Annotated in this window: 44 protein-coding genes, 1 pseudogene and 1 other annotated feature; of the genes and pseudogenes, 32 read left to right on the top strand and 13 right to left on the bottom strand. The window is 41.1% G+C overall.

Going from position 1 to position 43306, the window contains the following annotated elements:
• The first annotated feature begins 476 nt into the window (after positions 1–476).
• From EKM61_RS04330 to EKM61_RS04300, 7 genes are all read left to right on the top strand, one after another.
• The gene (locus EKM61_RS04330) at positions 477–710 is read left to right on the top strand and encodes a hypothetical protein (RefSeq protein WP_068226113.1); all 234 of its coding nucleotides are present in this window, start codon (positions 477–479) and stop codon (positions 708–710) included.
• 239 nt (positions 711–949) lie between these two features.
• Entirely contained in the window at positions 950–1204 is a 255-nt protein-coding gene (locus EKM61_RS04325; RefSeq protein ID WP_068226114.1) for a hypothetical protein, read from the top strand.
• 111 nt (positions 1205–1315) lie between these two features.
• On the top strand, positions 1316–1573 hold the full coding sequence (locus EKM61_RS04320; protein WP_068226115.1) for a GlsB/YeaQ/YmgE family stress response membrane protein: 258 nt from the start codon (positions 1316–1318) through the stop codon (positions 1571–1573).
• A gap of 13 nt (positions 1574–1586) precedes the next feature.
• The gene (amaP, locus tag EKM61_RS04315) at positions 1587–2132 is read left to right on the top strand and encodes an alkaline shock response membrane anchor protein AmaP (RefSeq protein WP_068226116.1); all 546 of its coding nucleotides are present in this window, start codon (positions 1587–1589) and stop codon (positions 2130–2132) included.
• Positions 2133–2147: 15 nt separating this feature from the next.
• On the top strand, positions 2148–2327 hold the full coding sequence (locus EKM61_RS04310; RefSeq protein WP_068226117.1) for a DUF2273 domain-containing protein: 180 nt from the start codon (positions 2148–2150) through the stop codon (positions 2325–2327).
• A gap of 22 nt (positions 2328–2349) precedes the next feature.
• Positions 2350–2760, top strand: coding sequence for an Asp23/Gls24 family envelope stress response protein (locus EKM61_RS04305; protein WP_068279658.1), 411 nt, complete (start codon positions 2350–2352; stop codon positions 2758–2760).
• A 26-nt stretch (positions 2761–2786) separates the two neighbouring features.
• On the top strand, positions 2787–3215 hold the full coding sequence (locus EKM61_RS04300; protein ID WP_068226119.1) for an Asp23/Gls24 family envelope stress response protein: 429 nt from the start codon (positions 2787–2789) through the stop codon (positions 3213–3215).
• A 71-nt stretch (positions 3216–3286) separates the two neighbouring features.
• Here the strand turns inward: EKM61_RS04300 and EKM61_RS04295 are convergent, their stop codons facing one another.
• A complete protein-coding gene (locus tag EKM61_RS04295; protein WP_225359743.1) occupies positions 3287–3625 on the bottom strand; it encodes a hypothetical protein in 339 nt (112 codons plus the stop codon).
• 228 nt (positions 3626–3853) lie between these two features.
• Here EKM61_RS04295 and EKM61_RS04290 point away from each other — a divergent pair, with 228 nt between their 5' ends.
• Both EKM61_RS04290 and EKM61_RS04285 read left to right on the top strand, forming a co-directional pair.
• Positions 3854–5017: a cation:proton antiporter gene (locus EKM61_RS04290; RefSeq protein WP_068226120.1), complete on the top strand. Its 1164-nt coding sequence runs from the start codon at positions 3854–3856 to the stop codon at positions 5015–5017.
• 1137 nt (positions 5018–6154) lie between these two features.
• Positions 6155–8938: a cation-translocating P-type ATPase gene (locus EKM61_RS04285; RefSeq protein WP_068226121.1), complete on the top strand. Its 2784-nt coding sequence runs from the start codon at positions 6155–6157 to the stop codon at positions 8936–8938.
• Positions 8939–9035: 97 nt separating this feature from the next.
• On the opposite strand, the gene EKM61_RS04280 is transcribed toward EKM61_RS04285, so the two are convergent.
• On the bottom strand, positions 9036–9518 hold the full coding sequence (locus EKM61_RS04280) for a glutathione peroxidase (protein ID WP_068226122.1): 483 nt from the start codon (positions 9516–9518) through the stop codon (positions 9036–9038).
• Between the two features lie 160 nt (positions 9519–9678).
• Between EKM61_RS04280 and EKM61_RS04275 the strand changes: the two genes are divergently transcribed.
• From EKM61_RS04275 to EKM61_RS04260, 4 genes are all read left to right on the top strand, one after another.
• Positions 9679–10119, top strand: coding sequence for a DUF3290 domain-containing protein (locus EKM61_RS04275; RefSeq protein WP_068226123.1), 441 nt, complete (start codon positions 9679–9681; stop codon positions 10117–10119).
• A 1-nt stretch (position 10120) separates the two neighbouring features.
• Positions 10121–10771 carry a DUF421 domain-containing protein gene (locus EKM61_RS04270; RefSeq protein WP_100071605.1) on the top strand — a complete coding sequence of 217 codons (651 nt, stop codon included), beginning with the start codon at positions 10121–10123 and terminating at the stop codon, positions 10769–10771.
• A gap of 79 nt (positions 10772–10850) precedes the next feature.
• Positions 10851–11327, top strand: a complete 477-nt coding sequence (locus EKM61_RS04265; RefSeq protein ID WP_068226124.1) for a universal stress protein — start codon at positions 10851–10853, stop codon at positions 11325–11327.
• A gap of 156 nt (positions 11328–11483) precedes the next feature.
• Entirely contained in the window at positions 11484–12122 is a 639-nt protein-coding gene (locus tag EKM61_RS04260; protein WP_225359742.1) for a stage II sporulation protein M, read from the top strand.
• Between the two features lie 161 nt (positions 12123–12283).
• Here EKM61_RS04260 and EKM61_RS04255 read toward each other — a convergent pair whose 3' ends face one another.
• Both EKM61_RS04255 and EKM61_RS04250 read right to left on the bottom strand, forming a co-directional pair.
• Positions 12284–12811 carry a hypothetical protein gene (locus tag EKM61_RS04255; protein ID WP_225359741.1) on the bottom strand — a complete coding sequence of 176 codons (528 nt, stop codon included), beginning with the start codon at positions 12809–12811 and terminating at the stop codon, positions 12284–12286.
• Entirely contained in the window at positions 12795–13166 is a 372-nt protein-coding gene (locus EKM61_RS04250) for a DUF4430 domain-containing protein (protein WP_068226126.1), read from the bottom strand. The genes EKM61_RS04255 and EKM61_RS04250 overlap by 17 nt, the downstream gene beginning before the upstream one ends.
• Positions 13167–13262: 96 nt before the next feature.
• On the opposite strand from EKM61_RS04250, the gene EKM61_RS04245 reads away from it, so the two are divergent.
• Positions 13263–13988 carry a TatD family hydrolase gene (locus tag EKM61_RS04245; protein ID WP_068226127.1) on the top strand — a complete coding sequence of 242 codons (726 nt, stop codon included), beginning with the start codon at positions 13263–13265 and terminating at the stop codon, positions 13986–13988.
• 45 nt (positions 13989–14033) lie between these two features.
• The gene (locus EKM61_RS04240) at positions 14034–14954 is read left to right on the top strand and encodes a Gfo/Idh/MocA family protein (protein WP_068226128.1); all 921 of its coding nucleotides are present in this window, start codon (positions 14034–14036) and stop codon (positions 14952–14954) included.
• Positions 14955–15775: 821 nt separating this feature from the next.
• On the opposite strand, the gene EKM61_RS04235 is transcribed toward EKM61_RS04240, so the two are convergent.
• Positions 15776–16711, bottom strand: coding sequence for an alpha/beta hydrolase (locus EKM61_RS04235; RefSeq protein WP_068226129.1), 936 nt, complete (start codon positions 16709–16711; stop codon positions 15776–15778).
• Positions 16712–16913: 202 nt separating this feature from the next.
• Here EKM61_RS04235 and EKM61_RS04230 point away from each other — a divergent pair, with 202 nt between their 5' ends.
• Positions 16914–17624 (top strand): VIT1/CCC1 transporter family protein, encoded by a 711-nt coding sequence (locus EKM61_RS04230; protein ID WP_068226130.1) that lies wholly within the window; start codon positions 16914–16916, stop codon positions 17622–17624.
• A 181-nt stretch (positions 17625–17805) separates the two neighbouring features.
• Here the strand turns inward: EKM61_RS04230 and EKM61_RS04225 are convergent, their stop codons facing one another.
• Entirely contained in the window at positions 17806–18288 is a 483-nt protein-coding gene (locus EKM61_RS04225) for a Dps family protein (protein WP_068226131.1), read from the bottom strand.
• A 244-nt stretch (positions 18289–18532) separates the two neighbouring features.
• Entirely contained in the window at positions 18533–19396 is an 864-nt protein-coding gene (locus EKM61_RS04220; RefSeq protein WP_068226132.1) for an oxidoreductase, read from the bottom strand.
• Between the two features lie 143 nt (positions 19397–19539).
• Between EKM61_RS04220 and EKM61_RS04215 the strand changes: the two genes are divergently transcribed.
• The 8 genes from EKM61_RS04215 to sfsA all read left to right on the top strand — a co-directional run bounded on the left by EKM61_RS04215 (position 19540) and on the right by sfsA (position 27225).
• Entirely contained in the window at positions 19540–19806 is a 267-nt protein-coding gene (locus EKM61_RS04215) for a hypothetical protein (RefSeq protein WP_225359740.1), read from the top strand.
• Between the two features lie 1229 nt (positions 19807–21035).
• The gene (locus tag EKM61_RS04210; protein WP_068226133.1) at positions 21036–22757 is read left to right on the top strand and encodes a metallophosphoesterase family protein; all 1722 of its coding nucleotides are present in this window, start codon (positions 21036–21038) and stop codon (positions 22755–22757) included.
• A 75-nt stretch (positions 22758–22832) separates the two neighbouring features.
• Positions 22833–23507, top strand: a complete 675-nt coding sequence (locus EKM61_RS04205) for a C39 family peptidase (RefSeq protein WP_225359739.1) — start codon at positions 22833–22835, stop codon at positions 23505–23507.
• A gap of 572 nt (positions 23508–24079) precedes the next feature.
• Positions 24080–24832 carry a threonine/serine exporter family protein gene (locus EKM61_RS04200; RefSeq protein WP_068226134.1) on the top strand — a complete coding sequence of 251 codons (753 nt, stop codon included), beginning with the start codon at positions 24080–24082 and terminating at the stop codon, positions 24830–24832.
• 106 nt (positions 24833–24938) lie between these two features.
• The gene (locus EKM61_RS04195) at positions 24939–25385 is read left to right on the top strand and encodes a threonine/serine exporter family protein (RefSeq protein WP_068226135.1); all 447 of its coding nucleotides are present in this window, start codon (positions 24939–24941) and stop codon (positions 25383–25385) included.
• Between the two features lie 73 nt (positions 25386–25458).
• Positions 25459–25662: a hypothetical protein gene (locus EKM61_RS04190; RefSeq protein WP_068226136.1), complete on the top strand. Its 204-nt coding sequence runs from the start codon at positions 25459–25461 to the stop codon at positions 25660–25662.
• 204 nt (positions 25663–25866) lie between these two features.
• Positions 25867–26358: a universal stress protein gene (locus EKM61_RS04185; RefSeq protein WP_068226297.1), complete on the top strand. Its 492-nt coding sequence runs from the start codon at positions 25867–25869 to the stop codon at positions 26356–26358.
• A gap of 129 nt (positions 26359–26487) precedes the next feature.
• The gene (sfsA, locus tag EKM61_RS04180; RefSeq protein ID WP_068226137.1) at positions 26488–27225 is read left to right on the top strand and encodes a DNA/RNA nuclease SfsA; all 738 of its coding nucleotides are present in this window, start codon (positions 26488–26490) and stop codon (positions 27223–27225) included.
• Here the strand turns inward: sfsA and EKM61_RS04175 are convergent.
• From EKM61_RS04175 to ilvD, 5 genes and pseudogenes are all read right to left on the bottom strand, one after another.
• The gene (locus EKM61_RS04175) at positions 27214–28140 is read right to left on the bottom strand and encodes an L-lactate dehydrogenase (protein ID WP_068226138.1); all 927 of its coding nucleotides are present in this window, start codon (positions 28138–28140) and stop codon (positions 27214–27216) included. The genes sfsA and EKM61_RS04175 overlap by 12 nt on opposite strands.
• Positions 28141–28268: 128 nt before the next feature.
• Positions 28269–29519, bottom strand: a complete 1251-nt coding sequence (locus EKM61_RS04170) for an MFS transporter (RefSeq protein ID WP_068226139.1) — start codon at positions 29517–29519, stop codon at positions 28269–28271.
• Positions 29520–29773: 254 nt separating this feature from the next.
• Positions 29774–30750, bottom strand: a pseudogene (locus EKM61_RS04165) (bile acid:sodium symporter family protein).
• Positions 30751–30835: 85 nt separating this feature from the next.
• The gene (locus tag EKM61_RS04160; RefSeq protein ID WP_068226140.1) at positions 30836–31162 is read right to left on the bottom strand and encodes a metal-sulfur cluster assembly factor; all 327 of its coding nucleotides are present in this window, start codon (positions 31160–31162) and stop codon (positions 30836–30838) included.
• A 37-nt stretch (positions 31163–31199) separates the two neighbouring features.
• Complete coding sequence (ilvD, locus tag EKM61_RS04155; protein ID WP_068226141.1) at positions 31200–32966, bottom strand: dihydroxy-acid dehydratase; 1767 nt, start codon at positions 32964–32966, stop codon at positions 31200–31202.
• Between the two features lie 660 nt (positions 32967–33626).
• On the opposite strand from ilvD, the gene EKM61_RS04150 reads away from it, so the two are divergent.
• The 6 genes from EKM61_RS04150 (at position 33627) to EKM61_RS04125 (ending at position 40102) form a co-directional block, all read left to right on the top strand.
• Complete coding sequence (locus EKM61_RS04150) at positions 33627–33839, top strand: hypothetical protein (RefSeq protein WP_068226142.1); 213 nt, start codon at positions 33627–33629, stop codon at positions 33837–33839.
• Positions 33840–34051: 212 nt separating this feature from the next.
• Positions 34052–34300 (top strand) — a binding site (T-box leader).
• A 149-nt stretch (positions 34301–34449) separates the two neighbouring features.
• Positions 34450–36153 carry a biosynthetic-type acetolactate synthase large subunit gene (gene ilvB, locus EKM61_RS04145; RefSeq protein WP_068226143.1) on the top strand — a complete coding sequence of 568 codons (1704 nt, stop codon included), beginning with the start codon at positions 34450–34452 and terminating at the stop codon, positions 36151–36153.
• Positions 36154–36645, top strand: coding sequence for an acetolactate synthase small subunit (gene ilvN / locus EKM61_RS04140; protein WP_068226144.1), 492 nt, complete (start codon positions 36154–36156; stop codon positions 36643–36645).
• 107 nt (positions 36646–36752) lie between these two features.
• Positions 36753–37790: a ketol-acid reductoisomerase gene (ilvC, locus tag EKM61_RS04135; RefSeq protein ID WP_318529168.1), complete on the top strand. Its 1038-nt coding sequence runs from the start codon at positions 36753–36755 to the stop codon at positions 37788–37790.
• A 210-nt stretch (positions 37791–38000) separates the two neighbouring features.
• Entirely contained in the window at positions 38001–39281 is a 1281-nt protein-coding gene (ilvA, locus tag EKM61_RS04130) for a threonine ammonia-lyase IlvA (protein WP_068226146.1), read from the top strand.
• Positions 39282–39319: 38 nt separating this feature from the next.
• Positions 39320–40102, top strand: coding sequence for an ABC transporter ATP-binding protein (locus EKM61_RS04125; protein WP_068226147.1), 783 nt, complete (start codon positions 39320–39322; stop codon positions 40100–40102).
• Between the two features lie 528 nt (positions 40103–40630).
• Here EKM61_RS04125 and EKM61_RS04120 read toward each other — a convergent pair.
• Positions 40631–41014: a Rid family detoxifying hydrolase gene (locus EKM61_RS04120; protein ID WP_068226148.1), complete on the bottom strand. Its 384-nt coding sequence runs from the start codon at positions 41012–41014 to the stop codon at positions 40631–40633.
• 336 nt (positions 41015–41350) lie between these two features.
• Here EKM61_RS04120 and EKM61_RS04115 point away from each other — a divergent pair, with 336 nt between their 5' ends.
• Both EKM61_RS04115 and EKM61_RS04110 read left to right on the top strand, forming a co-directional pair.
• Positions 41351–42382, top strand: coding sequence for a branched-chain amino acid aminotransferase (locus EKM61_RS04115; protein ID WP_068226149.1), 1032 nt, complete (start codon positions 41351–41353; stop codon positions 42380–42382).
• 366 nt (positions 42383–42748) lie between these two features.
• Positions 42749–43093 carry a hypothetical protein gene (locus EKM61_RS04110; RefSeq protein WP_068226150.1) on the top strand — a complete coding sequence of 115 codons (345 nt, stop codon included), beginning with the start codon at positions 42749–42751 and terminating at the stop codon, positions 43091–43093.
• The last annotated feature ends 213 nt before the right edge of the window (positions 43094–43306 follow it).

The raw sequence follows: 43306 nt of genomic DNA, 5'->3' as shown, positions 1-43306 counted from the left end.
CAATCGTATGATCAAACAGATCCAGCGAACGGCTTTTGGTTTTCGTAACTATCACCATTTAGTTTCACGGATCAAACTACAACAAATGCGCACCAAACCAAATAAAAAAACAGCATTAGAAGTTGCCTAACTTCTAACGCTGTAAAATTGGCTATCAACAGGATTTGACAGAGAGCCAAGAATACTTTTTACGTTTTTTGTTTTTTTAAAATAAATTAATTAATTCAACGTATCTTATTTATAAGATACGTTGTTTGTCGCGGCCGGGACAAAAGTTCTGGCCGCTGACTATTCCCGGGCATTACTCTAGAACGTAAACCTAAAACCGACTTTGTTCCACTCTGCTCTATCATCATTTACTTGACGCTGTTTGAATCAAGCAAATGATGATAAGGTTGCAGATTAGTTACGGATACTACATTGCTCTAAAGTAGATGCTAAGAAGGGGCCCATGTTTTTTGAAAGGAGAACTAGATGTGGAAGCTACGGTTGATTTAACGATTGGAGATGAGTTCATTTTAATGAATTTATCTGAAACACAAATTATTTTATTGCAAAATGGCATTGTTAAGGTTAACCGATTGTACTCAAGTCAGTTATTAGCATTAACGACTTTTCAAAAGATTAGCTATCAATTATTTAATGACGCCAAGAATTTTTTACAAGGAGGGACATTCAAACAAAGCTATACAACTTTGTTTGATGAATGACAGTAATTTACTGAAGAAAATGTGCCTAAGATGCTGGTTCTTAAACAACTTCAAGGATTGGCGAAGGCGGCCGCCTATACTTCAGCTATGGTCCAGAAAAATAAAAAGAAGGTTACGACAGAAATTACCTAGTCGTAGCCTTCTTTTTAATTCGATAAAGAAAGACAGCATATTTCTATAATTAAATGGCCTGACAGATTAAGATAAGCATAATCATAATTATACGAGGAGGCTAATCTATGTTTGAAAATCAGTACCAGAATTTTCATTTTTGTGGCAATAAATTGGTTCAGCAACTTAGTTCAGAACAGGATGAAGTTATTTACGAGGTTAGCTGCAGCAGTATGCAGTACTTAATTCATTTAATTGGCCGGGTTTGCTTTTTACCACTTGGTGCACGAATTGAAGTTTTAAACCACGTGGTTACTTCGCAAAATGATAAACCAACTAAAGAACTTTATGTTACTGATCAGACATTAACTCAGTATCTTTAAAGAAGCTCACTTAATGCCCAATCAGCATATTAATTGCTTGGTGGTGGCGCAATCCCTTAAGCTTAGATTGTAGCAGAGAAGAATAGGCTTTTAAAAGAAAGGGTGATTAGAATGCTTCATATGATCTGGGTTCTTATTATAGGTGCTGTTATTGGTGTAATAGCAGGTGCTATTACAAGTCGTGATATGCCACTAGGCTGGATTGGAAACATTATCGCCGGTTTAGTTGGTTCCTGGTTAGGTGAAAGTCTGTTAGGTAGCTGGGGCCCGCACATTGCTGATATGGCGATTTTCCCTTCGATTCTTGGTGCAATTGTGCTTGTCTTAATTGTTTCGTTCTTGTTCGGTCTACGAAAGAGGAAATCTTAAGGGAGGTGCTACTATGCGCGGTAGAACAAAGGGCGCGCTCCTTTTACTCAGTCTACTTGGCATCTTGCAGACAGTTTGGTTTACAGCACTGATCTATCCATTACCTTATCTGTCCAATGAAATTATTCAGTGGCAAAACACGTATGATTGGGTACGCTGGATTGGTCTAATTCTTGGTATTATCAGTGGCTTAATATTTTTAGGCCTACTGTTAATTGCGTTGTTTCGCCGACAAACAACTAATCAGCTGACCTACCAAACTGATCGGGGGCAACTTAATATCAATCAAAAATCCGTTGAAAAATCCGTTCAGTATGCAGTTGCTAGTAAACATAATGCAAGAAATGTTAGTGCAACTGTTCGGCTAAATAAGCGTAAGAAGACCGCCACTGCCCTAGTTGAGGCCGTAACTAGTGACACTAAAAGTTTAGTTCACGAAAGCCAGCAAATTGAGCAAACGGTAAGTAAGACTTTGAGCGCTAGTTTAGGTGTCCCGGTGAAAAAGGTAACGGTTAATTTGAAACCGGCTGAACGTGGACGCGGCGTCCGCGTTGTCTAGTGATGAGGTGATATTATGACGAACGGTACAATCGGCGCAATCATTGGCGTTATTGTTGGATTAATTTGGATTATGTTGGGCTTTATTGATTTAATCATTATTGCGTTACTAGCGTTGGTCGGTTTTCTGATTGGTAAGTACGTTAAAGGTGGGCAAACAATCAGAGTTTGGCTTAACCAATTACTAGATCGTTAGATAGATGAAAGGAGCTGTGGCAATGGATACAACAACGTCAGTTAAGAATCGTAAATTAACGTTTGACGATAGTGTTATTAAAAAAATTGCTGGCACAGTGGCCAGTGATATTGAAGGAATCCTATCGATGAACGGTGGATTCCTTAGTGATATTGCGGATCGTTTCCGCAGTGATACTAACCCAACGAAAGGGATTGGTGCTGAAGTTGGCGAACGGCAAGTTGCCTTAGATATGGAGGCAACTCTGGAGTACGGCGCCGATGCGCAACAAATTTTTGACCAACTCTGCGATCAAATTCACACATCGTTGAAACAAATGACGGGGCTGGAATTAGTTGAGCTTAATCTAAACGTGATTGACATTATGTCTAAACGCGAATGGGCCAATCACACTAAAGAGGGCAAAGAAGAGACTAAAGATCGCGTCAGCTAATTTTGAAAGACGAGAGGATGATTTTAATGGCACAAGTAGTCAAAGATTCACCAAAGGTAGACCATGTTGAAAGTCAATTAGTTTATACTGAATCCGTTCTTGCCAAGATCGTCGGTAAAACGATTAATGATGTTCCGGGCATTTTAGCGGTTCAAGGGAACGTTATTGATGATATTGCGGATCGTTTTCGAAGTGATGAGGACCCAACCAAGGGCGTTAAAATTGATTTGGATAATGATAACCATACCGCTACGGTTGACCTTGAAACAACGTTAGAATATGGAAAAAACGCGCCAAGAGTTTTCGATGAAGCAATTCACAAAATTCAAGCAGCAATCAGCAATATGACGGACGTAACTATAACGGAAATTAAAATGACCGTGAAGGATATGCTTACTAAAGAGGAATGGCGTGAATCGCAAGAACAGAATAAAAAAGATGAAGATAATCAATAGTAAAAAAACGAGTGTTATAAACGGCAAAATTTGTCGGTTATAACACTTGCTTTATGTATTAAAATAGCTACCTAGACGTTGATTGGTAAATTATGGTCCCGTAAGACAGCGTTTGTTGCTTCTTTGAAAGCCTGCTTATTTTGCGGGTCCTCTGGTTGATCATGTAACTTATTTTCGGCAATGGCCCAACGAACAACATTATCAGTAACGAAGAGCTCATCGTTATCAACAATCAGTTGGTATTTAGTTGCTAGCATTTGTTCCAAGTCTTTGAAGCGGCGGCGATTAGAAACTTCGCGAAAACTTTCACCGGTTGCTTTATTGGTTGCCCGAAAGATGAGTAATGGCGACTCACGGGCACCTTCTTTGAGCATATTACGTAATTTTTCAAACTCTGTTTTCTTTGCCAAGCGATAACCTTCTTTCTTTTTAATCTCTCTGATTTGATTTTACGCAGGATGGTTAATTGGTGCAAGCTGAATAGTTTAAGTTATGTATTTTGAAAAATCTATGCTATAGTTTAACTAAATATAGTAATAACTGGTTGAAGCGATTGCTTTCAAGAATTTTATCCTGTTTTGGGTTGGCGGGATTCTTGTTAGTAGTGGCTTTTTTTGTTTGTGAAGGGAATTGATTAAATGGCATTTTTAGGAACTTTATGTTTAATTTTGGTGACCACGGCATTAGCGGGACATTTTAGTGCCCGGATTGGGATTCCGGCCGTAATTGGGCAATTATTAGTTGGTATCATAGTTGGTCCAGCGGTGCTCAATTGGGTTCAGCCGAATGCCTTTGTGCATGATTTTTCTGAGATTGGTGTCATTATTTTAATGTTTATCGCTGGTCTGGAGAGTAACTTGGAATTATTAAAACGTTATTTACGTCCAAGCGTGATTGTTGCGACGGCGGGTGTCATTTTACCAGTTGGTTTAATTTATTTAACTAGTCTTTGGTTCAAACTCAGTCAAGTGGAGAGCCTTTTTTTAGGTATAATTTTTGCAGCCACTTCCGTTTCGATTTCCGTGGAAGTTTTGAAGGAAATGAAGGCACTGGATAGTAAAGAAGGAACGACAATTCTGGGGGCCGCGGTGGTTGATGATGTGTTAGCCGTTGTTATTTTGAGTGTTATGGTCAGTTTGGTTGGATCACAATTAAGCACAAGTAACGCCGCACCTACACCAATTGGGATTAGTTTGCTAGAACAAGTTTTATATTTTGTTGGAATTTACATCGTTGTTCGCTGGCTGGCGCCCTATCTATTACGAATAGGTGAGCAGTTGTTGGTACCAGTCTCGGTGACCATTACTTCAATGGTGTTATGTCTCAGTATGGCTTACCTGGCCGATCTAGTTGGTTTAAGCGCTGTTGTGGGTTCTTTCTTTGCTGGAATCGCAGTTGGGCAAACTTCCTATCGAAAGGTAGTTGATCAGAGTATTGAGCCGATTGGGTACGCCATATTCATTCCGGTTTTTTTCGTTAGTATTGGCTTAAACATGACTTTTTCATCATTAGGTAAGGATATTTGGTTTTTATTGGCCTTAACCGTTGTCGGCGTGTTCACAAAATTAGTTGGTGCTGGTTTTGGAGCTTACATCTCAGGCTTTTCGTTAAATAGTTCTTATATGATTGGTGCCGGGATGATTTCACGCGGGGAAATGGCCTTGATTATCGCTCAAATAGGTTTTCAGGCGAAATTATTATCGGCCGATCGTTATTCGGCAGTAATTGGTGCCATTATTGCCACTACGCTAATTGCCCCATTTTTATTACGTCACGCGATTAGCAAGATTCGCAAAGCTTGAGTTTTGCCAACTATTTACTGCAGAGTTAATTGCTGTCATTGGTAGCAAAAAGCAAACTTATACTTGTTACTGGTAGTACTTTAGTGGAATAGGAATAGTGCATCGTAGCGACCATATTTAAAACTATTGGCCAGTTTTCAGAACGCTAAGGCCTAACTAAACGATTAAATTAATCAATAATCAAGGCTCAACCACTGCCAAGGTGGAATGGAGACGCTGGCGTATCACTGTTACTCGTTCTAAACAACACTTTCTAGCAAGTATCAGTTGCTAGTTCCTATTCGCTAAACAGAACTCGCTTCCCGTTGTCGATTGAACTAAGGCGAGGACCGCCAAGTTCAAGTCGCACCCGTGTCGAAGGTACTTGATGACCGAATTGTGGTCATTTAGTACCTTGCGTGATTGACAAGATCCATTTTCTTTTCCGAAGGGGTTTAATCGGAAAGAAAATTAGCTTGTCAACGCGCCACTGTCGCTCATTCTTAACAACTAATTTTAGCAAGTATTAATTACTAGAACATATTCGCTAAACAGGATTTGTTTCCCGTTGTCGATTGGACTAAGCCGAAGTCCGGCAAGTCCAAGTCGCACGCGTTCCATACGCCAGCGCCGGAATGGAACCTAACCAAATCTGATCGCGTGTAATTCAGTGACAAGTGGCATAAGCATTATTTTTAATAGCGATATAATTTAATTTAAAACTCCACTAGCCGCCCACTGAAATTGATTAGTAGAACCGATTTGAAAATCACACGGGCCAGAATTTCTGACCAATTTAGGCCAACTCCCTCCTAGTTAATGATGCGATCATTATAAGCACACTGTAAATAATAAATACAATTAATTGACTCTAGTTTAATAATAAAGTTATACTTATTATAATAATTATCAAAGATTAAAGGCGAATATTGAGAAGATCACTTACCCAATGGCAAGGATTTCCTTGGTGTTCGCCTTTTTTTGCAAAAGTAGGTGGGAAATGTAGTGGGAGAACACCTTGATTGGTGTTTTTCTGACCAATTTTGTTTAAATGCCTTTCTAAAGATTTCCCAGGTGTTAACGTTGTTTAACTATATTGACCTACCAATAAAAATTTGCAAAGAATAATCTTTCAAGAACTAAGGAGGCGAAACTTATATGTATTATGATCAGGATAAAAAAACCATTATTAGCACGCTTGAAAGTAATCGATCTAAGGGCCTGACTTCTGAAGAGGCAGCCAAGCGATTAGAAGAGTATGGTGTTAATGAAGTTCAACAAAAAAAGGAACGGCCAGCTTGGCGGATTTTTCTCCAAACCTTTAAAGATCCATTAGTGATTGTATTGATGGGTGCCGTAGTTCTTTCTTTATTTAGCGCCAGTTATGATTTTTTTATTACCGACAATATGGCCCATAGTAGAACGTCACTTTACGAGGCAATTGCGATTGGTATCTTAATTTTAGGGAATGCCGCTTTGGCCTTTTGGCAGGAAAATAGTGCCAAAAAATCATTGGCCGCACTGCAACAATTAGCGGAGCACCAAACAATGACTTTACGGGACAATGATTGGCAGAAAGTTCCTGGTAAAAAACTTGTTCCTGGAGATATTTTAAGTGTTAAAATGGGTGACTTCATTGATGCGGATGTTCGCTGGTTGAAAGTGGCCGAATTGCAGGTTAGTGAAACCCATTTGACTGGGGAAGCCGATGCAATTAGTAAGCAAACCGATGAATTGGCGGCCGATAGTGCCTTGGCCGAACGCAGCAATATGGGTTATGCAGGTTCAACTGTAGTCAACGGTAATGGGATTGGAATTGTTGTTGCAACGGGGCAAAATACCGAGTTAGGTAAAATTGCCGAAATGTTGACCCAGGTAACTGATCAAAAAACTCCCTTACAACAAACCATTAACCGATTGACCAAACGTTTGTTAGTCATATCTGCTTGTTTAGCAACCTTTACGTTAGTCTTTATGCTGGCAAAGGAATTTGTACTAACTGGTCAGTTGACGATTGAAACGGTTGCCTCGGTAATCTCAACGACCATTATTTTAGCCGTTGCGTCAATTCCTGATGCCTTACCAGTAGTTCTATCGATTGTTTTAACCATTGGGGCTCGTTTATTGGCCAAGAATAATGGCTTAATCAAATCACTAAGCAGTGTTGAAACGTTGGGGGCCACTACGTTTATTGCTTCGGATAAAACGGGAACGCTAACCCGAAATCAAATGGCTGTAGTTCGTTTTTATGCCAACGGTCAGAATTTCACAGTTGAAGGCAATGGCTACGAGCCCGTGGGTGAAATTACAACTGCCGATGAGGAAGCCGACGAAGTTAGTTACCATGATTTTATGTTGGCGGCTGTGTTAAATAATGAGGCCAGCATTGAAGAAAATGAAGACGGTCGGATGACACCGTTAGGAAATCCAACTGACGTTGCGCTGGTTGTTCTTGGTGAAAAGGCTGGTTTTAAACGTAGCCAGTTGTTGGAAAATAAAAAAGGCCACCACATTGATTTGCTGCGGGTCCTGCCGTTTGATAGTACGCGTAAGATGATGAGTGTTGTGGTCAAACAAGATGGGCAATACAAAGTGCTAACTAAAGGGGCCCCAGACGTTATTTTACAACGAACGGAAACTATTCAAGAAGATAATCAACGTGTCGCGTTAAAGGATGCTAAAGCGACCGTTGAGCAGCAAATTTTAGACTTTGCCAATGATGCACTACGGACGTTGGCAATTGCGGAGCGGGATATTAGTCTAGATGAGGCCGAGAATGCGACGATGGATGAGTTAGAGCAAAAGCTTAATCTAATTGGGATTGCCGGTATCATTGATCCACCCCGGGAAGAAGTTCGCCAATCAATCAAAGAATTACACGCGGCTTCAGTCAGTGTTGTCATGATTACTGGTGATCACGCCGCAACGGCCCGGGCGATTGCGCTCCGCTTAGGCATTATTACCGATCAGGCCGCGCAAGTGATTGAGGGCAAAGATATGGAGCAAATGAGTGATGATGATCTGTACAAAATTGTACCAGATTGTCGAGTATACGCCCGGGTGACACCGGAGCATAAACAGCGGATTATTCGGCAACTGCAACGACACGGGGAAGTCGTTGGGATGACGGGTGATGGGGTCAATGATGCACCTGCATTACGCGCGGCGAATATTGGAATTGCAATGGGGATTAACGGAACCGAAGTAACTAAAGATTCCGCCGACCTAGTTTTATTAGATGATAAATTTACAACCATTGAACGATCGGTTGAGGCCGGGCGGACCATCTTTAGTAATATCCGTAACTTCATTCGGCAAGAACTAATTACGAATGTGGCTGAAGTTTTGGCCTTGTTATTAGGTATTTTACTTATTCACCGATCAATCGGGAATGTCTCTGCAACAACACCAACCTTAACTACTTTAATGGTGATGTGGGTTAATATGATTAGTGATTCTTTGCCCGCACTTGCGTTAGGCTATGACGAGCCAGAAGCCGATTTGATGGAGGCCAAACCACGGGATACCAAGAAGTCAATTTTAGCGGATGGCATGTTGCGCCGAATTATTGTTCGTGGTAGTGTCATGGGTTTCACGGTCTTTATTGCCTTCATCTGGGCAGCTTCATCCGGGATGGCCGCCGAAGAGGCGCAAACGGTTGCCTTTTTAACGTTAGTTTTTGGCCAACTTTGGCACGTTTTCGATGCTCGAAGCTCCACGACGTTATTCCGGCGTAATCCGTTTACTAACTGGCGCTTATTGACGGCAGTCAGTTTTGCGGCACTTAGCTCATTATTGGCCACTTTATTACCCTTCTTCAATGAATTGATGGGAACAGTGCCACTTACGGCGCCGCTGTACCTAGCCGTTATTCTATTACCATCATTACCGACGTTTATAATATCGGGAATCAAGGAAGTATGGTTGCGGTTAAGAAAATAAGAACAAATGAAGAGGCACACGTTCTAAAGTAATGTTCGGAAACAGTAAGAGGCCAGGACAAAAGTCCTGGCCTCTTTGTGCCTCTTAAGATAGGTTGCTAGCTATTCACGTGTTCATCGGCCAGTAATCGTTTAATATCTGGTCGAATTTTATCGGGTTTAGTCGTTGGTTCATAGCGTTTAACTACGTTACCAGAACCATCGATCAAAAATTTAGTAAAATTCCACTTAATTCGTTTGTGATCTGTTTCGTCTTTTAGATATTGAAATAACGGTTCAGTATTTTTACCGTTAACGTGAATTTTCTTGTGCATTGTAAAAGTAACACCATAATTCAAAGCACAGTAATCATCAATTTCCGCGTTATCTTTCAGTTCCTGAAGAAATTGGTTAGAAGGAAAGCCGAGAACGGTGACGGGGTCATCATGATAATCCTCGTAGATTTTTTCGAGACTTTTTAGTTGTGGTGCTAGACCACATTTGCTTGCAGTATTAACAATGACAACAATTTTTCCGCGGTATTTAGCCATGGAAACTTGCTGGCCATTCATCTCGGTAACTGTATAATCATATATTGACATCAAGAGACTTCCTTTCGAAGTTTAAGGTTGCTACCAGCGTTATAGCATGCTTAGCGGCTTCTGTCTAGTAAACTGAGTGTTGGTGATTGAAATTTATCGTCAAATACGATAGCGTTTATAAAGAATAGTTACAAATTACAAAGTTAAAGGGTGTGATTAGGTGAATTTCTATACTTATCGGCAGTTACTGCAACAGACTAATCGCGCACTTGTTTGGCGCTATGGTTTTCTGGTTCTATTGGGTATTCTGGTTATTCTACTCTTGTTTATGTTTCTGCGCCACAGAAATGATAGTAAGTACCGCGATCTACTGATTATTGTTGTTTTAAGCGCAGTTTTGATGATCGGAATTCAAATTAATAATTATAAACAATTTCAGAATAGTCTTTCGCAAAATGCGCAAATCGTTGCTTTTTTACGTTCAGTTAGTAAAACAAAACAGGTACCGTTGAAATACATTTCTGCCAATACAACAACCCTAACGGATCAAATGATTATTAGAGTTAAGAAAACGTACTACCAGGTCAACTTTGATAGTTCATTTGGAAGTTATCAATTAATTAAAACTCAGTTGATAACCCCTGAAACGGCGGGTGATTAAAATCTTTTCTTACTCAGATATTGGTTTAAAGTTATTTATTGGTTTAGTTACGGTTATTATTCAAATTAATTTGTTAGGAAAAGGAAACTTAGCGCCAGCAAACGCAGTTGATCAAATTCAAAATTATGTTTTAGGTGGAATTATCGGGGGTATGATTTATAACTCAGATATTACTGCCTTAGAATTTTTCCTGATCTTGGTTATTTGGACTTTAATTGTGATGGTAATTAAATTTGGTAGTAATCATAATCGTTATTTACGCCGCTTAGTAAATGGAGAACCCCATACAATTGTTCGCGATGGCCGAATCCTGGTCGCAGTTGCCACGCGCTTTGGTTTATCAGCAGGGGATTTATCACTTAAGTTACGAACAGCCGGTGTAACCGATGTTAGCTTGGTGAAGCGCGCTGTTTTAGAGCAAAATGGTCAGTTAACGGTTACGTTAGTTGGTGCCGATTCTGTAAAGTACCCCGTTATTTTAGATACGGTTATTGATCAGGATATTTTAGAGTTAATTGACAAGGATGAAGACTGGGTGGCGGCAATTTTAGCACAACAAGGTTACGAACTGGCGGATGTTTATTATGCAGTTTACCGTGGCGGCAGTCTAGTTGTGGCTCCGTATCCCGGTCACGAGACCGTAAAAAAATAAAAATTAGACGACTTCTTGTGTTTTGAATGAAATTTATTGACGAACAACTTATAATAGAGGTAAGTGAGGGGGTATTAAAATGTTACAAGAATACCATAATATTTTAGTTCCGGTTGATGGTTCAAAGGAAGCAGAACTAGCTTTGCAAAAGGCGGTTGCTGTTGCCAAGCGGAATAACGCACACTTAGACATTCTGGATGTGCTTGCAACGCAGCAGTTTGAAGTCAGTTACTCTAGTTTTATTGACGGTGACGTTATCTATAAAATGTCCGAGGATGTTAAGAAATACTTAGATCGTTTGGCAAATGATATAAAGGAAAAATCTGATTTTAACGACGTTACAATCCACATTCGTTTTGGTAATCCTAAGACTATTATTTCCCGTGACTTTCCTCAAGAGCACAAAAATGATTTAATCATGATTGGTGCCACTGGTTTAAATGCAGTTGAACGAGTTCTGGTTGGCTCAGTAGCATCATACGTTAATCGTAATGCGATCACTGATGTTTTAGTCGTTAAGACTAGGCTTAATAACAAAGAAGCACAAGAAAAATAATTAACGGAAAAAATAGGACAAAAGATAAATACTAGTAATTAATTCGATTAGACCTAATTGCTAGTAATCCTATCTTTTGTCCTATCTTTGTGTAATTTAGAATTCACGTGCCCTTTAAATCATAGTGTATACTAAAGGGCAAAAGGAGTGAAACTTGTGAATACCATCCAAATTCAACAATTTAAGCAGTGGCGTTCCAAGCGAATGCGCCGAACTTTCATAGCAGCTTGGTTGCTGATTCTTTGCGTTGCTGCCTTGGCCTTTTTTGCGTTACAGCTCTGGCACCCTTCCGCTCGTCAGGTTATGCTTCCTTTGCGGCGGGCCCTAAGTGGTATTAAGCCAGTTAGTGGAATCAAACTATGGGGCCAAATTGCCTGGCATAATGAATTGGCCGTTCTGATTGTTCTGGCGCTGGGACTGATTCCAGTCCCGTTGCTTTATTGGTATAACGCTGTAGCAACGGCCGCCAGTATTGGGATGGTCATCTATGTCGGGGCAATTGCTCACCAGAATATTTGGCTGTTAATCGCTACTGGGCTCCTTCCCCACGGAATTATTGAGCTGTCTTGTTTTGCGATTACCTTAGGGATTGCTGGAGAACTTAATTACTATATTCGTAGTCGAACACATAATATGCGCAATCAAAAAGATGATTGGGTTGGCCAATTACCGTTAAGGCCATTTTTATACGCTTTGTTCCGGCAGTATCTATTTATCGTGCTACCGGGTCTAATTATTGCGGGTTTTATTGAAGCTTTAATTACCCCTAAACTAATGCACTTAGTGGGAATTTAATGGATTGATTATTAGGTCTGATCGTATTTAAAATAAAGTGCATTAAGTTTTGGGATTATTAAGTCCCTAATCCTAACGTTTTTAGTTTTATGAGGGTACTTGTTTGTAAAGGGGTAGATTGTAGCAAATAATCGGGTTTCTGAGCACCTTTCAAACACACACTAACTAAAATCTAAATTAAATTGTTTAATAATCCGGTGAAGTGCCGGTATCAGAGCGAGATAGATTACAAAATTACCTATTGCGTGAAGACTGTCAAAGTAAAGCCCCGCAAGGTAGTAAGGAATGAAGGCCCGCGGGCCACCAATAAATGGAATTTGGCCGGCGCTAACGACAAAACCGTAGAAGTAACCGGCAAATAAGCTGAAAGCTGCCTGTCCGAGCAAGTGTTGTTGAAACCAAGCATAATGCGCTAGGCCATAACTTAAGCAAACAACCGCACTATAGGCCAGTATTTGCGGTAGTGTCCAAATCCCAAAGCCTAACAATAGATTGGAAATCAGAATTGACAGCGTTGCGACGTAAAAACCGGTGGTGAAACCAAAATAAATGGTGATAAAAATAATGATATCGGTTACCGGTTGGACGTTGGGTAAAAATTGAAATAAGTAGCGACCAACCACGCAGATAGCGGTTACTACGGCAATAAAGGTAATATAACGCGTTGAATACTTAATTGGTTGGCGCAAGATTAAAGGTTACCGAATCATGATTCTTTAAGTACGTTTGTGTCGCGCCTTTTGAAGCCATTTTGCCGTTTACCTTGAAGAGCCAGTAGCTGCTCGCTTTTTTATTTTGGCTATGACCAGCAATATCTGTAATCATGCCCTGCTTTTCTTTAACTTTAAAGTTCTTTTTTAAAACTTTCATTAGGTTGGTTTTAGTCGTTGTTTTAATCTGCTTAGTTTTGAAGGTTTTGTGTTTTTGTTGCAGCGTGATCTTTGCTTTAACACTTTGACCTGCGGCGGCAGCCGGAACTAGGTTACTTGTAATTAGTGCTAGGCCGAAGACAATGGTGAATAATCCCTTAATAAAACGGTGCATAATAGAGTCCTCCTTAGAAATCGATTGCAGTCTTAAGTTTAGCAAATTAAGGGTTGTGGTGCAAAAAGGGGTTACGGAGTAAAAGGAGTGGAATTAATGCAATTGAGTGACGCGCATTGTCACGTAGCTGATCGTGCTTTTGTACAACAATTAAAGCGTCAGCATATTTTTACGACAATTAACTGTGCGACGCCGGCAGAATTCACGCAAAATCAAACGTGGGTTGGCCGATCGCGCTATCTAAGATTATCTGCAGGAGTTCATCCGTGGCAGGTAGATAAGGTTTCGCTAAACCAAATGATGCCAATTTTGCAGCAAGTACCGATAATTGGTGAAATTGGTCTGGACAACGTTTGGACTAAAACTGATTTAGCTTTGCAGCAACAAGTTTTTTCTAAGCAGTTAAGTTATGCCGAACAAGCACATAAACCAGTGATCGTTCATGTTAAAGGAATGGCGCCAGCGGCCTTGAAAATTATGCGGCCATATTTCACCACTTTTTTAATTCACTGGTATGATGATTTGACCTACCTTAACGATTTTTTGGCCCTAGGTTGTTACGTCAGTATTGGCCCTTCTTTCGCTAGGGATGCTAACGTTATAAAGGTGATGCACCAGGTGCCACTAGAAAAAGTACTGGTTGAATCTGATGGTCTAAGCGGAATGGGCTGGGCCTTAAATCAAGAATTACCATTGGCCGCCTACCCACAGCGATTGGCCGCTTGTATTCGAACTTTAGCGCAAATTCATCATTTAACTTCGGACCAATTGGCCGCACAATTAGTAGCTAATCTTAAACGTTTTTGGCTGGCGGAAAATTAAAGTATATTATTCCACGATAAAATTATTTTAAAAGGGAGCGATCTAATGTTAAAAATCGGCGTTATTGGTCTTGGCAACATTGCCCAAAAAGCATACTTGCCGGTGATGGCAGGGATGCAAGATCAAGTTGAGTGGATTTTATGTACCCGCAATAATGAAAAATTACAGTACTTACAACAGCGTTACGGTTTTAAAAAGGTCGTTCATTCAGTAACAGAGCTACTTGAATTGGCACCGACGGCAGTATTTATACATACACCAACTGAAACCCACGCACAATTAATTGAGCAATTTTTACAAGCTGGTAGTCACGTTTACGTTGATAAGCCAGTCAGTGATGATTTGGCGGTGGTTAAGCATTTATATGCTTTAGCGGCGGCAAAAAAATTATTATTAACGGCTGGATTTAACCGACGCTTTGCACCAATGAATCAACGCTTACAGCAAATTGGACCGGCAAATGTTTTGTTAGTTCAAAAAAATCGCATTGCGGCAGACCAACCAGTTAAGTTTGCCGTATTTGATTTAATGACCCACGTTGTCGATACAACTTTATTTTTGGCGGGAATTGAAACGGACGCGGCACTAACTTGTCACTATCAGGTTTCTACTTTGCAAGGTAATCTAGATCACTGTAGTTTAACTTTGGAGTTACCAAATATGACAGCTCACGCTTTGATGAACATGCACGCCGGGGCCAACAGTGAGACGGCCGAACTGCAAAATATTCAGGGTAGTTATCGAGTCGTTGACCTTAATTCTTTTAGTAAACGCAGCCCAGAAGGTGAACAAATAACAACGTTCCCTGATTGGACACCTAATTTACAACGCCGCGGGTTTGAACCACTTATTAAGGCTTTTGTTGCAGCAGTTGCCGATCCTGCTCACACTAACCCAGTCAGCCCAGCCTCCAGTATTTTAACGCATGAACTGTGTCAAAAATTAGTTGCGGCTAGTACATCGTAGCCCTTATATTTAAAACTGTTAGCTAGTTTTCAGAACGCCAGAACTTAACTGGAACAAGGCAGAACAGTTTAGATTCCATTCCGGTGCGCGAGGACGGAACGCGTGGCGGGTTGGCGAGCTAACTTTTACCAGATAAAGGCAAAGCTGGAATAAAAGTGGATCTCGCCAAGCCCACATGATTCTAAATGGCCCAGACCGCCATTAAGAATCATCGACACAGCTGATCCTCGCGCCCCGAAATGAGATCTGGCCGCCGTAGCACATTTAAATGTTATTTGTGTCTATTGCAGTAAACCAGTTATTGTGTTGCAAATAGGTGAAAACTACCTTTGTCAGTGTTGCTGGCTAATTAAGATCATCAATAAGTTGCGCAGCATTAAAGCTGTGGTTTCTACTCAATTGGACTAATTAAACAATTAAATGATTCAATAATTAGAGCTCAACTACTGCCAAGGTTTCATTCCGGCGCTGGCGTATCAGCCGTGTCGAAGGTACTTGATGACCGAATTGTGGTCATTTAGTACCTTGCGTGATTGACAAGATCCATTTTCTTTTCCGAACGGGTTTAATCGGAAAGAAAATTAGCTTGTCACCGCGCCACTGTCGCTCATTCTTAACAACTAATTTTAGCAAGTATTAATTACTAGAACATATTCGCTAAACAGGACTTGTTTCCCGTTGTCGATTGGACTAAGCCGAAGCCCGGCAAGTCCAAGTCGCACGCGTTCCATACGCCAGCGCCGGAATGGAACCTAACTAAATCTGCCCACGTGTCATTCCGTGGCAAGCGGCATAAGCGCCCTCTAGTTTCAGATTTGTTTTTAATGAATGTAATGTGCTAAGAAAGTTTGAATGCTATTTCGATAACGCTCAGGCTCTTTGGAAAATGAGCCAACGTGTTTGGCTCCTTTAACGGTCAGCATTTTTTTAGGTGCCTTAGTTGCCTGATAGAGTGTTTTAGTCATTGCGTGGGGAACAAAGGTATCAGCACTGCCTGAGATGAACATGATTGGCGTTTTATTTTTTTTAACTTGTGCTAACGCGTCAGCCTCCTTAAAACTATAACCGGCCCGAACTTTGGTAATTGCACTAGTAATGGGAACTAGCGGAAAGCGTGGTAGGTGGTATAAGGTCGTGGCCTGATGGCTAATTTCGGCGTCTGCAGTAGTAAAGGGACTATCAACAACAAAGGCCTTAACTTGGCTAGGTAACGATGATTCGCCACTGGCCATTGTCATGCCACTAGCACCCATGCTGATACCAAAAAGTACGATCTGGGAGTTCTGGCCATTTTTTTGAACAACTTGTTTGGCCCATTTAATGTAGTCTAAACGGTCCAGCCAACCATAGCCGATAACTTTACCTTGACTGGCACCTTGGCCACGAGAATCAGGTAGTAACACGTTATAACCTAGATCGTGAAAAAGTGCCGCGTACTGACCCATCTGTTCTTTGCTACCCATGTAACCGTGGGCAATAATTGCTGTTTTGGTTGTTGGCTTAGCAGCCTTGATGTAGTCTGCATCCAAACGTAAATTTCCGGTGGCCGAAGTTTCAAACCATATTTTCTTAGGAACATCTTGAAACCATTTCTTTTCCGAATATAGAGGATCAGAACGTTTTAGGGTTGTGTTTTCGCTAATGAAACTTTTTTGACCAGGAACAATAGCAACATTGTAAAAATATAGACCAGCACCAAATAGGCCAATAACAATTAAAAGAATTAGGATACCAGCAACACAAAGCAATTTTTTCATGATAGCCACCTCTTCAGTAGCGTACCATAAATTTCTTTCTAAAAGAATCACCAAAGTCGAATTATTGGCCCTGTATTCGTTTTCAGATTGGTGTTACTATTGAGAGGAATTCTCAATTAGAACGTAAGCAAATGTGCGGTTAATTTTGAAGCACGCTTTAATTTAGTTTCTAGCTAGATGGGTTGAAAAAGGGGCGATTAGAATGATTGATTTACATATTCACCGTTCACCAACTAAGCCGTCATTACGCTTGTCTGAATGGCTTAATGTGTTGCGAGCAGGTGTTTTGGGGATGAATGATGGGATTATCTCAACTGCCGGAATCGTTCTAGGAGTAGCGGGTGCCCAGCAAAGTTCCTTTATGTTATTTATTGCCGGAATTTCGGGAATGTTAGCCGGCGCCTTTTCCATGGGCGGTGGGGAGTTTGTTTCTGTTGGCCAGCAACGGGATATGCAGCGGGCAACGGCGGCCAAACAGCGCCAGGCTATCAGCGACGATTACCCGAAAGAATTAGCGGAATTAACTCGGGTTTATACCGCTAAGGGTATCTCAACGGAATTAGCCCAGCAGGTAGCGATTGAATTAATGGCCAAGGATGGCCTAAGTGCAACCTGTCGCGAAAAATATAATATTGAATTAGGTAATTATTTTAATCCGTGGCACGCTGCCATTTCATCGTTCTTTTCATTTTTTGTTGGTTCAATTTTACCGCTACTAACAATTACTTTAGTGCCGGCTAAATGGAAAGTAGCTGTTACCTTTTTCGCCGTCGGCTGTGCTTTATTATTAACCGGCTACGTCAGTGCAACACTTGGCCAAACGAGGCGGCGTAAAGCAGTTTTACGCAATTTAGTTGTCGGGCTGTTAACAATGGCGGTTACTTATGCCGTTGGTCATTTGTTTGCGATTTAAAGATAATAGCGTAGGTTATAGACCATTATTTTTTGATTATAATAATTTTAAAAGCTACTTAGGGGTGCTTTTTCAAACACTCTCTAGATAGGGTTAAACAATTTAAAAAGTGGTACAACAAATGAGCATTGCTCAGACTGTTGTGCCACTTTATTTGTTAGCTTAAATTTAAATATTGAGGTTAGTCGTCAAAAGGACCTTTACCTAAGTAGGCCTTTAGCATCCAGATATTCTTATCAGTAGCTTCTTTAAAGCCATTCATAATGTCTTGAGTAGGATCATCATGTTCTTCACCACTAATGGTGATCGTCTTTTGGTATTGATCGCGAAGATATTCATAGTCCTTGACCAAACGTTCCATATATTCTTTAAGGGTATACTGACCAAATGTTACCTTTTCTTCTGTTAGGCCAGTATTTTCAATGAATTCGTGAACTGTGCCATAAGGTGAGCCGCCAAGAGCAATCAAACGTTCAGCGATTTGATCTAACTGTTCGTTTAATTCATCCATGTAGTCATCCATTAATGGGTGTAACCGGAAAAATTCGGTGCCGCGCATGTACCAGTGGGTTTGGTGAATGATAACTGTTAATTGGCTGATATCTGCAACTAATTGATTCAGTTGGACCTTAGTTTTTGGAAAATTGTAATTAAGTTCACTCATAGTAAAAGTCTCCTTTAAGTATATTTACGTACACCACTAAGGATAGAATTAAAGCCATTTAAAAGCAATTAAAACGCTTAACTTTTGTAGAGCGTGTCTAAGACTACCTTTAGCTTGTGACCACTTTGCGGTCAAGTACATAATCTTGATGCGCCAGAAATTGCGCCACATGCTTAATTCAATTTGATGACGAAACGACGATGCAAGAATGGTCTAAGGGATACTTTAGTTAGTTTGCCGTAGATTACTCATCAGTAATAGCCTTATTTTGTTGATGTTGGTAAAGCTGCCAACATAGCGTAAGTGTGCCAGCTAATAGTGCATCGAAAGTACGGTCAGATAAATATTTACGTCCAACTAAGGAAATTGTGCTTCCGGCACCGGCAACATAGCGAGTTTTTGGACGACGTGCGCAGGCGGCCTTTTCCATAACGTTGGCAATAACTGACGTGTCAGAACCGAATTGGTTAAATAAGCTGAGCATGGCACCGGCTTTTTGAGCCGTTTTTGCGTAAGCCGTCTGTCCTGAGACCGCTAGTAATTTTTTACGAGCAATTCCTGGCCATTCAGTTTTGGTACAACCTGGTTCGATAATAACAATGTCGATTCCAAATTGGCTGACCTCTGTCCGTAGTGAGTCGAGCATTCCCTCCAATGCGTGTTTTGTTCCCATGTACCAGGCGCCCATTGGTTGATAGATTTTACCACCAATTGAGGAGGTGTTAATAATTCGCCCGCTACCTTGGTGGCGCATAATTGGTAGTGCGAGTTTGATTAAAGCAATCGCGCCGAAGACGTTTACTTCAAATTGATTTTTACCCTCAGCTAAACTGACATCTTCAACGGCACCGTAAGCACCGTAGCCAGCGTTATTGATCAGAATATCTAGGCGTCCTTCGCTTGCTAAAATTGTTTTAATAACATTCTCGCGGGATTCTGCAACAGTGACATCGAGATTAATAATGTTGATACCAAGACCAACTAAGTGGCGCATACGTTCCATTCGGCGAGCGGCGGCGTAAACAATGAAGCCAGCCCTTTTGAGTCGGATGGCAGTTGCTTCACCAATACCTGATGAGGCTCCAGTAATTAAGACAACTTTTTTCATTTGGAAAATCCTCCTCTGATAAAAACTGTTAGTTAAGCTGAATATAGCGCTTTTGTTAGGCAAGTCAAGCGCTATCACAGGCAAATGCTAACGGAACATCAGTTAAAAGTGTTAAAATGTAAAAACAGAGAGGGGTTTTTTAGTTGAAACAAAGCGGCTATAACGCAAATGGTATTAGTGACGTTGTTGAAAACGCAAAGAATAGTGGATTTGAAATTGGCGACCAAGTTAAAGTAACCAAGGAAAAAGGTATTCCAGATTGCGTCGGTGTTATCTCTAAAAAATACACAAATAGTGCAATGGTTAAGTTGCACGAAGGCGATAAAGTAACCGCACAAGTTATGGAAGAAATGAACGGCCGTTACGTTGTCAATTATGATCATTTAGAAAAATTAGTAGACGCAAAGTAGCAGGTAAAAGACTTAAAGTATAAATACGATCTGCGGATAAGCAATTCTTTACTGCAGGTTAGCATTAAAGATAGGTAGTATCGGAAAAGAGAGAGTGGGACAAAAGTCGGTTGCGTAATGGAACCAATCCAATAACCGTACTATGGCTATTGAATTGGCCGTAGTTAGGTACGTGAATCCAGACTTTTGGCGCACGTTCTAGCGTAATGTTCGGAAATAATAGGTGGCTAGGACTTTTTGTCCCGGCCGCTCTTTTTTTGTGGTAATCGGGCAGCTGATTCAATATTTACGAGTGCAGTGTAAAATATAAAAGTGGCTGGCCCCTAAAATAATGTGGGTAAGTTGATAGCTTTACTACCAGGACGAACTCCTGTTAGGGCCTATTTTTAGAGTAGCGAGAATGTTAAGCAGACCTAAATAAAAGGTAGCTAAAATAATTTAAGCGAAGCGGTTGCAAACGCTTACCGATGCTGCTATACTGTGTTTGTAAGGAAGAGGTAAACCAATAGATTGAGTAACAAATTTACAAATAGTTCTTCTGGATACTGTTTCAGTGTAGTACTGGTTAGTAAGGTAGTACCGTTTCGGATTCACGAAGAATCGTAGTTGTTTTACCTTAAGTAACAAAGATGTCCAACGGAGGTGCATGTCAAGTAAGATGTGTCAGGTATTTCCAAAAAGACAACAAACATCAGCGATAGCGTAATACAGGATTCTTAATCCGAGTACGTGGACAGAATCATAGCAGATGTATTTTACAAAAATGTACGCTTGCTCAGGTGAGGTTGTCGTACAATTGAATAAGTAGCAAATTTTTAGAATGAGGCGAAAGATATTTTAGATTTAAACCAATGTGTTAGTCGTTTCCCTAAGCAACAAATTAATCTATTGGCTCTTCCGAACATTTGATAGGCGTTAAGTATTGATGAATAATCGAAACTTGACGTCTATTTTTGTGTCCTTAATTAAGGTCAGTGAATATAGTGATTAAATTCTGAACACTAGCTTAATTTGACGAATAAATATTGTAACTGATGGCTTGAAACCTGGGCGCCTTTCCAAGCATTCCCTAGGTTAATTAGGAGGTACTAGTGAAAAATTATTTCAAGACATTGGCTGGTTAATAATGTAAATTTAGCAAACATATTTACAACCTCCGTAAAACATGGAAGAATGGTGGGGAATAGGTAATTTTTACCCGATAATTTTTTGATGAAGGAGGCGATCGAATGACAGATTCTAAGGCTATCAATAAAGCAGGAGTAAGTACAAATAAAACAGAAAAATCAGTGGATGATTTAACGGTGGTTGGTTTTTACTGGGTTAATCACCACAATCAGACCCCTGATGGACAGAGCTACACACTTTATGTTGGCGAAAACTACCAGCACAGTCCTTTTCAGTTATTATTTCCCGCCGAGCGTGCTGATCGACTTGGTGGTAATCTACTCTATCGGAGTTGGTCACGGCATTTTCAGCGCTATAACTCGTTTGTTCGCGTGGCGGACAATGCGCGCGTTTTTATGGCACAATTCATGGCTAAATTTGTTAGTCGGATTACCCAAGTTGCAACTAAAAATTCACTAACGATGGGTGTGATAACGGATACACATGACCGCGCTGGAAAAAATTATCAATTTTATGGTACTAATGGATTGCAGCACGTTGAAGAATTAAAGTTATTAGATAATTTTGGTGTGTTTGATGCGATTGGTCATTTAGGTGATTTGATTGATGGCGCTAATGAACCTTCTGTATCGCGCGTGCGTTTGGGTCAAATTATTGGTACATTAAATCAATCGAAAACGCCATTTTTTGTGACAAAGGGTAATCATGATGAGAATGATAAGTACGCGATACATCAGTCGAAGAAACAAGTAAGTGACGCCTTTGGACCAAATGATTTTGCGGATCTGGTTTGGAAAAAAATGTACGCCCAGGCACAGATTCATGCGGTATCAGCTCGCTTTGGTGTTGGCTATTTTGATAAAGGCCCGGTACGAATTATTTTTATTAATACAAGTGATGTTCCATACGAACTGACTAGTAGTGGTGCTAAGCGCTATGATACTAAAAAAATGCACGCCATTCGTGGTGGACAAATGCAGGAAATTATTGCAATTTTACAGCGGAGTTTAGATAAAAACATTGTTTTCTTTGGGCACGCGCCTTTAGTTGATGCTGCTGGTCACGAAGATATTGTTAAAAATGGTGGGGCCTTACAGGAATTGTGTCACTATTTTAATCAACATCAGCGCGGCCGTTTGGTCAGACATAGTTCGGACGCTTTATTTGCGCTTAACTTACGGTATGATTTTAGTCAGATTGGTCAGTCGAAGGTATCGGCCTACATTTGTGGGCACTTGCATGATGAAGGTGCGTTTGCAGTAGATGATATTCAATATATTGTGTTAAACTGCAGTGCACTTATTAGCGCTAACCAACCTAACGTTAATCAATTTAATCAGAATTTTGATCGGCAACAAGGAACGCTAACGGAATCGGCTGGCTATGCGATTGATGTTAATAATTTGAAGGGTCGTCTGACTGTTTTAGGCTACGGTGCGGCCACACCAAAACGAACTTTTACAATTTCAAGTGTCCACCCAACTTTACCAGCAATTGGTGATACTGGAGTTTTACCAGTGGCTAGCTATTTTAGTGGGCATCAGCGTTTGAACTTGCAAATCGAGCAAACCATGAGTGGTCGATTAATTTGTTTTCTTAGTGGCCAACTGCACTTACCACAGGTCAACGATTTACAACAAGAACGGGTAGCGACAGTTCCGCTACCATACCGACCTAAGCAGCTATTGCTAATGCCAATTCAGAGCATTAGTGGTGACCAGGCCCAACTGGGAATTGAGCCCAATGGTGATGTTTGGTTAACAACACAGCGACTAACAACGCTGAGGGGGCCCTTTATCTTAAATTTATCTTGGATACGCTAAGTAGGCTGGTAACTTTTTACTGATTGTGTATAATGCAGTTATTGAGTCAAAATTTAAGTGAATGAGGCTTTGTGATTGAAACGAAAACAAACAAATCGGCATCAGCCTAAGCAGCGCAACTCACGCTTATTTCTGATTTGTGTGCTTCTCTTGATTGGCATTATTGGGTGTTTATCCCTTTTAGGACGGGAAAACGCTACAAAGGAGATTAGCTTTCCAACTACAGTAGAAAATGGGGCGTTGAAATTAATTGGTCAGCAGCCGGTTAGTATTGAAATGCCAGTTAAGGCACGCTCGCAATTTCCAACTTTGCCAACTGGCTGTGAAATTGCGGATGTCGCCATGTTATTTGATTACCGTGGTCACCCAACGGATTTAGCCACTTTGGCGAATTCGCTTCCGTACACTGATAATCCAGAGACTGGCTTCTGGGGTGATCCTTTTACCGGAACTGGTTATACGATGTATCCACCAGGTTGGCGTCCGATTTTTGAAAAAAAGCTTGGTAGTTTTACCGACTTATCAGGCCAATCAGTGACTAAGTTGAAAGGTCAATTAGCAAAGGGAAAACCAATCGTTGCTTGGGTCCACATGCACGGTTTTGTTGCCCACGCTATTTTATTAACCGGCTACGATCATGATACGATCATTTATAATGATCCCTTTACCGGTAAGGGTCGGCAACAGATGTCCAGCCAACGTTTTTGGACGGTAGCAGCATCACAGAAGCACCGAGCGATGACTTATTAAGCTAGAGTGTTTAAAAGGGCGTCCAGGTTCTGAGCATTAGTCTAGATTGACAAATGATTCACGTAGTGGATTATTTGGCGATCGTAACTACTATTCCACAATTGAGAATTATTAGCATAAAACGCTAATAATCTTGATGTTTCATACGTTGTCCATTCAACTATGGCGAAAAACGCCAAGTTGAAATATGGCAATCGCAGGAACCTGCCTTTTTAAACACGTTTCCACCAAATTAGCCGAGGGATACAAGTAAGCGTATTTTCTTAATAAGCTCTAAATCAAAAAACACCAGAGGCCAGGACAAAAGTCCTGGCCTCTTACTGTTTCCGGAACGTACGCCAAAGGTCTGGGGGGTCACGTACCTTACGGGAGTGTTTGGAAAAGCAAAGGAAGCTACTTTTTCAAAGGATAATTCAATAACCATAGTACCATTATTGGATGGGCCTACGTTACGCAGTGAACCCAAAACCAACTTCTGTCCCACTCCCTGATGCTTTTTTAGTTTTGGAGCGTTGCAGCGGAATTGGTTTGTCGCTATACTAGTGAATAAAATGAGTAAAGTGGGTGGCCTGATGAGTGAACAGCAGCAAAGCAGTGAATTGTTGGATACGTGTCTAATGGCCGGAAGAATTATGATTGAAAGTGGTTCGGAGATGTACCGGGTAGAAGATACAATGAACCGAATTGCCCAAAACGCTGGTGAAAAACAGAGTATCACCTTTACTACGCCGACGGGGATTTTTATGGAACTAGGGGATAGCGGAGCGGTTCAGATTCGCCAGATTACAAGCCGAACAATTAATTTAGAAAAGGTTGAGCACGTTAATGCATTATCCCGTGAATTTGCGGCTCAAACAATTAATCTTGGTCAACTTCATCAGCGCCTGGCCTCACTGGACCGAGATGTGCCTTTCTTTCCCGTCTGGCTTCAGATCATTGCGGCGGCACTGGTTAGCTGTACTTTAATGATTATTTATGGCGGTTACTGGCAAGATTTTATTAGTACGGCCGTGATTGGTGCCACTGGTTATGCGGTCTTCTACTGGGTGCGCGATCGCTTGAATATTAGCTACCTTAATGAGTTTTTGGCGGCATTTACGATTGGATTACTTGCTTTGATAGCGGTCCGGCTACATTTAGGGCGGAGTATTGACATGATTATCATTGGCGGTGTGATGCCGTTGGTTCCTGGTGTACCAATAACTAACGCTGTCCGTGATGTTTTAGCGGGCCATTTATTATCGGGAATTGCTCGAGGAATGGACGCTATTTTTAGTGTTAGTGCAATTGGTGTTGGCATTGCACTGATTTTTCGCTTTTTTTGATTAAGGCCTGTCTAAAAAGACATCTGGATTCTGAGTAAGTTTGCGCTAGATCAATTGAAAACATTCTAGGCAAAAATTAGCTGTAATGGCTACGGGGAGCTATGAGATGATCACTTTATTTGGAAAAGTCTTGCTACAACTTGTTTTTAGTTACATAGCCACGGTAGCCTTTGGTATTTGTACTAATGTGCCACACCGAGCATTGAATGCTTGTGGGTTGACTGGTGCCGCGGGCTGGTTTGTTTATTGGCTACTTGTGCAATTAGATTTAGGACATATGTTACCTAATTTAATTGGTGCATTTGTAATTGCATCAGTTAGTTTATTCTTTGCGCGAATGAAAAAAATTCCGGTTATTATTTTCAATATTCCGAGTTTAGTGCCGCTAGTCCCTGGTGGCGTTGCTTATCGTTGTGTTCGGGCACTTGTCCTTGGTAATTATACGCAGGGCATTGGGTTTGCCATTCAGGTAATGATGATTTCTGGGGCAATTGCCGTTGGATTTATGTTGGCTCAGTTTGTTGGTCTGCGGCGCCCGGCCAAAAATAGTTAGTGAGTTAAAGGTGTTGCGCAATAAGTGTTAGGGTGTTATAACGTGGGTTGAATCAGGTAAGGGGGGCACAGTTTTGTTATTTAATAAAACAATGGATTATTTGGTAGTTGGTGTTTATCGTTTGGCTAGCGGGAAAAAGACTGAACAGTGTGTTATGCATAATACAACGAAACGTGAAGCAAAAGAGCAAATGTTTAACTATTTAATAAATAATAAGCTGGGCAATCAAGACGGCTCATTTCGTGATATTCTCTCGATTAGTGTCCATAAAGAATAACTAAACAAATGTGGTGTGGAGTTTCAACTTGCTATTTTTAATTTGTTACAGCTATAATGAACTTAGGGCGTGTTTGGAAAGCAGGTTCCTGCTTTTCCAAACACGGTTACACTAAATTAGTCTGGGCAATACGCGTAAAGGTATTTTCCAAAAATGAACTTAGTTGCAGCATTATTAATGACCAACAAAGGTGGGGATAAACGGATGAGTACGGAAGACCCAAAGAACACGTTAGATTTTGAAGTAGAAAACATGAACTTTCATCGTTTATTGGTGGCAGTAGATGAAGATGATTCAACGTCATCAATTCGTGCGTTTAACTACGCTGTGACGCTGGCCAAAACTTATCGTGTGCCGTTAGCAATTGTTACAATCTTGGAGACTGGTGATCTGAATATTTATGATTCATTATCACCAGACGTTTTGTCAGATCACCGACAAGAAGTGTTAGATAAAATTAACCAGTATGCAGCCAAGGCTAAGGATTTTGGTGTCACAGACGTAACGCCATTAATTGGTGAAGGCAAGCCAGGAAATATTATTGTAAATAAGATTATTCCTGATTGGCGGCCAGATCTTTTAATTGTTGGGTCAGAAACGACTGACAAGAATCGATTATTTATCGGTTCGCAAGCAAGTTATATGGCGCAAAATGCGGCGTGCTCGGTAATTGTTGTTCGGGCTAATGATATGTAATGTTGTTTAATTAATTTAAAATCAAAATAGGACAAAGAGTAGTTGCAAAAGTCATGATTGCTACTATTCTTTGTTCTTTATTTTTAACAGCAGTGTAGTTGAGTAGGAATTATTTTGGAGGAAATTAACATGAAATACGCTAACATCACGATTGGGACGTTTCTTGCTCGACCTAACCGATTCATTGCCAACTGTGAAATTGCCGGTAGTGTCCAGGCAGTCCACGTAAAAAATACCGGAAGAAATAAAGAAATTTTGCGGCCACAGGTTCAAGTTGCGCTAGTGAAAAGCAATAATCCTAAACGTAAAACAAAGTATGATTTAGTTGCTGCACTGTGTGGTGAACGCTGGATCAACATTGATAGTCAGGCACCTAACCATATTGCCTATGAAAGTATCTTGGATGGGACTATTCAGTTACCTGGGTTGGCCGAACCGATCACAACATTACGTCCAGAGGTAGTTTTCTCTGATTCACGTTTTGATTTATTTGGGAGCACCGCAACTGAATCCTTTTTTGTTGAAATTAAAGGCGTCACATTAGCTAACGCCGACTTTGCGGCATTTCCTGATGCACCAACAATTCGCGCTGAAAAACACGTTCGAACTTTGATGGCGGCACGCGCATCTGGTTATGGCGCTTATTTATGTTTTATTGTTCAAATGAGTGGTATTCGTGAAATGACCGTTTATAAGCAACGTGATCTGAAATTATATCAAGAAATTTTGGCCGCACAAAAAGCGGGCGTCACTGTTTTGGCCTATGGCTGCGCAGTAACGCCCGGAGAGATTAAAGCAGTTTATCCAGTTAAGCTAAATCTTGCCCGGCAATTTCACGAATTAACGGCTGATGAATTAGCTCTTTGAGGGTAAAGTACTGTAATTATGTTTGATTGTGTCGGCAGATTTTTGGAAAAGTGCCTGTTCATCTGCCGGTAAGGTAATTGGATAAGTAGCGACGATGCCTTCACGGCCAACAATGGCTGGTTGGCCAATACAAATCCCAAGCTCTTCGTTCCAGTTAGATACTGGCCGAATAACCCGGGCGTCACTAAAGACAGCCTCAGCTAGGGTAACCGCAGCCGTGGCAATACCATAGCTTGTGTAGCGTTTACCATTAAAGATGTACCAGCCACCTAGGCGGGCATCTTCACTAAGCTGATTGACGTCAAGGTTCCGCTCTTTAGCGAGAACACTAATTGGTTTTCCGCCAACAGTGACTGTCGACCAGGCCGTAAATTGAGTTTCACCGTGTTCACCTAAGTTGAAACCGGCAACGTTCGTTAATTCAACGTTGAGTTTTTCACCAACGGCACGTTTCATTCGCAATGTGTCCAACGAGGTACCAGTGCCGAAGACTTGTTTTTTAGGTAAACCAGTCAAATCTTGTAAGTATGTGGTGATAACGTCACATGGGTTTGTAATATCAATGATAATACCATTAAAACCAGATGCTTTAATCTTAGGACCAACTTCTTCGACAATTTTACTAGTTACACGTAATTCGGCCAAACGATCACCAGCGTGGTCATAAAGCGCTGTAATATCGCCGGCACTAAAAATAATAACGTCAGTATCTTGTAATTGTGCGTAGTCCTGAATCGCTACATTAGTGTGCGTTGTTAATTGTCCTTGGGCATCCTGTAAGTCTAGTTGTTCTGCCTTTGCGATCTTATCTGACTTATCAAATAAGGTTAAATCGTCCGCAATCCCCTTAGTAACAATTGTGTAACCAACTTCACGACCAACGTGGCCAAGACCAATAACTGCCATTTTTCGCATAAAAAAGCCTCCCTAATAGCTTGCTAAGTTTGATATAAATCTAGTTTAGTTTGGAAAATATTTTATATTCCTAATTAAGTATACACAATTCTAAGAATTAGTAAAAAAATTGCAAGACTATTTTAATATTAATCACTATTAAGCGTAACTGACTGGTGTTTTTTATCTTGCCGGAGTTCGTGGGTATCATGCAGGAGTAAACCGAAATTAATTAACTCAAAAATTGCGGTCATGGCAAAAACACCGCGATAATCACTAACGCTGGAAATAACTGCACCGAGCATTGGTCCAGAAACACTGCCTAACGCTTGAAAGGATTGATTCCAGCTAAATAAACGACCAAAGGCTTTGCTAGGAATATAAAGGGTCATGATTGCCTGAACGGCTGGTAATAGCGCGGCATCAGAAACCCCAACTAATAGGCGTAAGGCACCAAATTGCCAGATGTTACGAACAAAACTCATTGGTATAAAGCAGGCGGTAGCAAATAGCAAGCCAAAAAGGAGAACGTGTTCTGGCCCAACGTGATCGCTTAGTTTGCCTAACAATGGCGCGGCAAATAAGGTTACAACGCCTGGTAAGGCGGCAACAACGCCACTAATAAGCGCAATTGGGCCGTGGTGATGCAATAATTCGCCAACAAATAAGCTGACAATTGGGGTAACTGACATATTGGCCGCTTGAATAATTAAAGTGGTGATAAACATTCCGGTAATTAATTTTGGATAACGTAGTTCACGGAAAACCTGGCGTGTTGGGGTTAAATCCCCTTTAGCTAAAGGACTAAATTTTTCGTGAACAAAAAATAGTGTCATTAAAAAGACGATAAACATTAATGCACCAGTGACGTAAAAGGTGCTACGATAGCCTGCAATGCCGGCCAAAACGCCCCCTAGTAAGGGGCCAAGCAAAGTGCCAACAACGTTTCCAGTGGCCAAAGTGCCCATTGCCTGGCCACTTTTTTCCCGAGGGACCGCGGCAGCAATAATCGCGTTGGCGTTATTAATGTAGCCGGAGAAACCGCCCTGTAAGGCACGTAAAATAATTAAGACTGTAATATTAGGTACGAAACCACAAGCAGTAATCGTAAAGGTCATTCCCAGTGCTGCTCTCAAGCACATGATTTTGCGGCCATGTTCGTCGGCTAACTTTCCCCAAAATGGTGAGACAATTGCCTTTACGAGAAAAGTAATTGCAAAGGCTGTGCCACTGTAAAGATTAAGTTGCCATTTATTGAAATTACCTAATGTTTGTATGAAAAGTGGTAAAAAGGGCATTGTCATTGAAAAACCCATTCCGGTCATAAAGTTGCCAAACCAAAGAAAGGTTAAGTTTTGCCGCCAAGAAGGCTTTTGCTCTTTAATAGATTGATTGATCATCGCAAATGCCCCCTAAAAATTAATCGATTGCTTCAAGTTATACTCAGTTTACAATTTATATTTAATTAAACCAATTCTATAAATACCATTTAATGATAGAAAAATTAAAAGTGGGCCAAAAGATTGCTTTATCCGTAAATTCTAGCCAATTAGTGCTTGTTAGCCAGACGGATTGCGATTTTTTGTGTCCACTTCTTTTTCAAATGAGTATCGATCAAGGATTAATAGCGACCAGAAGTCGTCTTAATTGCTACTTAATTTTCTTGTAACTTTGTCGTTTTTGGCTCCGCCGATTTATCAGTATTTAATTTATTGCGCCAATAAGTCGAAAGAATTGAGCCAGAAATATTATGCCAGATACTGAAAATGGTTGAAGGGATAGCGGCTGCTGGATGGAAGTACTTCATTGCCAGCGTTGCCCCTAAGGCAGAATCTTGTGCATACCAACTTCAAAAGTAATTGCTTTTCTCTGAGGATCATTTAAGCGGATGAGCTTAGAGAATAAGAAGCCAAGCCCGTAGCCGGAAAGGTTATGTAAGATTACAACTGGGATAACCAAGGCAGTTTCTGCGGTAAATAAGTGAGCTTGGTTGGCTGCAAAAACGGAAGCAACAATTAATAAAATAGCAGTTTGGGAAACCAATGGTAAGATGCGATTAACGGTCTCGATCCTTTTACCGAAAATAGTGTGAACCAAAACGCCTAAGAAAATTGGTAGTAAAACAATTCGAATAGCGCCAAGGAAAAGTGAAGTAGCAGGGACGGTCACCCAATTACCAGCGTAAAGAAGTAAAAGTGTTGGTAACATTATTGGCGCTAGCAATGTTGATAACATGCCAATCGAAACATCTAAGGCAACATCGCCACCAGCAAGGTAGGCCATAACGTTTGATGACGTTCCACTTGGACAAGAACCAACAAGGATAACACCGACGGCAGTTGGTCCGTTAAGGTGAAAAATTAGGCAGAGTAGGTAGGCAATGCCGGGCATGATGACGTAGTGGGCAACTGTACCGGCGAAGACAGGCCACGGATGCCGAAATATTCTAGCAAAGTCCTTACGCGTTAACGTTAGGCCCATTCCAAATAGGACGATACCTAATAATAGCGATGTGTGCGGTGCGATTGCGACTCCAATACTAGGAACAAAGAAACTAAACGCGGCCACAGCTACGACTAGCCAGGTAAACCACTTACTCACCCAATTACCAACCATTTCAGCATGTTTCATATACATCTTCCTTTCGTAATTCAAGTCATTAATTTTTTGTTATTTTGATATTAAAAATAGAATTTAAAATGGTCGCAAAGTTCAACTAATAATGAACACCTAATGAAATTCGGGCGTAACGACTCATCTTTGCAACTGTCCACGCTGGGTACCAGACAAGGTTGATTTTGACCTTTTTAACCTCTGGAATAATAGAAAGGGCGTTATCAATCATTTGCTCAAGGATATCCGAGATTGGACAGCCCATTGTTGTTAACGTCATCGTGACGGCACATTCGCCATCTTCGGTCATACTCAGACCGTAAATCAGGCCAAGATTGACAATATCACAACCTAATTCAGGATCAATGACAGTTTCTAAAGCGTCTAACATGCGGTCTTTTAGGTTATCTGCAGTATTTGTTTCTGTCATTAGCACGGGCCTCCTACAATTAAAGATTTAAGTCTAATTAGAGCTTATTCTGACGAGCTTGTTCTTCAAGGGCAATGATCTCACTTGGATCCTTCATAACGCCACCAGTGTTGGCCGAGGTTACTAGGGCCGTGTAACGAGCCAGGTAGCCGGTGGTAACTTTAGGTTTAAAGGGTTTTAATTCCTTTTGGCGGTTGTGTAGTTCAGCAGCGGAAACGGCAACGTTTAGCGTTCGGTTTTTTAGATCAATCGTGATTTGATCGCCGTCATGGATTAGCGCAATTTCACCGCCTTCAGCGGCCTCAGGTGAAACGTGACCAACGCAAATTCCGTGAGTAGCACCGGAGAAACGACCATCAGTAATCAGGGCAACATCGCGACCAAGTCCGCGCCCGACTAAATCAGAAGTTGGGTTTAGCATTTCTGGCATGCCGGGACCACCTTTGGGACCTTCGTAACGGATAACAACGACGTCACCCTTTTTTACGGTACCATCATCGATGCCATTAACCGCATCATCGTGGGAATCAAAGCAGACTGCTGTTCCGGTAAATTCGTGAATATCGGGATCAACACCACCAACTTTGATTACGGAACCATCTTTAGCAATGTTACCGTAAAGTACAGATAGACCACCTTCGCTAGAATATGGATTGCTTAAGGGATGGATAACCTCTTCATTTTTAGTGTAGGCACCAGCAACGTTTTCCCGGATTGTTTTACCAGTGACGGTTTGCCGATCTGGGTGTAAAATGCCACCTTTTTCGATTAATTCATTCAGAATTACCGGAATTCCCCCAGCGTTGTGTACGTCTTCCATAGTCCAAGAAGATGATGGGGCAATTTTGGCCAGGAATGGTGTCTTTTCAGCAATGGCGTTGACGTCACGTTCGCTATATTTAACGCCGGCTTCGTGTGCAATCGCTAATGTATGTAAAACAGTATTGGTTGATCCGCCCATGGCCATGTCAAGTGCGATACAATCATCGAAGGCTTCTTTGGTCATAATATCCCGTGGCTTGACGTTATTTTTCACTAATGTCATGAGCTGTTTAGCAGCTGCGCGAATCAAGTCCCGCCGTTGCTCGGAAACGGCGAGTGCAGTGCCGTTATAAGGTAATGCCATCCCCATCGCTTCCATCAGGCAATTCATTGAATTAGCGGTGAACATTCCGGCGCAAGAACCACAGCCTGGACAGGCGTTTTGCTCGAGTTGAAGGAAGTCATCCTTGTTTAATTTGCCTGATTTAAAAGCACCCACGGCCTCGAACATATTTGAAAGGGTAACAGCGTGTCCATTTGGATCAAGGCCTGCCTTCATTGGACCACCAGAACAGAAAATGGCTGGCACATTGGTACGGGCGGCGGCCATTAACATGCCAGGACTGATTTTGTCACAGTTTGGCATGTATAAGACACCATCAAACCAATGGGCGTTAATAACTGTTTCGGCTGAATCGGCAATGATCTCACGACTTGGTAACGAATAGCGCATGCCAATGTGGCCCATGGCAATCCCATCATCAACCCCGATGGTATTAAACTCAAACGGAATACCGCCGGCCTCGCGAATGGCCTTTTTAGCAATTTCGGCTAATTCACGTAAATGAATGTGTCCTGGAACGATTTCAATATATGAATTGCAAATAGCAATAAAGGGCTTTTTCATGTCGTCAGTGTTCTTAACCCGACCAGTTGCGTACAGTAAACTACGACCAGGGGCACGATCAGCACCGACTTTAATTTCGTCACTACGCTTCTGCATGTCTTTACCAGTGACTGTGAAATTTAAGGTGTCGCTCATAGATAACCATCTCCTGAAGATTAGATTTTATTCGTTTAGATTAAAATTTGTGGTGCGAATGATTAGAAGACTATCACTTATAAAATGTTTGTCAACTTTGTTTTATTAGAAATAGTTTTAAAAACAGCTTGACATAGGTAACTAATGCATGATAAATTTATTTTAACTTTTAATGCTAATCTAATTTAAATGCTTTGACGAGGAAGAGTAGTGATTTCCAGTAGATAAACAGAGAGCTCTGTAAGCTGAGAGGGGCAGTACTGGAAGTGACGAAAGTAACCTTTGAGCTATCTGCTGAATGAAGTAGGCGGGATTGGGAGTGCCCATTATCGCACCAACGCATCAATAATTAGAAGAATGAGCTTGCTCGTTTGCCTTCTGGTTTATCGGTTTTATAAAGAAGTCACATTCTGCTTTTAATTATATGTGCGCGGCAGAGGCATTTGCGGAGACGCAAATGTAAAACAAGAGGTGGTAACACGCGAAAGCGTCCTTGTGGTCTTATCTAAGATCACAGTGGGCGCTTTTTTTGTTGGCGTAAGCTCTCTGAATTAGATTGTCCTTTGACAATTGAATAGAAGAAGGCACTTATAAACTTACAAAAAGATTACAGCCATGCACGTTTCGAGTGCGCGAAGTTCGCGCTAGGAGGTTAAAAATATGAAAACAGCATTTGAATTAGTTACTTGTACCCACTGTGAACAGAAAGTTCCAACTGGTGTCTACTGTAGTAATTGTGGTAAACAGCTTTTCACCATTCAAGGGCAGGTTAATATCACAACAAGTTTTTGCGTTAACTGTGGCGCGCTAACCCCGGCAACTAAGTACTGTAGTATTTGTGGTTACGAAAAGGATTACGACCATTACTTCTAAAGTATTAGCGAATACCTGGAACTAAATTGTACTAGTAACCATTTTGACTGATTTAGCACGAATGTATTTGAAAGGACATAGATCTGTATGACCTTTTAACTACCTGCAAGAATAAACAAAAACAAAAATAAGTAAAAAAGTAATTGACATTCATGATTACTACAAGTATATTAATAACCAAGCAAATGTGTTGATTTATTTCAGCACCATAAATAATCATGTTGACGGGAAAGAGTATTTCGATGTTCTGCCTTAAAGCGAGTTTCAGTAGGTGAAAGGAAACAAGCAGACGTCTTAAGAAAATCCTCCCCGAGTGATGAACCGAAATTTAAGTAAGTTTATTGGCTGCCACCATTATCCCGCTAGCGTATCGCAATTATTTTTATTGCTGCACGTGAAGAGGTAGTACCAGTAATGGTGCTATGAATAGAGGTGGTAACACGCAAATAAGCGTCCTTCAAGATTTTAAATATCTTGGCGGGCGCTTTTTATTTTTCCCAAATGAGTTAAAAATTATTTTAAAAAGGTGTTGACAACCACAAAAACTAATGTATAGTGAATAACATAATTTCTAATAGAATTTTAATCAATTGTTTTAGGAGGTGAGTGGATGTTAGAAAAAGAAACACAGAGCAATGTTCAACAACAAACTGGCGCGACAGTTTTACTTACGGCTTTGAAAAAGCAAAATGTTAATCTGTTGTTTGGTTATCCTGGTGGGGCTGTTCTTCCACTTTACGATGCGTTGTACCAAATGAAATTTCAAAATATCTTGGTTCGACACGAGCAGGGCGCAGTTCATGCGGCTGAAGGTTATGCGAAAGTAACCGGAAAACCAGGCGTTGTCTTTGTTACTAGCGGACCAGGTGCAACTAACGCAATGACTGGCCTAGCTAACGCAATGTCAGATTCAACGCCAATTGTTGTCTTTACTGGCCAAGTTGGAGTTGGTGCCATTGGAACGGATGCCTTTCAAGAAGCAGATGTACTGAGTATGACGGCGCCCGTTACCAAAAATAATTATCAAGTACGGCGTGTTGCCGATTTACCCCGAATTGTTGCTGAGGCGTTTCGCGTAGCAACAACTGGGCGGAAAGGGCCAGTCGTTGTTGACCTTCCCAAGAGTGTTACACAAGAACAAGTAACGGAGCTTACCGATGATCAAGTTCATTTAACCAGTTATCAGGCAAAGCGGCCATTGGATCAAGCTGCAATGGACGAAATGCTACTTGCTTTACGGCAAGCAAGTAAACCAGTCATCCTTGCCGGTGGTGGTATTGGGGCCGCCCAAGCGAGTACCGAATTGCGAAAATTCAGTAAAGATTTTCAGTTGCCAGTTGTTGCTAGTTTATTAGGATTAGGTGATATGCCAACTGATGAACCACTATTTTTAGGAATGGGTGGCATGCATGGCACTTATACCGCTAATATGGCACTCACCGAATGTGATTTTCTTCTATGTATTGGTGCTCGGTTTGATGATCGCTTAGCAACGGCGCCAAAACAGTTTGCACCAAATGCTAAGATTGCGCACATTGATATTGACCCGGCCGAACTTGGTAAAGTGATTGCGGCGGATTATCCGATTGTGGCCGATGCAAAGGTGGCCTTAGAGTACTGCCTGGCACAACCAATGAAGCCAGCGCACGATCAAACTTGGCTACAACTTTTACAGCAAAGAAAGGCCGCTCATCCCTACAGTTATCAAGAAAGTAGTACTGAATTAAAACCCCAACGAGTGATTGAATTAGTTGGTCGTTTAACCAAAGGTGATGCTACGGTGGTGACCGACGTTGGGCAACATCAAATGTGGACCGCCCAGTTTTACCCCTTTAGCCGACCACAACAATTAATTACTAGTGGTGGTTTAGGAACAATGGGTTTTGGTTTACCAGCCGCGATTGGTGCTGCCTTTGCCACTCCAGATAAAACCGTTGTCTTATTCGTGGGCGATGGGGGGCTACAGATGACTAGTGAAGAATTAGATGTTTTAGCAGCTTACGATCTCAACGTTAAAGTTATTTTGTTAAACAACGGGACGCTTGGAATGGTTCGTCAATGGCAAGATTTATTTTACGAAAAACGCCGTTCCCAAACGGTCTTTGATCACCAACCGGATTTCATGAAGCTTGCTGCCGCGTACGGACTTCGTCATTTAAAGGTAACTTCGCCAGTAACAGTAGCGGCCGAGTTAGAACGAGCCTTTAGTTCGCCACACGCAATGCTGATTGAGGCCGATATTCCAGCACTAGAACAAGTTTTCCCGATGATTGCGCCAGGGAAATCTAACGATCAAATGATTGGGGTGAAGTAAATGCGGCGGGTACTTACTTGTATGATGACTAATAATCCAGGGGTTTTAAATCGTTTTACTGGTGCGCTTAATCGTCGCCAGGTCAACATTGATAGTATTTCAATTAGTCCAGTAGTTGATCCGGCCGTTTCACGAGTAACAATGGCCGTTTATTTAGCCGATAAGGCCGCCAGTACGCAGTTACTTCGCCAATTAGAGAAACAAGTTGATGTTTTTGAAGTTAAAGATATCACCGATGTTCCGCACATTGAACGAGAATTGGTTTTAATCAAGATCAGTGCACTACCTGAAAAGCGGGCGGAGTTACTGGCAATGATTCAACCATTTCGGGCTGCTATTGTGGATGTTTCATCAGTAGACGTGGTGGTGCAAATCACGGGGACACGTTCTAAGGTTGCGGCATTGCTTCGCGTAGTGAAACCATATGGTATTTTAAAATTAGTTCGAACAGGGGTTGCAGGTTTTCCCCGGGCAGAAAGCACTTCTGATTAATCCCCAAAAAATCTGGTTAAAAGTGGTATCACATTTCCTTTTCTTTTTATCTATATAATAGGAAGAAAAGTGAAATTTGTTATAAATAGATTGGTTTGGTTACTGAATTGACAAGAAAAATGGAGGTTTTTTATATGACAGTAGAAATGTTATACGACAAAGACGTTACAACGAATTACATGGCTGGCCAAACGGTTGCATTTATGGGCTATGGCTCACAAGGTCACGCCCAAGCAAACAACTTACGGGATTCTGGTGTCGACGTTATTGTAGGTGTTCGGCAAGGTAAATCATTTGATAAGGCTAAAAAGGATGGTTTTCCAACTTATTCAGTTGCCGAAGCCGCTAAAAAGGCCGACTGGGTTCAGATGCTAACACCTGATGAAGTCATGTCGGACGTTTATAAGGAAGAGGTTGCGCCCTACCTTGAGGCCGGTAACACACTTGGTTTCTCACATGGCTTTAACGTTTATTATAAAGAAATTGTACCACCTGCAGACGTTGACGTTGTTATCATGGCGCCTAAAGGACCAGGTAACTTATGCCGTCGTACATATATGGAAGGTTTTGGTGTTCCCGCACTTTATGGTTACTACCAAGATGCTTCTGGACACGCCGAAGATAAGGCTAAAGAATTTGCTAAGGCTAACGGCGCCGCTCGTGCTGGACTTTTGAAAACAACCTTCAAAGAAGAAACCGATGAAGATTTATTCGGTGAACAAAATGTCTTAATGGGCGGGGTTACTTCATTGATCGAAACTGGTTTTGAAGTTTTAACTGAAGCCGGTTATTCACCACAATTGGCCTATTTTGAAGTTGAACACGAAATGAAGTTAATCTGTGACCTGATTTATGAAGGTGGCTTCAATAAGATGTATCGTGATTGTTCAAATACATCTGAATATGGTTCATACGTTGTCGGACCAAAAGTCATCGGCAAAGAATCAAAGCAGGCTATGAAGGATGCTCCTAAAGAAATCCAAAACGGTAAGTTTGCTAAAGACTTTATGGCTGATTACCGCGCCGGTTTCCCAGAATTGTACAGATTACGCGAACGTTCTGAGAATTCACAATTATCCCAAGTTGGTGAAGAGCTACGTGCCCGGATGCCATTCGTTAAGGAAGCTGATAAATACAGTAACTAAAAGATCTTTTATGATAAGTAGGTAAGTGAGCTCTAGCGGAAAGGACGAGATTGAAATAAAGCCTTGAAGGCGAGTAAACGTTCATTCCCTAACTAAAAAATGGTTGCGGAATGATTGTTAAACTCACATTCAATAGGTAGATTCTGGATTTGGAATTTACCCTTTATTCAGTCAACTCCTTTTTAATTTGAACGAAAGGATGGTGGCAAAATGGATTTAAAAACGAAGACAGATCAAGCTTTATTGACAAAAGAGGATGTAGAAAAGGCAAACGAGGTGTTGGCACCAATTATTCGGCACACACCGTTACAGTATGATGTCTATTTATCCCAGAAGTATCATTGTCAAGTTTACCTTAAACGTGAAGATTTACAGGCCGTACGTTCGTTCAAAATCCGTGGCGCCTACTACGCAATTCACGCTACACCGGCAGCTGAACGGGAAAAAGGAGTTGTCTATGCCAGCGCCGGTAACCATGCTCAAGGGGTTGCTTGGACTTGTCATAATATGAAAGTACCAGCAACGATTTTTATGCCAACTACGACACCACAACAAAAAGTTAGCCAAGTTGCCTTTTTTGGTGGCGATGACGTAACGATTAAGTTGGTCGGAGATACTTTTGATGCTTCAGCTGAAGCGGCAGAAAAATTTTGTCAGGAAAAGCAGCAGACCTTTATTGCACCATTTAATGATAAGCGAACGATGGCCGGTCAAGGAACCTTGGCCGTTGAAGTACTTGCCGATGCGGAGCAGCAAAACGTTAATGTTGATTATTTTCTTGCCGCTGTCGGTGGTGGCGGTTTGTTAAGTGGGACTGCGGCTTACATTAAAGCAGTTAGTCCCCGAACCCGAGTTGTTGGCGTTGAACCAGCAGGTGCGGCGTCAATGACCAAGGCTTTGGAAGTGGGCCACCCAGTAACGTTAAATGAACTAGAGAAATTTGTTGATGGCGCGGCCGTTCGTACGGTTGGCGAATTAACCTACGCTAACGTTAAGGCCTACGTTGATGATATGCTGGCTGTGCCAGAGGGCCAAGTTTGCAGTACTATTTTAGATTTATATAGCAAAGAGGCAATTGTTGCTGAGCCGGCTGGAGCCTTAAGCGTTTCTGCCTTGGAACAGTATCAAGATGAGGTTCGCGGAAAAACGGTTGTTTGTGTGATTAGCGGTGGAAATAACGACATTAACCGAATGCAGGAAATTGAGGAACGCTCCTTAATCTTCGAAGGCTACCAGCATTATTTTGTCGTTGATTTTCCTCAACGACCAGGAGCCTTGCGCGAATTTGTTAACGAAATTCTGGGACCAGATGACGATATTACAAAATTTGAGTACACAAAGAAAGTTAACCGCGGTAAAGGGCCAGTTCTAATTGGAGTTCGATTAGGCGATAAAACGACATTACCGGATTTGTTGGATCGACTAACAATGTTCGACCCACATTACATTAACTTAAAGGACAATCAAATGTTGTACACCATGTTGGTTTAATAACAACACTATGTTGAACCTCAAAAGGAGGTGGCCTAATGGGCGAGATCCTTTCGTTTAAGGATGTTTCATTAGAACGCGGTGACCATATTATCTTGAAACACATTGACTGGACAATTCATGAAAAACAGAATTGGGCAATTCTAGGATTAAATGGTGCGGGAAAGACGACTTTATTAAAACTAATCCACGGCGATATCTGGCCAACTAGCGGGCAACTAAAGGTTCTTGGTGGTGTTTTTGGACATACCTCAATTCCAGAATTAAAACGAAAAATTGGTTGGGTAAGTACTGCCCTGCAGGATTGGTTACATCCAGGTGATTTAGTGGAAAGTATTGTTTTGTCAGGAAAATTTGCCAGTATTGGCGTTTACGAACACTATACCGAGGCCGAAATGGATCAGGCCAAGACGATTTTAAATCGTTTGGGTGGCAAACGTCTAATTGGTAAGCCTTACCGTGTCTTATCACAAGGTGAACGCCAACTAGTATTGATAGCCCGTGCCTTAATGGCAAAACCGGAATTACTAATTTTAGATGAACCATGTAATGGTCTAGATTTATTTGCCCGGGAACAACTATTGCAACGGGTGGCATTAATTGCGGCCGAACCGAACAGCCCAGCGTTACTATTCGTTTCACACTATACAGAAGAGTTATTACCGTGCTTTAAAAATCTGCTCTTACTACGAAATGGGGAGATTGTCGAAAAAGGTAGTCGGCAAGAACTTTTAAATGAAGCAACCTTATCAAAATTTTACCGCGAACCGATTCAAACACTAAAACTTGGCAAAGAACGTGTGGCTGTGTACCCTACATAGAAAAAGTGGGGTATTTCTGAAAATTATTCTAAGAGCGCGTTTGAAAATTGTTAACCTTAATTGTAGAAATTAGTTCGTGTTTAGGAAATACCTTTATTAGGATTTTCCTAACTAATTAGTGTGCGTGTTTGAAAAAGCAGCTTCCTGCGGTTGCCATGTTTCAACTTGGCGGTTTTCGCCTTAGTTGAATGGACAACGTATGAAGCATCAAAATTATTAGCGTACTTAGCTAATAATTCTCAGTTGCGGAATAGTAGCTACAACAGCCAAATCACCTTTTTCAAAGTTAATTCGTCTGTTTAGGCTGCGATTCGGACTTCGGTTCATCCTAGTCCGATCGACAACGTCAGTAATCCTCAGAATCTAGGTCGGAAAATGTCCTTATTAGTATTTATCTGATTAATTTGGTGTGAACGTGTTTGAAAAAGCAGATTCCTGCGGTTAGCTACAGCAGTCACTTCGGCCGTTGCACGGCCAAAGCGCCTACTGTAGCTAACCGCAGGAATCTAACCGCTTTTTCAAACACTCCTATTTAGTAGCAGTGTATTCAATTTCAATGAGTGCGTCATCAGGTAAGGCTGCGACTTGGACGGTTGAGCGTGCTGGTAGAAATTTAGCGTCAGTAAAGTAGGTTGCGTATAGATCATTGACAACCGTAAAATCGGCAACGTTGGTCAGAAAAATAGTTGTTTTAACCACGTCAGCGTAATTCATACCGGCTGCAGTCAAAACAGCGCCCATATTGGCCATGATTTGTTTAGTCTGGCTAGTAACATCCGCGCCATTTAAACTGCCGGTTTCTGGTTTTAGGCCAATTTGACCAGAAGCATAAAGTGTTTGATCAACAAGAACGGCTTGTGAATAAGGGCCAAGCGCGGCTGGGGCAGTGCTAGTAGCGATAACTTTTTTCATTTGAAAGACTTCCTTTAGTTAGTGTGAATTAGTTTAATTAGCGCTAATTCTATATTAGAATTAGATTAAAGTAAATGATAAATTAAACTAGCCAAAAATTAATTTACTAATTAGTACATTTAATAACTATCTTATTCAAAATAAAATGAAAAACATTATAAAATTTAAAATATTAGATATTATGTGACTATAGCAGTAATGTTAACGCATAATTAAACAAGAATAGCTAAGATTGAGTTTGACAAAAACCAAAGTTATTACTAAACTATACATTAAAATTAGCTTACAAAAACCATTGATTTTTTAATTTAGTATTTATTGAAGGGAGTTTTACATATGTCAGTTAGTGCAGCAGATGTTGATTTTAATAATTTAGGGTTCACCTACATGAATTTACCTTATCGTTTTCGTGCGTATTATAAGGATGGTAAGTGGCAAAATGAAGGCTTAACGGATGATCCAGATTTGCATATCAATGAAGGTTCAACCATTTTACATTACGGTCAAGGTGTTTTTGAAGGTTTAAAGGCTTACCGGACAAAAGATGGTGAAGTTAATTTATTCCGTCCAGAACAGAATGCTAAACGAATGACACATTCATGTGAACGCCTTTTAATGCCCGAATATCCAGTTGATAAATTTGTCGACGCTGTTAAACAAACGGTTGTCGCAAATAAAGACTTTGTGCCACCATACGGTAACGGTGCAACTTTGTACTTGCGTCCTTATATGGTTGGTGTTGGTGGTAACATTGGTGTTCATCCAGCAGAAGAATACATTTTCTCAATTTTCGCGATGCCAGTTGGGAACTACTTTAAGGGTGGTTTAACACCAACGGCCTTCATCACTTCTGAATATGACCGTGCCGCACATAAAGGTACTGGTGCTAACAAAGTTGGTGGTAACTATGCTGCTAGTTTGTTCCCAGGCCAGTACGCTCACGAGAATGGCTACAGTGATTGTATCTACCTTGATCCAGTTTCACACCGTAAAGTCGAAGAAGTTGGTTCAGCAAACTTCTTTGGTATTACAAAGGATAACGTATTCTTGACACCAAAATCGCCTTCAATCTTGCCTTCAGTTACTAAATACTCCTTGCTCTACTTGGCAAAAGAGCGTTTGGGCTTAGGTACTAAAGAAGGCGACGTCTTCATTGATCAGTTTGATCAGTTTAAGGAAGCTGGAGCCTGTGGAACGGCGGCCGTTATTTCACCAATCGGAAGTATTACTAACGGTGATGACAAGCACGTCTTCTATTCTGAAACTGAAGTTGGACCAGTTACGAAAAAATTATACGATACGTTAACTGGTATCCAGTTTGGTAATGTAGAAGCGCCAGAAGGCTGGATTCAAAAAGTAGAAGTATAATTCAGTTGATTGCTACCTTTGGCTTATTGGTGAGCAGTATTAATTAAGCTAGGTTTTAATTCTAAGTAAGAGGCTAGGACTTTTTGTCCTAGCCTCTTACTGTTTCCGATCATTATTCTAGAACGTGGGCCAAAAGTCTGGGTTCACGTGCCTAACTACGGTTATTGGGTTGGCCCTACGCTTCGCAGTAAACCCAAAGACGACTTTTGGCTCACTCCCTGCGAGAATACAGTAATCCGGTTACTAAAATTTGGGTTAAAAAAATTGGAAAACGGCCGCTAAAAGATGAACTTTGAAATAGTTTGTCCAATCTGGTGCCGGCGGGACTATAATAGACTTAGTAGTGACAGAAAAGAGGTGTGTGTGATGACAGATGAAGGTATAAAGTTTACAACCTTAAGCGATCAGGCCAAACAAACCGCTATTCAGGATTTTATGTCGGCTTACATTGATCAATTTCGCTGGAATAACCTTGAAGTATTTGAGGCCAGTCAAAGTGAAGGCGATATTCCGGCAATTAATAAAATTTTGATGAGTGGTGCGCGTTTCGATAAAAAAGACCTAATGGCTTACCTAACACAGCGCGTCGGCGAACATTTTTCTCGTTTGATGACTAAGCTTGATCAAAGCTATTTGGCAAACGGAACACCAATTGAGCCATGGGAAACGTGGTTTGAAGATCATCGCTTACAGTTGGAGGACGGCCAATAACGTTCATTTAAATTCACGCAGACCTGGACAAGTTGTCCAGGCTTTTTTTGTGTTTGGGATCAGGAATAGTTAAAGGTTTATTTAACCGGAAGAATCCAATACTACGAAATTTTGGAAATTAAAAAAGACGCGCGCTTGAAGTGAACCCTTAAAATTGGACAAATTATTAAGCTGCTTTTTGAACGGCGAGTTCTCGGTATTTTACCGGGGACT

Source organism: Loigolactobacillus backii (assembly GCF_003946275.1).
Classification (GTDB): Bacteria; Bacillota; Bacilli; order Lactobacillales; family Lactobacillaceae; genus Loigolactobacillus; species Loigolactobacillus backii.
The sequence above is the reverse complement of the archived record's forward strand: the minus strand, read 5'-3'. Positions and strand labels throughout refer to the sequence as shown.

Coding starts and splice junctions, on each gene's coding strand:
- EKM61_RS04110 (WP_068226150.1), top strand. CDS start 42,749: ATGACAGATGAAGGTATAAAGTTTACAACCTTAAGCGATCAGGCCAAA.
- EKM61_RS04265 (WP_068226124.1), top strand. CDS start 10,851: ATGTTACAAGAATACCATAATATTTTAGTTCCGGTTGATGGTTCAAAG.
- EKM61_RS04125 (WP_068226147.1), top strand. CDS start 39,320: ATGGGCGAGATCCTTTCGTTTAAGGATGTTTCATTAGAACGCGGTGAC.
- EKM61_RS04115 (WP_068226149.1), top strand. CDS start 41,351: ATGTCAGTTAGTGCAGCAGATGTTGATTTTAATAATTTAGGGTTCACC.
- EKM61_RS04220 (WP_068226132.1), bottom strand. CDS start 19,396: ATGAAAAAAGTTGTCTTAATTACTGGAGCCTCATCAGGTATTGGTGAA.
- EKM61_RS04120 (WP_068226148.1), bottom strand. CDS start 41,014: ATGAAAAAAGTTATCGCTACTAGCACTGCCCCAGCCGCGCTTGGCCCT.
- EKM61_RS04185 (WP_068226297.1), top strand. CDS start 25,867: ATGAGTACGGAAGACCCAAAGAACACGTTAGATTTTGAAGTAGAAAAC.
- ilvB (WP_068226143.1), top strand. CDS start 34,450: ATGTTAGAAAAAGAAACACAGAGCAATGTTCAACAACAAACTGGCGCG.
- ilvA (WP_068226146.1), top strand. CDS start 38,001: ATGGATTTAAAAACGAAGACAGATCAAGCTTTATTGACAAAAGAGGAT.
- EKM61_RS04150 (WP_068226142.1), top strand. CDS start 33,627: ATGAAAACAGCATTTGAATTAGTTACTTGTACCCACTGTGAACAGAAA.
- sfsA (WP_068226137.1), top strand. CDS start 26,488: ATGAAATACGCTAACATCACGATTGGGACGTTTCTTGCTCGACCTAAC.
- EKM61_RS04170 (WP_068226139.1), bottom strand. CDS start 29,519: ATGATCAATCAATCTATTAAAGAGCAAAAGCCTTCTTGGCGGCAAAAC.
- EKM61_RS04285 (WP_068226121.1), top strand. CDS start 6,155: ATGTATTATGATCAGGATAAAAAAACCATTATTAGCACGCTTGAAAGT.
- EKM61_RS04235 (WP_068226129.1), bottom strand. CDS start 16,711: ATGAAAAAATTGCTTTGTGTTGCTGGTATCCTAATTCTTTTAATTGTT.
- EKM61_RS04305 (WP_068279658.1), top strand. CDS start 2,350: ATGGATACAACAACGTCAGTTAAGAATCGTAAATTAACGTTTGACGAT.
- EKM61_RS04250 (WP_068226126.1), bottom strand. CDS start 13,166: ATGCACCGTTTTATTAAGGGATTATTCACCATTGTCTTCGGCCTAGCA.
- EKM61_RS04230 (WP_068226130.1), top strand. CDS start 16,914: ATGATTGATTTACATATTCACCGTTCACCAACTAAGCCGTCATTACGC.
- EKM61_RS04290 (WP_068226120.1), top strand. CDS start 3,854: ATGGCATTTTTAGGAACTTTATGTTTAATTTTGGTGACCACGGCATTA.
- EKM61_RS04310 (WP_068226117.1), top strand. CDS start 2,148: ATGACGAACGGTACAATCGGCGCAATCATTGGCGTTATTGTTGGATTA.
- EKM61_RS04240 (WP_068226128.1), top strand. CDS start 14,034: ATGTTAAAAATCGGCGTTATTGGTCTTGGCAACATTGCCCAAAAAGCA.
- EKM61_RS04300 (WP_068226119.1), top strand. CDS start 2,787: ATGGCACAAGTAGTCAAAGATTCACCAAAGGTAGACCATGTTGAAAGT.
- EKM61_RS04175 (WP_068226138.1), bottom strand. CDS start 28,140: ATGCGAAAAATGGCAGTTATTGGTCTTGGCCACGTTGGTCGTGAAGTT.
- EKM61_RS04320 (WP_068226115.1), top strand. CDS start 1,316: ATGCTTCATATGATCTGGGTTCTTATTATAGGTGCTGTTATTGGTGTA.
- EKM61_RS04210 (WP_068226133.1), top strand. CDS start 21,036: ATGACAGATTCTAAGGCTATCAATAAAGCAGGAGTAAGTACAAATAAA.
- EKM61_RS04280 (WP_068226122.1), bottom strand. CDS start 9,518: ATGTCAATATATGATTATACAGTTACCGAGATGAATGGCCAGCAAGTT.
- EKM61_RS04195 (WP_068226135.1), top strand. CDS start 24,939: ATGATCACTTTATTTGGAAAAGTCTTGCTACAACTTGTTTTTAGTTAC.
- EKM61_RS04225 (WP_068226131.1), bottom strand. CDS start 18,288: ATGAGTGAACTTAATTACAATTTTCCAAAAACTAAGGTCCAACTGAAT.
- EKM61_RS04245 (WP_068226127.1), top strand. CDS start 13,263: ATGCAATTGAGTGACGCGCATTGTCACGTAGCTGATCGTGCTTTTGTA.
- ilvN (WP_068226144.1), top strand. CDS start 36,154: ATGCGGCGGGTACTTACTTGTATGATGACTAATAATCCAGGGGTTTTA.
- ilvD (WP_068226141.1), bottom strand. CDS start 32,966: ATGAGCGACACCTTAAATTTCACAGTCACTGGTAAAGACATGCAGAAG.
- EKM61_RS04325 (WP_068226114.1), top strand. CDS start 950: ATGTTTGAAAATCAGTACCAGAATTTTCATTTTTGTGGCAATAAATTG.
- amaP (WP_068226116.1), top strand. CDS start 1,587: ATGCGCGGTAGAACAAAGGGCGCGCTCCTTTTACTCAGTCTACTTGGC.
- EKM61_RS04200 (WP_068226134.1), top strand. CDS start 24,080: ATGAGTGAACAGCAGCAAAGCAGTGAATTGTTGGATACGTGTCTAATG.
- EKM61_RS04160 (WP_068226140.1), bottom strand. CDS start 31,162: ATGACAGAAACAAATACTGCAGATAACCTAAAAGACCGCATGTTAGAC.